We start from the raw sequence: 48,105 nt of genomic DNA, 5'->3' as shown, positions 1-48,105 counted from the left end.
GCCCCAAACAAAACTCTCACCCCCCCCCCAGCAACTCGAAGCCCCTAGTCCCGCAAATCAGACTCGTGAATCGGGTTGGCCCTGCTCGTGGCGCGTTGGTATTGCGCCGGCCAGGTGGCCTTGTTGCCGCCCAGATCGTCGTCGGCGTGCAGTGGCCAGTACGGGTCGCGCAGCAGTTCGCGGGCCAGGAAGATAATGTCGGCCTGGCCGGTGCGCAGGATGTGCTCGGCCTGGGCCGGTTCGGTGATCATGCCCACCGTGCCGGTGGCCATTTCCGATTCCTTGCGCACGCGCTCGGCAAAGCGGGTCTGGTAGCCGGGGCCGGTAGGGATCTCGGCGTTGACCGAGGTGCCACCAGAAGAAACATCGATCAGATCCACGCCCAAACTCCGCAGGCGGCGAGCCAGTTCAACGGTTTCATCCGGGTTCCAGCCATCTTCTACCCAATCGGTAGCCGATACCCGCACGAACAGCGGTAATTCGGCAGGCCAGGCCTTGCGCACGGCGTCGACCACCTCCAAGGTCAGGCGGATACGGTTTTCGAAGCTACCGCCATATTCGTCACGGCGCTGGTTGCTCAGCGGTGACAGGAACTGGTGCAGCAGGTAGCCATGGGCAGCATGGATTTCCACCACCTTGAATCCAGCCTTCAAGGCGCGTTCGGTCGAGGCGACGAAAGCGGCGATTACATCCTGGATCTCGTCCTGGCTCAGCTCGCGTGGAGGCGTGTGCTGCGGATCGAAGGCGATCCTCGATGGCCCCACCGGCTGCCAGCCGCCCTCCTCCAGTTTGACGCTGCCTGGTTTGCCAAGCCACGGGCGGTAGGTACTGGCTTTGCGCCCGGCGTGAGCCAGCTGAATGCCAGCCACGGCGCCCTGGGCACTGATGAAGCGGGTGATGCGCTGCAACGGCGCTATCTGGGCGTCGTCCCACAGGCCCAGGTCTTCGGCGGTGATCCGGCCATCGGCGGTCACCGCCACGGCTTCAGTGATTACCAGGCCGGCGCCACCGACGGCGCGGCTGCCTAAATGGACGAGATGCCAGTCGTTGGCCAAGCCATCGACGGCGGAATACTGGCACATTGGTGACACGGCGATGCGGTTGGGCAAGGTCAGCTGACGCAGGGTGTAAGGCTCGAGCAGCAGGCTCATGAGGGCACCTCCCAAGGACTCCAATGGTGATCCGGCCTGGACACTCAAGTGCACATCCCTGGCCCGGTGCCGGTCATTAATGAGACTAGACCAGATTGGTGGGGGGGAAGGTTCTGTGGGATGGCGAGGGGTTCGCCGAAAGGTTTGCAGCGCCTGTGAGATCGAGCGCCGCCCGCGCGGCGCATCGCGGATAAATCCGCTCCTACATCTGTTTCGGGCCAATCACTCCTGTGCCGCCAACAGGGACCGCCTTGATGCATGGCTGAAGACCGATGAAAAGCAGTGGTGCCCACCTCGATATCGAAGGGAACAAACAAGGCGAACAGCGGTGGCCTCACAGGAGTGACTGGCCCGAAACAAACTGTAGGAGCGGATTTATCCGCGATGCGCCGCGCGGGCGGCGCTCCTGCAAGAATCAAGGCAGGCACTTAATGGCCTTAGTACGGCCCCGGGATTTCTGAATGGTCCGACGCATGTATCAGACGTTTCCTGCACATATGAGCTGGCGATGCCTTTAAGCGCTAGGGTAGTACCACCCACGACAACCCTTTCCACCCGGCCTACCGGGCATCTTAGAAAAATCCTACAGCCTATTACTTAAAGTTCTACGTTCTCTTGGGAAATTCTTCTCAAGCAACATCTCCCTCCTCCTATCGCTGTTCTGCCTCTCAAATACTATTGTCCATCACGTCACGGCGACCAATGAAGCCAATCACACAGTTCGCACAAACCCGACCTCCACGCTCGCGAGTTGAGTCAATGACGGATATCCCCTTTACAGAAAAACCGAAAGTATTAGATAAGTTTATTACTGAACACGAGCAAAATTTACTCACAAATTCATTTTCGGGTGCAATATGGAGATATGGCTGGCCCATTAATACAATTCCCCTCGCACGTCCTTGCTGGCACATCTTCATAGCCGGTAGCAAACGTACCTCACTGGAGTGCTGCGAGCATGAACTGGCCAGCGACAGCCATTGGGGCTTTCTACTTGATATTTGGAGGCGCACGCAGCTTGCTCACATGCGTGACTGTTTGCTGCTGGGTGTTTACGCAAACGGCCAGACTTTCGGCCAAGACAGTCCTATTCATAGAGATAACAAATCAATTGAACCAGGAAAAACCGCAGTCCTCTTCTGCAATGCCCAGTGGGAAACCACATGGGGCGGCGAACTGATTCTATTCGATCAGCAGAAGAATGACACCATCGCTGCCATACAACCAAAGCCGGGACGCATAGCGATTTTCGACGGACACATACCGCACAGAGCCAGAGCGCCCACCGTTGACTGCGACAAATTGCGAATCACTATCGCTTTCAAGACCATGAATAAGGATATTAAACAATGAGCACACGCGCCGAACTGATAGTAGCAGTAATAGATAAAACGGCAAAACCCATCAATCAAACTGGGGGAGCAGCAGCAATCCACGACCAATTCAACACAGATAAAACCGGATTTTCACTAGTCATCCAAACAGCACAGACAACTACGGCGATAGCCTCAGTAGGCTCCGTCACTCACCTCCCGATAGGTGCTGTACCCTTCATTAACATTGTTACCAATACCCTTTCTGGCACCGTGACCTTCCTGAAAGTCGCGGCAGACCTCAAAGAGGCGCGGAAATTAAGAGCGGAGATGTCATAAGTTTGGCAAGCAACGTCGCAGGCATCGTGGCCTCGTTCGCCATTCTGGCCGGAGCACCTTTAATTGCTGGAGGGGCCACAGTCGTGGGCGTAACCGCCACACTCTATAGCATCTTCAATTCTGACCTGGCTAAAGCAGCTTACGACAAGATGGCTCCACTCTTTACCAGCCTGCTGAGTCAAGGTGACCTTACTGGTTTTACCGCGCCACGGATTGCGCCTGACTTCACACTCGCTTCACCTGACCAGATACTTTCCACCCACCAGGGAATGATCACAACCGTTAACTGGAACCCTGACTCTTCAGAAATATCCCTAGGCACCGAACCACTAAGTTTTCCAGATAGCAGCCAGGCTCACACCGCCCCAACAGGGAGCGAGACTTTCAATTCAACGCAACCGCCTCCCCTTAGCGGAAACTCCAGCAGCAACTCAGTAGCGGTGACATCTACCCCTGACATACCTGCCCCTGACGCAACACTGACTATAAGCATAGAAAGTATAGATGGTATAAAGCCACCCGACCAAGCACCATCAATTACCGTACCTATTGACGACAACCAGGACAATCAAGATAACTACATATGCTGTAGCAGCGCGCAGCAGGATCAGTACTTCTAGCCAACCTGTAAAACCCTCCACGCCGTAACGAGCCGATATGAATATCTGGCAGCAATCGCTAAAACTCATACGTGAACTCCCGCCTCACAAATAAGCCAAAGCGCTATTAATAGGCGGACTTATAAATCTCACCCTAGGCACCAGCTTCACATTCATGTGGCGCGAACACAAAAACACCAATGAAGAGTTATGGTCGCGAGTTCCAGCCTTTCTCACCTCCAAGCCTGAAACCTGGGATAGCGACAAATCTCTTTATACGTTCAGCATCAAGTTTAAAACTTCAAATGGAAAGCACCACAACGCTCATCTTTATGCAGACAAAGTATACTATGATGCAGCGAGCCTGGACCTAAATACGCCACTCTTTGTTGACATAGCAACCTCTAAAAGCGCTGTAACGGCTCAGCGCTTAATCGCTCCTAATGGAATGTTTCTTTATGATTCTGCAATGGCGGCACATGTCACCAATGTAAGAAACCGGGAGACCACACTAGCAGTTATCATTTTCTCATTTAGCGGCATCAGCATCTTGATTGCGGCAGCGGCGATCTACTACCGCTCCAGAAAGGAGTGCAACTGAACCTGAGCAGCACCTGGGAGATCGAGCGCCGCGCGGGCGGCGCTCGATTTGTGCCCCAGCGCAAGATCCAAGGCAGGCACCTGACGCTAAACTCAGCGCGGCTCCATATGCGCAATCATCAACTGCACACTCTCATTACCGCGAAACTCGTTCACATCCAGCTTGTACGCCAACTCCACCCAGCGCACCGTCGGGTTTGGCCACACTTCGCGGTCAATGCCGAAGGCAATGCCATCCAGCCGCACCGAGCCACATTCGCTCTTGAGCACCACTTTCAGGTGCCGTTCGCCAACCACACGCTGCTCCACCAACTGGAACATGCCATGGAACAGCGGCTCCGGGAAGTGCTGGCCCCAAGGCCCGGCGTGGCGCAGGGCCTTGGCCAGGTCGAGGTGGAATTCCTCGACCGCCAGGCTACCGTCGGATAACAGCCGGCCGGTCAGGTCTTCTTCGCGCAGTTGACGCCGCACCTCTTCATCGAACGCCTCGGCAAATGCCGGGAAATTGGCCTCGGGCAACGATAACCCTGCCGCCATGGCGTGGCCGCCGAACTTGCTGATCAACTGCGGATGGCGCGCCGCCACGGCATCCAGCGCATCGCGAATATGGAAGCCCGGCACCGAACGCGCCGAGCCTTTGAGCATGCCATCACCAGCATCGGCGAAGGCGATGGTCGGCCGGTGGTAACGCTCCTTCAAGCGCGAAGCCAGAATACCGATCACGCCCTGGTGCCAGTCGGCATCGAACAGGCACAACCCATACGGCATCGACTCGACCGGCAGGTCCTTGAGTTGGGCCAGGGCTTCGCGCTGCATGCCCTGCTCGATGGACTTGCGGTCCTGGTTCAGGTCATCCAACTGCTGGGCCATGTCCTGGGCCAGCGCCGCGTCCTCGCACAGCAGGCATTCGATGCCCAGGCTCATGTCGTCCAGGCGCCCGGCGGCATTCAACCGTGGGCCGAGGATGAAACCAAGGTCAGTCGAAGTGATGCGCCGGTGATCGCGCCGCGCCACCTCAAGGATGGCCTTGAGGCCGGGCCGGGCGCGGCCGGCGCGGATGCGCTCGAGGCCTTGGTGCACCAGAATGCGGTTGTTGGCATCCAGCGGCACCACGTCAGCAACACTGCCCAGCGCCACCAGATCGAGCAGCTCGCCAATGTTCGGCTGTGGCTGCGCCTCGTAGCGCCCAAGGCTGCGCAAGCGAGCGCGCAGGGCCATCAACACATAGAAGATCACCCCTACTCCGGCCAGTGACTTGCTTGGAAAGCTGCAGCCCGGCTGGTTGGGGTTGATGATGGCATCGGCGTCGGGCAACTGCTCGCCCGGCAGGTGGTGGTCGGTGACCAGCACCTTGAGCCCGGCGGCCTTGGCCGCCGCCACCCCGTCGACACTGGAAATGCCGTTGTCCACGGTAATCAGCAACTGCGGCTGGCGCTGCAGCGCCACCTCGACGATTTCCGGGGTCAGGCCGTAGCCGTACTCGAAGCGGTTGGGCACCAGGTAATCGACATGGGCCGCACCCAGCAGGCGCAGGCCCAGCACCCCGACGGTGCTGGCAGTGGCACCGTCGGCATCGAAGTCGCCGACGATGAGGATGCGCTGGCGCTGGTCGATGGCTTCGACCAGCAGGTCCACACCGGCCTCGATGCCCTTGAGCTGCTGGTACGGCAGCAGGCGTGCCAGGCTTTTGTCCAGCTCGGCCTCGCTCTGCACGCCGCGCGCGGCGTAAAGGCGGGTCAGCAAGGGTGGCAGGTTACCCAGAAATGGCAGGGTCGGCGGCAGCGGGCGAGGTTCGATACGCATGGGTTGCTTCAACCACGCTCGCCGAGCAGCCACTGCAGTTGGACTTCATGCTGGCCACGGTCGTCAGTCACGAATACCGTACCTTCACTGATCATCACGTCCCACTTGATGCTACGCGGCATGTCGGTCGCCAGGGTTTCCAGCACCTCTTGCGGCACTGCGGCAATGCTCAGGTTTTTCAGGTTCTTTACCGCGCTCACCACTTTACCCTCCCACACTCGCAGGCTGCCGTAAGCCAGCAAGCTGGTGCGTTCGGTACGGCGCGAGCACCAGGTCAGGCGATCGGCATCGGGCTGGCCAACTTCAATCCAGTGCAGCACGCGATCGTCCAGGCTCTTTTCCCACAGCGCCGGTTCATCGACATCCGACAGGCCGCGGCCAAACGACAAGTTCTCGTTGTACCAGAGCGCGTACGCCAACAAACGAACGGCCATACGCTCTTCGGTTTCCGAAGGGTGCCGAGCGATAGTCTGTTTGACGCTTTCGTAGACGTTGCGATCAAGGTCGGTGAGATTCAATTCGAACTTGTAGGTGGTGGACGGCTGGGCCATGGTCGACGGGCTTCGTGCAAAAGAAAGTGGCACAGTCTACCCCATCCGCACCTTCCATGCCCCGCAGCAGTACCCGGCGAAACCGACGTGTGATAAAACCACGGCTCTGCCCAACTGCCACGGATACCCCATGTCGACGCCCAGCAAACCCCTCGCCGGCCTTAAAGTTGTCGAACTCGGTACCCTGATCGCCGGGCCGTTCGCCTCGCGCATCTGTGCCGAATTCGGCGCTGAAGTGGTCAAGGTCGAATCGCCCGACGGCGGCGACCCGCTGCGCAAGTGGCGCAAGCTGTACGAGGGCACCTCGCTGTGGTGGTTCGTGCAGGCCCGCAACAAACAGTCACTCACCCTCAACCTCAAGCACCCCGAGGGCCGCGACATCCTCAAGCGCCTGCTGGCCGAGGCCGACATCCTGATCGAAAACTTCCGCCCGGGGGTGCTGGAGAAACTCGGCCTGGGGTGGGATGTACTGCATGCGCTGAACCCGCGCCTGGTGATGGTGCGCCTGTCGGGCTTTGGCCAGACCGGGCCGATGAAAGACCAGCCAGGCTTCGGTGCCGTAGGCGAGTCGATGGGCGGCCTGCGCTACATCACCGGTTTCGATGACCGCCCCCCGGTGCGCACGGGGATTTCCATCGGTGACTCGATTGCTGCCCTGTGGGGGGTGATCGGCGCGCTAATGGCGCTGCGCCACCGGGAAGTCAATGGCGGCCAGGGCCAGGTGGTGGACGTGGCCCTGTACGAGGCGATCTTTGCCATGATGGAGAGCATGGTCCCGGAGTTCGATGTGTTCGGTTTTATCCGCGAACGCACCGGCAACATCATGCCTGGCATCACACCTTCCTCCATCCACACAAGCGCCGACGGCAAGCATGTACAGATCGGCGCCAACGGTGATGCGATCTTCAAGCGCTTCATGCAGGCCATCGGTCGCGACGACCTGGCCAATGACCCCACCTTGGCCAGCAACGACGGCCGCGACCTGCGTCGTGACGAGTTGTACGGGGTAATCGACCGCTGGGCCAACAGCCTGCCACTGGAGCAACTGATGCAGGTGCTGACCACCGCCGAAGTGCCGGCCAGCCGTATCTATTCGGCCGAAGACATGTTCAACGACCCCCAGTACCTGGCGCGCGAGATGTTCCTGCAGGCCAAGCTGCCGGATGGCAAGCCATTCCACATGCCCGGTATCGTGCCCAAGCTGTCGGAGACTCCCGGCTCTAGCGAATGGGTCGGCCCGGCCTTGGGCGAGCATACCGAGGCGCTGCTCGGCAGCCTGGGCTACGACGCAGCGGCCATCGCCAGCCTGCGTGCAGCGGGCACGGTCTGAACCTGGGGCTTCTGTCTCCATGTACGCAATCCGCTGCCTACGCCTTCTGGTCCTGCTCTGCGGGCTTTTGCCCGCGTTGCTGTTGCAGCCAGCGAGCGCCAAGGAGCACCTCTTCTGGCTGGTGCGTGACCTGCCACCGTTCACCATTTTTGATGGCCCGGAAGAAGGCCGGGGGGTGATCGACCAGTTGTTACCGCTGCTGATCAGGCAGATGCCCGAGTACGAGCACAGCATCGTGCGGGTCAACCGCGCCCGCGGCCTGCAGATGCTGCAAGACCGTGACACCTTCACCTGCGACCCAACCGTGCTGTGGACCCCGAAACGGGCCGAGTATGTGCATTTTTCCGTTCCATCGCTGGGCGCGCTCAGCGGTGGCCTGGTGTTGCGCAAGGAAAACCAGGCGCTGGTGGCACCCTACCTCGACGGCCAGCAGGTGGACCTGAATGGCCTGCTGAGCAAGGCCTCGCTGAAGCTGGGGATTGTCGCCGAGCGCAGCTATGGCACCCAGATTGACACCATCCTGAGCCAGTTGCCCGACAGCACGCTCAGCCGGCACTACGGCAACGAGGCCACCGCCAACCTGCTGCAAATGCAGCAACTGGGGCGTCTGCGCCTGGTGCTCGGCTACTGGCCAGAGGTGCGCTACCTGATCGAACAACAAGGCGGGTCACTGGCTGACTACCAGTTTCATACTGTGCAGGGCGTGAATCGCTACCAGTTTCTGCATGTGGGATGTTCAGATAACGAACGGGGGCGTGCGGCAGTTGCACACATCGACCAGTTGTTGCCTGCCCTGCGCCGGGATGTATTGCCAGGGTTGTATGCCCGCTGGCTGGACCTTGCATTGCGGGAAGACTACCTGAAGGACAGCCGTCTTTTCTTTGAGGACAGATAAGCCCACCCGGCATGCACCGTCGTTGCAGGAGCAGCCTTGGGAATAGGTGCCTGCCCGGAAAAAGAAACCCCGGGCGTTGGGGAAGACGCCCGGGGCCAAGCGAAAGCCCTTGAGGACTTCCCGTGACAGCCTTGCCAGCGCCGGAGCAAAGCACTGGCTAGCTGCCCCTACACTGTCTGATAAGCCACTCAGGCAAAGGTTCCCTGCGGTTGCTGGCGATGCTGCAATGCCGCGATCACACAAGGCTGCAACCGGCCCTCGGCTATTTGCAGGTCTCGGTGCAAGCCGTCCACGAGGTCGATCAACAGGCGTTGCTCCTGCAATTGGCGCTCGCTGACCGTGCGCTGCAAGGTAATACCCGAGAGGCGGTCGTGAACGGTCAGTTGGCGATTACCGCCGGGATCGGCGATGCCGAGGTGGGTCTGATAGGGCGTCAGGGCTTCGTTGAGCAGGCTGCAGATTCTTTCCATCCGGATCACTCGCTGCGTGGTGGGACCTAAAGTGACTGACCAGCAGGCGCCGCAAAAAGTTCGTCAAACCACGCCCGCTTCAGTGAGCATGCGGGGCTGGCATGACAGTTTGAATACGCCTCCCTGGGCGCACCTGCAGTGTTTGCAAGGCATGCTGCAGGCGTGGCATTGACAGCGGCCAGGGCAACTCGTCGAGCACCCACATGCCGCGTTTTCTGGCCTCTTGGGCAAGGTTTTGACGCTTTGGGGCAGGCTTGCCGACGAACAGCAATGCGCGCACTCGCCGCTGCTGGGCGAGCAAAGCAAGGCCGGCCCGGGCTGGCATGGCGTGGTCGAGGATCAGCAAGTCAGGACGACGTTCAGCGCAGAGGCAGGCGTCAAGGTCAGCGACGCTTTCGCTGATGCGCACGTTGAACACACCTTGGCCGTTGAGGGCCTGGTGCAAGAGGATCTGGTGGGACGGGCGAGCCTGGTGGATTAACACATAGGGCTGGTGCATGAGCCGCTCCTGGTGGGAGGACCGGCTAATTTATGCTTGGCACTCGGCGGACCGAATAGGATGTTTCTGATAGGCCCGAGGGAAAAGGCTGAGACTTTGGGGCCGCTCTGCAGCCCCAAAAGCAATGCTATTACAGCGGCTTGCCGCGGTTGCCGTGCTGGCTGACAAAGCCCTGTACAGCCTTCAGGTCATTGGCCAGTACCGTGCAACGCTCTTCACGGCTGAACAGGTCGCTGAGGTGCGCGGGTAGTTCCAGCGCCTTGCCCACACCGGCCTTCTCCACCGCGTCCGGGAACTTGACCGGGTGCGCAGTACCCAGCACCACCATTGGCGTGTCCAGGCTGCGGCGGCACTCGCGGGCAGCCTTGACGCCAATGGCAGTATGCGGGTCGAGCACTTCACCGGTGGCGGCGAACACTTCTGCGATGGTCTCGCAGGTTTGCTCGTCGCTGACAGCCAGCGAGTCGAACAGTTTGCGGGCTTCGGTCCAGCGGTCTTGTTCGACGCTGAAGCCGCCACCTTGCTTGAAGTTGGCCATCAGCTCGGCAATCGCACCACCGTTGCGGCCATGCAGGTCGAACAGCAGGCGCTCGAAGTTGGACGAGACCATGATGTCCATCGACGGCGACAGGGTGGCGTGCAGGGTTTCCTTGACGTACTGGTTGCCGCTCATGAAGCGGTGCAGGATGTCGTTGCGGTTGGTGGCGACGATCAATTGGCTGACCGGCAGGCCCATGTTGCGCGCCAGGTAGCCGGCGAAGATGTCGCCGAAGTTGCCGGTTGGTACCGAGAACGCCACCGAGCGCGCCGGGCCACCCAGCTGCAGGGCTGCATGGAAGTAGTAGACGATCTGGGCCATGATCCGCGCCCAGTTGATCGAGTTGACGGCGACCAGGCGGGTGCCCTTGAGGAACGACTGGTCGGCGAAACTGGCCTTGACCATTTCCTGGCAGTCGTCGAAGTTGCCTTCGATGGCGATGTTGTGGATGTTGTCGCCAAAGATGGTAGTCATCTGGCGGCGCTGCACTTCCGACACTCGCTGGTGCGGGTGCAGGATGAAGATGTCGACGTTGTCGCAACGGCGGCAGCCTTCGATCGCGGCGGAACCGGTATCACCGCTGGTGGCACCGATGATGACCACGCGCTCGTTGCGCTTGGCCAGCACATGGTCAAGCAGGCGACCGAGCAACTGCAGGGCAAAGTCCTTGAACGCCAGGGTCGGGCCGTGGAACAGCTCCAGCACCCACTCGTTGCTGTTCAACTGACGCAACGGGGCGACCGCAGCGTGGGCGAACTCGCCGTAGGTTTCTTCGAGGATCTTCTTGAAGTCGGCGTCGGCGATGCTGCCTTCGACGAACGGGCGCATCACGCGGAAGGCCAGCTCGTGATAGGGCAAGCCGGCCCAGGAGGCGATTTCTTCCTGGGTGAAGCGTGGCAGGTTTTCCGGTACGTAAAGCCCGCCGTCGCTGGCCAGGCCAGCCAGCAGCACGTCTTCGAAATTCAGGGCCGGTGCCTGGCCGCGGGTACTGATATAGCGCATGGGTGCAAACCTTCGATGCTGGGGCCGGGGCCGCGCGGGCGGCCCGTCGGCAAATATTTGTTAGTTGAGCTGCTCGACGCGAATGCGCACAACCTTGCCGACCACGTCCTGCAGGGCTTCCAGGGCGACGATGGCGTCGTTGATACGCTGCTCGACCACGCCATGGGTCACCAGGATCATTGGTACCAGGCCGTCCTGCTCCTCGGCTTCCTTCTGCATGATCGACTCGATGTTGATACCACGCTCCGAGAGGATGCTGGCGACCTGGGCCAGTACGCCCGGGTGATCCTTGGCCTGGATGCGCAGGTAGTAGGCGCTTTCGCAGGCTTCGATCGGCAGGATCGGGTGGGCCGACAGCGAGTCTGGCTGGAAGGCCAGGTGCGGCACGCGGTTTTCCGGGTCGGAAGTCATGGCACGGACTACGTCGACCAGGTCGCCGACCACTGACGAAGCGGTAGGCTCCATACCCGCGCCGGCACCGTAGTACAGGGTGGAGCCGGCAGCATCACCGTTGACCATGACAGCGTTCATCACGCCGTTGACGTTGGCGATCAGGCGGTCGGCCGGGATCAGCGTCGGGTGCACGCGCAGCTCGATACCTTCCGCGGTGCGACGAGCCACACCCAGGTGCTTGATGCGGTAGCCCAACGCCTCGGCATAGTTCACGTCTGCCGTTGTCAGCTGGGTGATGCCTTCGGTGTAGGCCTTGTCGAACTGCAGCGGGATACCGAACGCGATGGACGCCAGGATCGTCAGCTTGTGCGCAGCGTCAATGCCTTCTACGTCAAAGGTCGGATCGGCTTCGGCGTAGCCCAGCGCCTGGGCTTCGGCCAGCACGTCCGGGAAGGCACGGCCCTTCTCACGCATTTCGGTGAGGATGAAGTTGCCGGTGCCGTTGATGATGCCAGCCAGCCAGTTGATGCGGTTGGCCGACAGGCCTTCGCGGATGGCCTTGATCACCGGGATGCCACCGGCTACGGCCGCCTCGAACGCGACAATCACACCCTTCTCGCGGGCTTTGGCGAAAATTTCGTTGCCGTGCACGGCAATCAGCGCCTTGTTGGCGGTGACCACGTGCTTGCCGTTTTCGATGGCCTTCAGCACCAGGTCGCGGGCGATGGTATAGCCACCGATCAGCTCGATGACAATGTCGATCTCCGGGTTGCTTGCAACTTCGAACACGTCAGCGGTAATGGGGGTACCGGTAATCTGGCAGTTCGGGTTCTGCGAGCGCATGGCGATCTGTGCCACTTCAATACCGCGCCCGGCACGGCGGGCAATCTCCTCGGCGTTGCGCTGAAGTACATTGAAGGTTCCGCCACCGACGGTCCCCAACCCACAGATGCCTACTTTGACCGGTTTCACTGTGAACTCCCCATTGAACGGCCGACACGTTTGCCGACCGTGAAACTTGCCGTCACCCCATGACGACGGCGTACTGAACTGGATTACTTGGCAAGTGCCAGCTTGGCGACCTGCGGTGCCGGCTGGTAGCCCGGAATGACCTGGCCGCTTTCAAGAACAATGGCCGGCGTGCCGTTGACACCGATCGACTGACCCAGCTGGAACTGCTTGCTGACCGGGTTGGTGCACTTGGCGGCCTTGATTTCTTTACCTTCGACCATTTTATCCATCGCCCCACGGCGGTCGCTGGAGCACCACACCGCCTGCAACTGCTGGTCACCCGACGAACCGAGGCCCTGGCGCGGGAAGGCGACATAGCGCACTTCGATACCGCGACGGTTCAACTCGGGCACTTCGGCGTGCAGCTTGTGGCAGTACGGGCAGGTGGTGTCGGTGAACACGGTGATGTGCGACTTGGTCTCGCCCTTGGCAGGATAAACCACCATCTCGGCGGCTGGAATGCCGTTGATGAGCTTGGCGATACCCTGGCGTTCGGCTTTTTCGGTGAGGTTGACCGGCTTGCCGTCCTGGATCTGGAACAGGTAGCCCTGCATCACGAACTGGCCGTCGGCGCTGGCATACAGCACGCGGCCGCCCTGCAGCTTGACTTCATACAGGCCGTTGAGCGGGCTGCTGGCCACGCTTTCCACGGGCACTTCCAGCTCGAGGTTCTGCAACGATTTACGGATGGCCTGCTCGGCACCGGCGTTGCTATCGGTTGCCGCAGCAACGGCAAAAGTACTGGCCAGTGCCAACGCGGCGGCGGCGAAAAACTGGGTCACGCGCATGGGAACTCCTGAAGGCGGACAGGGGCCGGAGGGCGCCACCTGCGGAAAATACGCGGTGACCGTGCGGCCCTTGGTGCAAACCGCCCAAGCCTACCACATCACGCTGCCCGTGAAGGAGGTCGCAAAGACCGGTCGGCGGAACATGAAAAACATTCATCCACGTGGGTGATGCTGGGCGTGCAACTGCTGCAGACGGGCCTTGGCAACGTGGGTATAGATCTGCGTGGTCGACAGGTCACTATGGCCCAGCAGCATCTGCACCACACGCAAGTCGGCGCCGTGGTTGAGCAGGTGGGTGGCGAAGGCATGCCGCAACGTGTGCGGCGACAGCGGCTTGTCGATGCCGGCAACCCGTGCGTGGTGCTTGATACGGTGCCAGAAGGTCTGGCGCGTCATCTGCTCGCCGCGCTGGCTGGGGAACAGCACGTCGCTGGGCCGGCCGTTGAGCAGTTCGGCGCGGCCATCGCGCTGGTAGCGTTCCAGCCACACCACAGCTTCTTCGCCCATGGGCACCAGGCGCTCCTTGCTGCCCTTGCCCATTACCCGCAGCACACCTTGGCGCAGGTTGACCTGGTCAAGGGTCAGGCTGACCAGTTCGGTGACCCGAAGGCCGCAAGCGTAGAGCACTTCGAGCATGGCACGGTCGCGCTGGCCAATGGCTTCGCCCAGGTCCGGAGCCTGCAGCAAGGCTTCGACGTCGGCTTCGGACAGCGACTTGGGTAGCGGCTTGCCCAATTGCGGCATATCGACCTGCAGGGTCGGGTCAATGGCCACCAGCTTTTCACGCAGCAGATAACGGAAGAAGCCGCGCAGGCCGGACAGGAAACGCGCCGTGGAACGTGGCTTGTAGCCCTGGTCCAGGCGCCAGGCCAGGTGATCGAGGATCAGGTCGCGGCCGGCGTCTGGCAACGATACCGAATGCTCCTGCAACCAGCCATTGAACAGGGCCAGGTCGCTACGGTAGGACACGCGGGTGTTGTCGGACAGGCCTTTTTCCAGCCATAAGGCGTCAAGGAACTGGTCGATCAGGGGGTGGTCGAGGGCGGGCATGAAATCTCGGTGGCAAACGAGGAAATGGCGCTTAGTCTTTCATAACAACGCCGGCATAGGGAGCCCGCATGAACGAACAGCAGATCCTTCTGAGTGTGGGCGGTATCGGCGCAGCAGCGCTCGCCTGCCAGTGGCTGGCCTGGCGCCTGAAGCTGCCGGCGATTCTGTTTCTGTTGTTGGCCGGGATCCTTGCCGGCCCAGCGCTGGGATGGCTCGATCCCGAGGCGCTGTTCGGCCCATTGCTGATGCCGCTGGTGTCGCTGGCGGTAGCGCTGATTCTGTTCGAAGGCAGCCTGACCCTGCACCTGTCGCAGTGGCGCGAGATCGGCAGCGTGGTGCATCGCCTGGTCACGGTGGGTGCACTGGTCACCTGGCTGGTGATTGCACTGGCAACCCACTGGCTGCTCGGGTTCGACTGGCCGCTGGCGATTCTTTTCGGCACCTTGACCCTGGTGACCGGCCCCACGGTGATCGTGCCCATGCTGCGCGTGGTGCGGCCAAAGGCAGCGATCGCGAATATCCTGCGCTGGGAAGGGATCATGATCGACCCGATCGGCGCGCTGCTCGCCGTGGTGGTATACAGCTTCATCATCGCCAGCGCCGAGGGTAACGGCCTGAGCCAGAGCCTTGTTACCTTCGCCGGCGTGATCTTCTGCGGTACCGCCCTGGGCGCGGCTGGGGGCTGGCTGCTGGGGCAAATCATGCGCGAACAGTGGCTACCAGAATACCTGCACAACCTCGCGTCACTGGCGGCGGTACTGGGTATTTTCATCGCCGCCAACCAGATCGTGCACGAGTCGGGGCTGCTGGCGGTCACCGTGATGGGAATGTGGCTGGCCAACATGCGCGGGGTTGATGTGCGACAGATCCTGCACTTCAAGGAAAACCTCAGTGTGCTGCTGATTTCCGGTCTGTTCATCCTGCTGGCTGCACGCCTTGACCTGCATGCCCTGCTAGGCCTTGGCCCTGCCGTGCTGGCACTGTTGCTGGTGATCCAGTTGCTGGCACGCCCCCTCAGCGTCTGGCTGGCCACACTGGGCTCGACACTCAACTGGCGGGAGCGCGCGCTGCTGGCCTGGATTGCTCCACGCGGTATCGTTGCCGCAGCCGTTTCAGCCATTTTTGCCATCCGCCTGGACCAGGCCGGCCACCAGGATGCCTTGCTGCTGGTACCGTTGACCTTCGCGGTAATCATCGGCACGGTGGTACTGCAAAGCGCCACGGCCAGGCCGCTGGCACGCTTGCTCAAGGTCGCCGAACCGGCCCCCAGCGGGTTTCTCATCGTCGGTGCCAACGAGCCGGCCCGGGCCATCGCCAAAACCCTTCAGCAATTGGGCTGCCGGGTTTTGCTGACGGACTCCAGCTGGGAAAACATCCGCGCCGCGCGCATGGACGGGCTCACGACCTATTTTGGCAACCCGGCCTCGCAGCATGCCGACGCCCATCTGGACCTGGTCGGCCTCGGGCACTTGCTGGGCCTCTCTCCTGCCGGCGAAATCAATGCATTGGCCTGCGCCAGGTTCCGTCACGATTTCGGGCACAACCGGCTATTCGTGCTAGCCAGTGGCCTGGAGAAACAACGCAGTGACAAACATCGGGCGGCCGAAGAGCACCGCGGGCATCTATTGGGGGCCAAGCCGATGACCTATTTGCAACTGGCCAACCGCATGCATCAGGGCGCCGAGTTGTATAGCACCACCCTGACCGAAGGCTTTGGCTGGGACGCCTACCAGGCGCTGCATGGCGAGCGTGCACACTTGCTGTTCGCACGCGATGACCATGGCTGGGTTCATGTAGCCAGCCCTGATAACCCGTTGCAGCCACAACCGGGCTGGACCCTGGTGGCATTGATCGAGCCAGCACCGGAGCCGTGACACTCAGGCGCCTGGCAGCACGGGCACCGGGCGCTTGTCCTCGTCGATGGCGACGAAGCTGAAAACCCCATGGATCGCACGGTCACGGCCATCCAGGTACATGTTCTCGACAAACACATCCACCTGCACCTGCAAGCTGGTATTGCCGACCTTGATCACCGTACCCACCAGCTCGACGATCGAGCCCGCCGGAATCGGGTGCTTGAAATCGATGCGGTCGGTAGACACGGTCACCAACGGCAGGCGGCAGAAACGCGTGGCAGCGATGAACGACACTTCGTCCATCCAGGCCAGGGCGGTGCCGCCGAACAGGGTGTTGTGGTGGTTGGTGGTATTGGGGAACACCGCCTTGGTCACGCGGGTAACCGACAGTTCGGTGCGGCGCTGGATTTCCTGGTCTCGGGTAGTCATGGCAATCACATTTTCGGGGGTTCAAAACGCAAAAAAGCAGCCCGAAGGCTGCTTCTTTCTCGCTAGGCGGCCTCGGCCACCGGGCAAACTGTACTCAGGACAGTTTTTCCTTGATGCGAGCGGCTTTGCCGGACAGGTCGCGCAGGTAGTACAGCTTGGCTTTACGCACGTCACCACGACGTTTCACGGCCAGGCTGTCGATTTGCGGGCTGTAGGTCTGGAAGGTACGCTCTACGCCAACGCCGCTGGAGATCTTGCGCACGGTGAAGGCGCTGTTCAGACCGCGGTTACGCTTGGCGATAACGACGCCTTCGAACGCCTGCAGACGGGAACGCTCACCTTCCTTCACTTTAACCTGAACGACAACGGTGTCGCCTGGTGCGAAGGTCGGGATTTCCTTGCTCATCTGCTCGGCTTCGAGCTGCTGGATGATCTTGTTGGTCATGCTGTGCTCCTAAGATGGATACGCGATCCACCATCGATACGTTTAACTATCGTCCCGCTCGCGGAGATATTCCTCGAGCAGCTTCTTCTCTTCTCCAGAAAGCGAGCGACTTTCCAGAAGATCGGCGCGTCGTTCGAAGGTCCTACCAAGGGACTGCTTCATCCTCCAACGCCGGATATGTGCATGGTTGCCACTTAGCAACACGTCGGGAACACGCTGATCCGCATACACCTCAGGCCGGGTGTAGTGCGGGCAATCGAGCAGACCGTCGGTGAAAGAATCTTCTTCCGCCGAGTCCACATGCCCTAAAGCTCCGGGCAGCAGCCGCGTAACCGCATCGATCAGTACCATGGCCGGCAGCTCGCCACCGGAAAGCACATAGTCACCAATCGACCACTCCTCATCGACATGAGCCTCGATAAAGCGCTCGTCGATGCCTTCATAACGACCGGCGATCAGGATCAACGATTCCTGTTCGGCCAGGCCTTTGACCGCCTGCTGAGTCAGCTTGCGGCCTTGTGGCGAAAGGTAGATCACCTTCGCCGCTGCTCCGGTCGCTTGCCTGGCGCTAACCAGGGCGTCTTCCAGAGGCTTGATTTTCATCACCATGCCCGGACCACCGCCAAACGGCCGATCATCTACCGTGTGGTGACGATCTGTGGTGTAGTCCCGCGGGTTCCAGCAAGTCACCTGAAGCAACCCTTGTTTCACCGCGCGGCTGGTAATGCCGTACTCCGTGATGGCCGAGAACATCTCGGGGAACAACGTGATGACGTCTACGCGAAGGTTACCCATCGTTTAGAAGTCCGCGTCCCATTCGACCCGCATCACGCCTGCTTCCAGGTCGATTGCCAGCACACATTGCTCTGTATAGGGCAACAGACGCTCGCGATCATCCAGGCTGCCTGCGCAGGGCTTGACCACCATTACATCGTTCGCACCGGTCTCCAACAGGTGATCGACCTTGCCGAACAGTTGTTCGTCCTGGTTGATGACCTTCAGACCCACCAACTGGTACCAGTAGTACTCGTCGGCAGCCAGGTTGGGCAAAAGGCTCCGCGGGATGCAGATTTCGTAACCGCTCAGAAGACGGGCTTCATCGCGATCGTCGAGACCTTTCAGCTTCACGACCAGGCCCTTTTGGGAGCCACGACCGCTGACCAGCTCGACCTGCTTTACCTTGCCTTCGTGCCGAAGCGTCCAGCGTGGATAATCCAACAGGTTTTCAATCGGATCGGTAAAGGAATACACCTTCACCTCGCCGCGAACGCCGTGAACCGAAAAAATCTTGCCAACGACGATGAGGTCGTCAGCCTTTTCTGGCGTCGCGTTCATACTATTCAGGCAGCGGCCTTGGCAGCTTCCTTCAGCAGCTGAGCAACACGCTCAGACGGCTGTGCACCCTGGCTCAGCCAGTAGGTGACGCGCTCTTGGTTGACCGACAGCTTAACTTCGGCGCCAGCAGCGATTGGGTTGAAGAAACCTACGCGCTCAACGAAACGGCCGTCACGGGCGTTACGCGAGTTGGTCACGGTCAGGTGGTAGAATGGGCGCTTTTTCGAGCCGCCACGGGCCAGACGAATGGTTACCATGTGAACATCGTTCCTATAGTCGGTGCTGCAGTTGATACAGCAGCTGGTACTGCAAATCTGAATGCCAAATAGGCACACGGGTGCCCAAAAGGCCGCATATTCTCGGGGAATACACGGACATTTGCAAATGACTTTTTCGGCAAGGCCTCGCCCTGCCGTCCAGATTTGCCGGTTGCGCCGCGAAATTCGCGGCTGTTGCCCCGCTACAGCGGGGGTTCTGGGCGCCTGCCCGACAAAAGGCAGGCACCCGGATCAGGGGTTACAGCTTTGGCATGCCGCCACCTGGCAGCATCCCACCGAGGCCGCGCATCATCTTGGCCATGCCGCCTTTGGCAGAGAATTTCTTCATCATCTTCTGCATCTGCTTGTGCTGCTTGATCAGCCGGCCGATATCCTGCACCTGGGTACCGGAACCCAACGCAATACGGCGCTTGCGCGAACCGCTGATCAGGTCAGGGTCACGGCGCTCGGCCGGGGTCATGGAGTTGATGATCGCTTCCATCTGCTTAAACTGCTTTTCGGCCGCGCCTTGGGCGTTGCCCATTTGTGAGAGGTTGACCCCACCGATGCTCGGCAGCTTGTCCATCAGGCCGCCGAGGCCGCCCATGTTCTTCATTTGCTGCAACTGGTCGCGGAAGTCTTCGAGGTCGAAGCCCTTGCCCTTCTTCAGCTTCTTGGCCAGCTTGTCGGCCTTGGCCTTGTCGATGGTCTGCTCGGCCTGCTCGATCAGGCTGAGCACGTCGCCCATGCCGAGGATGCGCGAAGCGACGCGGTCGGGGTGGAACGGCTCGAGTGCCTCGGTCTTCTCACCCATACCGATGAACTTGATCGGCTTGCCGGTGATTGCACGGACCGACAGCGCGGCACCGCCACGGGCATCACCGTCGACCTTGGTCAGTACCACACCCGTCAGCGGCAGCGCCTCGCCAAACGCCTTGGCGGTGTTGGCAGCGTCCTGGCCGGTCATGGCGTCGACCACGAACAGCGTCTCGATCGGTTTGACGGCCGCGTGCAGCGCCTTGATCTCGTCCATCATGTCGGCGTCGATGTGCAGACGGCCGGCGGTGTCGACGATGACCACGTCGATGAACTTCAGCTTGGCTTCACGGATGGCGGCTTCGGCGATGGCCACCGGTTTCTGGCTGATATCGGACGGGAAGAAGGTGACGCCAATATCGTTGGCCAGTGTTTCCAACTGCTTGATCGCCGCCGGGCGATAAACGTCGGCAGACACCACCATCACACTCTTTTTCTTGCGCTCCTTAAGGAAGCGCGCCAGCTTGCCGGCGGTGGTGGTCTTACCGGCGCCCTGCAGGCCCGCCATCAGCACCACAGCAGGTGGGGCGGCGTTCAGTGCGAGGTCTTCGTTGGCCGCGCCCATCAGGCTTTCCAGCTCGGCCTGGACGATCTTCACGAAGGCCTGGCCCGGGGTCAGGCTGCGCGACACCTCGGTACCGACTGCACGATCCTTGACGCTGTTGACGAAATCCTTGACTACCGGCAGGGCAACGTCGGCCTCGAGCAGGGCCATGCGCACTTCGCGCAGCGTGTCCTTGATATTGTCTTCGGTCAGCTTGGCCTTGCCGGTGACATGGCGCAGCGTCTGTGACAGGCGGTCGGTCAGGTTTTCGAACATGGTGATCCTTTCAGGCCCAGTAAAGCCGAGGTTTGTCAGGTGCCAGGGGGGAAATACACACCCGCCGGGCACAGCAAGGCGGCGATTATAGCGAAGTGCAGCGGCGACGCACACCTTGGTAGATATTCGGTGCCTGTGCTGGTCTCTTCGCGGGCGCGCCCGCTCCCACAGGATCCTCACTGCTTGCAGGCCTGCGCCATACCTGTGGGAGCAGGCGTGCCCGCGAATGCCCTGACACAACCCTTCAGTCTTCCTAGAGCGGCAGAATCTATGCCAAACTCCGTCTCTTTAAGGCTCGCCACCCAGGACTTATGGTCTCCTCTCCAAGCCTCATCCCCAACCTGATCGCTGCCGGCTTATATATAGCGGCGGCCATCTACCAGGGCTCATACCTGTCTCAGGGCCGCAAGGCCGACAAGCGCCTGCTTGGCCTGCTGGGTGTCATCGCGGTCCTGGCCCAGGCCGGTGCGCTGTTCTTCCAGCTGATCACCCCGCTGGGCCTGAGCCTGGACTTCTTCAGCGCCGCCAGCCTGATCGCCGTGGCCGTCATCTCCCTGACCCTGCTGGCCTGCCTGCGCATACCCGTGGAAAACCTGCTGGTGCTGCTGTTCCCACTGGGTGCGGTGACCGCGCTGATGGCCCAGTTCGCGCCACCCGGTACGGTACCGCTGATCAACGAAGAACCCGGCATCCTTGCGCATATCCTGCTGTCGATCCTGGCCTACGGGCTGTTCACCATCGCGGTGTTCCAGTCGCTGCTGTTGCTGCTGCAGGACCACCAGCTGAAGAACAAGCACCCGTCCGGGCTGATCCGCAACTTCCCGCCGCTGCAAACCATGGAAAGCCTGCTGTTCGGCTTCCTCTGGGCCGGCTGGTGCCTGCTGTCGCTGTCGCTGATCTCCGGCTGGCTGTTCCTCGACAACCTGTTCGCCCAGCACCTGGTGCACAAGACCTTGCTGGCCTGTGTCGCCTGGGTGGTGTTCAGTGTGCTGCTGTGGGGCCGCACCCGCCTGGGCTGGCGGGGCCACATGGCCATCCGCTGGACGCTGGCCGGTTTCTGCCTGCTGATGCTGGCCTATTTTGGCAGCAAGCTGGTTCGCGAATTCATCTTGCATATCTGACGGCCGCCCATGAACACCCTGCCGTACGCACCGCTATTCGGCACTCTGGCACTGGCCCTTTTGTGGTCAGCGCTGTTCACCGCTGTGGATGCTGCCCGCCTGCAGCTCAATGGCGCACTGCGCGCCGGCGAAGACGGCCAGCCCGTGCTGCCAGCCCAGGCCTTGGTGCTGTGCGCCAGCCTGGGCAAGCTGCTGGTACTGGGGCTGGCCTGCCTGGTCGGCCAGCGCCAGAGTGGCGAGCACGGCTTCTGGCTGGCAGGCATGGCCGCCACCCTCGCCTTGCTGGTGTTTGCCGAATACCTGCCGCGACGCCTGGCCCGGCGTAACCCGCAGGCGTTCGTGAGCCTTGGGGCCAGCCTGCTGAAAGTACCCCTCGCCCTGCTGCAGCCACTGGCCTGCCTGCTGGACGGCGCCGCCAAGCTGATTCTGCGCCCGTTCCGTGCACAGCCCACAGCGGTGGCCCTGCACGCGCAGGATGCCGACGACTTCGATGAGGATGAACAGCACGAAGCGCCTCGCCATGGCATGCTCGACGGCCTGCAGTCGCTGGACAAGATCACCGTCAACGACATCCTGGTGCCGCGCAACGAAGTGGATGGTATCAACCTCGACGAGCCGATCGAACGCATCATCGAGCAACTGATCGTCAGCCGCCACACCCGCCTGCCGGTCTACCACAACGACATCAACCAAGTCGAAGCGATTCTCAACACCAAGCTGATCAGTCACCTGCTGCCCAAGGCCGAGCTGACCCTCGAAGCGCTGCACGGCGCCTGCTACGAACCCTATTTCGTACCGGAAAGCACGCCCCTCCAAATGCAGTTGTTGAACTTCCACAAGCAGCAACGCCGCTTGGGCGTGGTCGTGGACGAGTACGGCGAAGTACTGGGTATCGTCACCCTGGAAGACATTCTCGAAGAGATCGTCGGTGAGTTCGAGGACGAACAAAGCCTGGACAACCCGCATGTGCACCCGCAGCCCGATGGCACCTTCGTCATCGATGGCACCGCTTCGTTACGCGAAATCAACCGCACCCTGGGCTGGCACCTGCCCTGCGACGGCGGGCCGAAAACCCTCAACGGGCTGGTTACCGAAGCGCTGGAAAGCATCCCGGAAAGCGCTGTTTGCCTGAAGATAGGCCGTTATCGCCTGGAAATCCTTGAAACAGAGGACAATTGCGCCAGCAAGGTACTGGTGTGGACCGTGACCCGATAGCTATACTCGGGTCACGCTTACCCAGCCCCGCCGTCACGCCTGCTACCCGCACCCGGCGCTCCACGGCCAGTCCGCTCCACTGATATGCCTTGCGGTCCTGCGTCAACACCCCCGAACAGTACCCGCCCCGCCCCTACCCCCCCTTGGGCTATCGTCAGTCGGGCGCACACAACAATACGCTCCGGCGTCCGCGTAACCGTGCCATTTACATGGCATGCCATCGCGGGCCAAGCCCATGGAGCCGGACCAGACTGTCAGGGACCTATTCAATGACAAGCAGCACTTACGCCCAAGCACCCGCCGCGCCAGTCAACTCGCCTGCGCGGGTAGCCACCGCCAGCTTCATCGGCACGGCCATCGAGTTCTATGATTTCTACGTCTACGCCACCGCCGCCGCCTTGGTGATCGGCCCGGTGTTCTTCCCGTCCGGGTCGGGCACCGCGCAAATGCTGGCCGCCTTCCTCACCTTCGGTATCGCCTTCCTCGCCCGCCCACTGGGCTCGGCGTTGTTCGGCCATTTTGGCGACCGCATCGGCCGCAAGTCGACGCTGGTCGCCTCGCTGCTGCTGATGGGCGTATCCACCACCGCCATTGGCGTGCTGCCGGGCTATGACAGCATTGGCGTGTGGGCGCCGATCATTCTCTGCCTGCTGCGTTTTGGCCAAGGCCTGGGCCTGGGGGGCGAATGGGGTGGCGCGGCCTTGCTGGCTACCGAGAACGCTCCGGAAGGCAAACGTGCCTGGTTTGGCATGTTCCCGCAGTTGGGCCCTTCAATCGGCTTCCTGGCTGCCAACGGCCTGTTCCTGACCCTGGCGCTGGTGCTCAGCGACGAGCAGTTCCGCGAGTGGGGCTGGCGTATTCCGTTCCTGCTCAGCGCCGCCCTGGTACTGGTTGGCCTGTATGTGCGCCTGAAGCTCGAAGAGAGCCCGGTGTTTGCGAAGGCCGTTGCCCGCCATGAGCGAGTGAAAATGCCGGTGGTCGACCTGTTCTCGAAATACTGGCTGCCAACCCTGCTGGGCGCTGCGGCCATGGTGGTGTGCTATGCGCTGTTCTACATTTCCACGGTGTTCTCGCTGAGCTACGGCGTGACCACACTGGGCTACAGCCGCGAAACGTTCCTTGGCCTGCTGTGCTTCGCGGTGGTGTTCATGGCACTGGCCACACCGTTGTCGGCCTGGCTCAGTGACCGTTACGGGCGCAAGCCGGTACTGATCGTCGGCGGCCTGCTGGCGATAGCTTCGGGCTTTACCATGGAGCCACTGCTGACCTCGGGATCGACCACGGGCGTGGCGCTGTTCCTGGCCATTGAGCTGTTCCTGATGGGCGTGACCTTTGCGCCGATGGGGGCACTGCTGCCAGAGCTGTTCCCGACTCACGTACGTTATACCGGGGCCTCGGCGGCGTATAACCTGGGCGGTATCGTCGGCGCCTCGGCGGCTCCGTTCTTTGCCCAGAAGCTGGTGAGCATGGGCGGGTTGAGCTGGGTGGGGGGTTATGTGTCGGTGGCGGCGGTGATCAGCCTGATTGCCGTGCTGTGCCTGAAAGAGACGCGCAATACCGCGCTGTAAGCGACTGGGGCCGCTTTGCGGCCCCAGCACTCTCGGATCAGAACTCGACCTTGACCGCCTGAGCTGCACGCGTCGCCTTGGCCCGCGCCAGTTCGACCGATTCGTCACGCGCCAGGCACACACCCATGCGACGGGTACCGTTGATTTCCGGCTTGCCGAACAGGCGAATGGCGGTATCCGGCTCGCTCAGCGCTGCGCCCAGGTTGGCGAAGCTGGTCTGTTGGGACTGGCCTTCGGGCAAGATCACTGCCGAGGCCGACGGGCCGAACTGACGCACCACCGGAATCGGCAGGCCGAGAATGGCGCGGGCATGCAGGGCGAATTGCGACAGGTCCTGGGAAATCAGGGTGACCAGCCCGGTGTCATGCGGGCGCGGCGACACTTCGCTGAACCACACCTGGTCGCCCTTCACGAACAGCTCCACACCAAACAGGCCGCGACCGCCGAGGGCATCGGTGACCGCCTTGGCCACGCGCTGCGATTCGGCCAGCGCCTTCGGGCTCATGGCCTGTGGCTGCCAGGACTCCTGGTAATCGCCCTTCTCCTGACGGTGGCCGACGGGCTCGAGGTAGCTGGTGCCGCCCACGTGGCGCACGGTCAGCAGGGTGATTTCATATTCGAAGTCGATGAAACCCTCGACGATCACCCGACCCTTGCCAGCGCGACCGCCTTCCTGGGCATAGTCCCACGACTTCTGCAGGTCAGCATCGCTGCGCAGCAGGCTCTGGCCCTTGCCCGACGAGCTCATCACCGGTTTGACCACGCACGGGTAACCCAGGTCGGCTACGGCCTTGGCGTAGTCTTCATAGGTGTCGGCGAAGTGGTACGGCGAGGTTGGCAGGTCCAGCTCTTCGGCAGCCAGGCGGCGGATGCCTTCGCGGTTCATGGTCAACTGGGTGGCGCGGGCGGTCGGCACCACGGTAAAACCTTCGTTTTCCAGCTCGACCAGGGTGGCGGTGGCGATGGCTTCGATTTCCGGAACGATGTAGTGCGGCTTCTCGGCTTCGATTACCGCGCGCAGGGCAACGCCATCAAGCATGTTGATCACATGGCTGCGGTGCGCCACCTGCATTGCCGGAGCATTGGCGTAACGGTCGACGGCGATTACTTCGACGCCCAGGCGCTGCAGCTCGATTACCACTTCCTTGCCCAGCTCGCCACAGCCGCAGAGCAGTACACGGGTCGCGGTAGGCGACAATGGGGTTCCGATACGGGTCATTTCAGGTCCTCGAAGGCATCCGGGGCCGCGCCAGACTGGGCGCCACCCGCTGAAAAAGGACCGCTATTCTACACCATCAACCGGCGACGGCGGCCCGCCGTGCGCGAAATGCCATGGCCAGCCACACCGCCGTTACACCGGCGAACTTCGAGGCCATCGCGGTGCCGATCACTGCCGGGGTCAGAGCGCCGATCATGCCGAAGAAAATGAAGGTATCCACCGGGATGCTCAACGCCGAGCTGAGCCACAGGCGGTCGCGCAGGGGCCGACGGGTGATGCTGAACACCAGCCAGTCGATCAGCTCGGAGATGAAAAATGCGCTGGCGCTGGCCAGCGCGATCGCAGGCTCCGACGTGACATAGGACAGCACCAGAGCCACCAGCATGGCGAACAGGGCGCCATGACCGAAGCGGGTCTGCACCATGTCACGCAGGATAAACACCAGGCCGCCCCAGGCGGACCAGATGATGTCCAGGTGCGGGGCACTTGAGAAGGCGTAGTTGATCAGCACTACGCTGCTGATGTAGGCAATCAGATAGAACATGGCGGGCAGTCTGTGGGCAAGCCGCACAGATTACCGCTGGGCCGTTCGCGGGTAAACCCGCTCCCACAGATGTTGTGAGGCACCAAAGGCTGACGCTGTACCTGTGGAAGCGGGCGTGCCCGCGAAGCTGCCACTGCGGTGCATGGCACCGGCTTCGCCGGTGTTCGCCGGCACGCCCGCCCCCACAGGTTCGCGTCAGGCCTGCAAGATGAGGCCGGCTTCTACCGCCCGTTCATGGCAACGCTTGAGCACCGCCCGACGCTCATCATTGTCCATCCGCCCCCAGCGACCAATCTCCGCCACGGTACGCTGGCAGCCGGTGCAGATATCCTGCTCGTCCAGCGCACAAATACTCACACACGGCGAAGCCACCGGCCGCTCGACCACTTCACTCATCATCAACCACCAGATCCCGCGCATAGCGCTGGGCATTGTGCACGTAATGTGCGGCACTGGCTTCAAGCATGCGCTTCTGCTGCTCGGTCAGTTCGCGTACCACCTTGCCCGGCGAGCCCATCACCAGCGAACCATCCGGGATTTCCTTGCCCTCGGCAATCAGTGCGTTGGCGCCGATGATGCAGTGTTTGCCGATGCGCGCACCATTGAGGATTACGGCGTTGATACCGACCAGGCTGAAGTCGCCCACCGTGCAGCCATGCAACATGGCGTTGTGGCCGACGGTTACGCCCTTGCCCAACGTCAGGGGCGAGCCCATGTCAGTGTGCATCACCGTGCCATCCTGCACGTTGCTGCCTTCGCCGATATCGATCAGCTCGTTATCCCCGCGCAACACCGCCCCAAACCACACACTGGCATTGGCTTGCAGGCGCACGCGGCCAATGAGCGTGGCGTTGGGTGCGGCCCAACTGGTGGGGTGGCTCTCGACCCGCAGGTCGCCCAGGCGATATTTCATGCTTGTTCCTCAGGCTGCGACGCAGACGGCGGGGTAGGCCCCGCTCAATTTTCGATGTAACGCTCCGGCGGCTGATGCAGGCTGATACCGGCATCGAACAGCAGGTTGACCAGCTCGACGATCATGATCGCCGACAAACCCCAGATCTTGTATTCGCCATAACGATAGCTTGGCACGAACCAGCTACGGCCCTGGTAATCGATACGGTGGGTATGGTCGCGCGGGTCCTGGCGGAAAAACTCCAGCGGCACGGTGAACACTGCCGCAATCTCGGCATCATTGGCGCGATATTCGACGAAGTCGGGAATAAGCCCGACGAATGGCGTCACTTTCAGGCCATGTAGCGAAATCAGCGGGCTGAGCGGGCCAATCACCTCCACCAGGCCAGGGGGCAGGCCGATTTCTTCTTCAGCCTCGCGCAGGGCAGTAAATACCAGGTCCGGGTCTTCCGGGTCCCGACGGCCACCGGGAAAGGCCACTTCACCACCGTGGGTAGACAGCCCCTTGGCGCGCAGGGTCAAGACCAGTTCGGGCGCTTCGCTGCGGGTAATGGGCAAGAGGACCGCCGCTTCGGGGAACCGTCTGTCGGTTTCCAGTGATGCGGGTTGGTGGTTGCTCATTCGGCGAAGTAGCTCGTCCAGCATTGCGCACGCTCGTATCCAGGTCCTGTGTTGCATGATGCACCAAAGCCGTGAAGCACCCAAGCCCCAGCGCTTGCGGCGGCACGGTGGCCGCGCCAAGATAGCCTTGAACATAAGGAACCACACATGAAATTCTGCAGCGCGTGCGGCCAACCGGTCACTCAGCAGATCCCCGAGGGCGACAGCCGCCTGCGGTACGTCTGCGGCTCTTGCCAGACCATCCACTATCAGAACCCCAACATCGTGGCCGGCGTGCTGCCAACCTGGGGCAGCCAGGTGTTGCTGTGCCGCCGCGCCATCGAACCGCGCCGGGGCTTCTGGACCCTGCCCGCCGGTTTCATGGAAAACGGCGAAACCCTCGACCAGGCCGCACGTCGCGAAACCGTCGAGGAAGCCTGCGCCCGGGTCGGGCCGACGTCCCTGTATCAGCTGTTCGATCTACCACACATCAGCCAGGTGCATGTGTTCTTCCGCGCCGAGTTGGCGGACCTGGACTTTGCCGTCGGGGTCGAAAGCCTGGAGGTGCGCCTGTTCGAAGAACATGAGATACCGTGGGACGAGCTGGCTTTCCGCACCGTCACTCGCACACTAGAATGCTACTATCGCGACCGCATCGGCCAGCACTACCCCATAGGCCATGAATACCTGCCGCCGATGAACGTCTCGCCACACACCTAAAAGCCTTCAGGGATACTGTTACATGCGCTGGTTGCTTGCCCTTTTCTGCCTTTGCGTTACCTCGGTGTCCCAGGCGGCCTTCACCGAAACCATCATCCGCAAGCCCGCGCCGGCAGCGCAAACCCCATCGCCTTCGCAGCAAGCCATGCAACCGTTGATCGACAAGGTGCTGGTGATCAAGTCCGAGCGCCGCTTGCAGCTGATCAGCCGTGGCGAGCCGCTGAAAACCTACCGCATCTCGCTGGGCAAGCAGCCCAAGGGCGCCAAGGAACGCGAAGGCGACAAGAAAACCCCTGAGGGCTTGTACTGGCTGGACTGGCGCAAGCAAAGCGACCGCTTCAACCTGGCGATGCACATCAATTACCCGAACATCAGCGATGCCGCCCGCGCGACCCGGGCAGGGGTGAATGCCGGCAGCATGATCATGATTCACGGCACGCCGATCAACGATGAGTACCCGGAATGGTACTTCCATACCCTGGACTGGACGGATGGGTGCATTGCCATGCGCAACCGCGACATGCAGGAAGTGTGGGACTTGGTACGGGATGGAACGCTGATCGAGATCCGGCCTTGATATAGGGCCTTCCGGTAACGGTTGTAGGAACCTTCCCACCGTTTTGCGAGAACCTGCCTTACAGGTGCTTAGGCAGGGTACTGCATCCAGGCGAGTGACTTAATTTTTAGCATCCACGCAGACGAGTACGAAAACCGTACATCATTTGCGGGGTGCTTCAATGCCGTGCCTGATTCACCGCATTGCCCATTGGCTGTCGGCCGGTTGCCTTTCTGGCTTGCTGTCCATTCCCCAGGTGCTGGCCGACGACCCTGCCAGCCAGCAGCTGCGCGATCAACAGCAGGGGCTGCGGCAGCTGGAGCAACAGCAGCGGCTGGAACGCTGGCAGCGTATACCCGCCCCGGTTGAAGCGACCAACACCACCACTTCCCGCCGCCCGCACGACGATCGCTGCTGGGCAGTCGATGGCGTGCGCGTGGCGGGCATGCACCGGCTTTCGAACTCGGCACTGGCGCCGACCCTCCGTGCTTTCACACCTGCCTGCATGGGCATCGCCGACATCAACCGGCTGCTCAAAGCCATCACCCAACGTTATGTACAAGCCGGCTACCCAACCAGCCGCCCCTACCTGCGGCAGCCCCCAGCAGAGGGCATGCCGTTGGACATCGTCATTGTCGAAGGCTTTGTCGAAACCATCGAACTGGCAGGCCCCGACCTGCCCCTGTCTCTCTCCAATGCCTTCCCAGGCCTGCTTGGGCAGCCACTGTACCTGCCCGACCTTGAGCAAGGCCTGGACCAGCTCAACCGCCTACGCGCCTATGAACTGGGCGCCACCTTGCTGCCCGGCGAACTGCAGGGCGGCACCCGCGTGGTCGTGCAGCCAGGCAAGGTTGGTTCACGCTGGCACCTGGACAGCCGCTTCGACAACCGTGGCAGCGAGCTGACCGGCCGCCACCGCATCTCCCTCGGCGTTGGCCTGGACAGCCCGCTTGGCCTCAATGATGAGCTGCGCCTGTCGTTGACCAGCACGGTGCTCGATACGCCCGGCCAAAGCCAAGGCATATCGCTGTACTACAGCATCCCCTACGGCGCCTGGACCTTTGCCCTCAGCGCCAGCCAGCTAAGTTATCAAGCCCCCCTCCCCTACAGCGACAAGGCTGCCGACGGCAGCAGCAGCTATCAGGGCCTGAGTATCGAGCGGGTATTGTGGCGCAACCAGCAAGGCATGCTCAGCGCCAGCGCCCGACTGGACCGCAAACAACTGGTCAACCGCACCGCTGGCGCGGTTATCGTCCAGCAGAGCCCGACGCTGACCACGGTAGAGGCCGGCATCAACCTGCTGTGGCTCGAAAGTGGCTTGTGGAACGGCTACTTCGGCGTTGCCCAAGGCATTGACGCATTGGGTGCCGACCGTTCGCCGTTGGGTGCTCAACGCCTGCGCCCGGACTTTCGCAAATACCGCGCCAACCTGCTGCACCTGCGTCAGGGCCCGGCACCCAAACCTTGGCGCTGGCAGAGCGAGCTGGCCCTGCAGTACAGCCGCGACCCGTTGCCTGCCGTCGAACAACTGCTGGTCAGCGACGATTCGGCTGTCCGCGGCTTTCGTCTGCGCACTTACTCCGGTGCCAGCAGCGCTGTCTGGCGCAATACGTTCAGCCAAGCGCTGCCACTGACCTGGGCCCACCCCTTCGAAATACGCCCCTACATCGGCCTGGACCAGGGCTGGGTTCGTACCGCCGAAGGCAAACCGTCGCAGCGCCTGGCCGGGGCCGCCGCAGGGTTGGAACTGAGCCTGCCCGGCAGCCGCCTGCGCCTGGACTACCAACGCGCCCTGTACACCAGCGACCTGCCCCGCCCGCGGCTGGAGCCCGGTTTCTGGGTACTGGACTGGACCCTGAACATCTGATTCACCCACAACAAAGAGAACGAGAAAATGCAAACACTCTCGCAGTTACCGCCTGTTCGCCCGGATACCTTGCGCTGGGCAATCTTCTTCGCTGTGTTCGGGCCCAGCGCCGCACTGGCTCAGACCGGGCTGGAAGCAGCCAGCGGCCCCGGGGGTACCCCGGTCATCCACAACGGCCACGGGGTACCGGTCATCGACATCGTGCCGCCCAACGCCAGGGGGCTGTCACATAACCAGTTCATCGACTACAACGTTGGCACCCCAGGCCTGGTGCTGAACAACGCCACCGCAGCCGGGCAATCGCAACTGGCCGGTGCCCTGGCGGCCAACCCGCAGTTTCAGGGCCAGGCCGCCTCGACCATTCTTAACGAAGTGGTCAGCCGCAACGCCTCGCTGATCGAGGGGCCACAGGAAATCTTCGGGCGCCCGGCCGACTACATCCTGGCCAACCCCAATGGCATCACCCTCAACGGCGGCAGTTTCATCAACACCACCCGCGCGGGCTTCGTGGTGGGCACCCCACAATTCGAGGAGCAGCAGCTCAGGTACCTCGATACGCTCACTGCCAGCGGCACCCTGCAGGTACTGGAGCGTGGTCAGGACAATGCCGGTGGCGCGCTCGAACTGATCGCACCGCGCGTAGACAGCAAAGGCCTGCTCATGGCCCGCGAAACGCTCGACATCACCGTCGGTCGCAACCGTATCGACAGCCGCAACGGCGAGGTGGTCGAACACCTGCCCAGCCCCTCTTCGAGCATTGACGCCAGCCTGTTCGGCGCCATGCGCGCCGGGCGTATCCGTGTGGTAAGTACTGCCGAAGGCGCGGGTGTGCGTGTGGGGGCCTCACAGATTCTGGGCGCCGAGGGGGTCGACATCAGCTCGGCCGGGGGCCTGCATGTCAGCGGCACTGGCGACCGCCCGACCGAGCTGCGCAGCGAGCGTGGCCTACTGAAACTCACCGCTGCCGATGACCTGATGCTTGAAACGGTCGACGGCCAGGCCCAGCGAATCGAAGCAAGGGCCGGCAAGAAGCTCACCCTGGACGCCAAGACAATCGAGCACATCAAGCACGACAGTGACAGCTGGAACAAGAAGTTCTGGTTCGTCACCCGTGAAACCTACAACCGCAAGACCACCACCACCCACAAGCAACAACAGGGCAGTCAATTGCTGGGCACTGAGAGCGTGCTGTTGCAGTCCGGCGACGACATGCGCATGACCGCCGCGAGGGTGGACGCCGGTAACGAGCTGACGGTCGACAGCGGTGCCGGCCTGGACATCCTCGCCGGCATCGACAGCAAACGCACCGAACAGCAGGTGCGTCATCGCAAGGATTTATGGCGCGGTGACAGCGATAGCGACCAGCTCAAGGAAACCGCAAAGGGCAGTACCCTGAGCGCCGGGCACATGTCGATAAAGGCAAGCGACAACCTCAACGTACAGGGCAGCAGCCTGCACAGCCTCGGCGATCTGGCTATCCAGGCGAAACAGGCCGACATCGGCACCACCACCTTGCAGGAACACGGTACCCAACGCGACTACCGAGGCGACCTGGTATCCGGTACATTCTTTGGCGATCGAAAAGGTAACGACACCAAGGGCCAGGTCGTCGCGGGCAGCACGGTAACCAGCGATGGTGAGCTCACCGTGAGAGCCGACCAGGTTGCCATCAAAGGCAGCACCGTGTTCGGCAAACAGGACGCGGTGCTCTACAGCGATAAAGGTTCGCTGGCCATCGAGGCAGACCATGGCAGCACGACCTCCACCCAGCGCACCAGCGACAGTAAGCTGTTCGGCCTGATCGGCAGCAAGCACGAAAGCACGGACCGCAAACAGCAGGTACTGGTCAGCGACGTCAGCTCGACCAGCAACCTGCGCCTGGCCAGCGCCGAAGAGATGCGCATCCAGGGCGCCAAGGTCGAATCAGGCAAGCATCTGCAAGTCGAAGCCAAAGGCGACCTGCTGATTGGCAGTGCGCAATCGGTCGATGAACGCGAAACCCGCGACCAACAACGCGGTTTCACGGCCAGCGCCAGACAGACCCATGAAGCCGAGGATGGCAAGCCGGAGTCCCGCCAGTACGCAGCCGGCGTGGCCTATGAGGTCGTTACCACCACCGCCAAGCAGCGCGCGACCACCCAGGTTGCCAGTGAGCTCAAAGGCGCCTCGGTGGGCATGAGCAGCGGCGCGCACCTGCAGGTCAACGGCAGCAAGGCCCAGGCCACTGCCGGCGACCTCGATGTGCAGGCGCGGGAAGTGACACTGGGGGCGACCCGCAATGACCGTGACACAGCCACCAGCACCACCGAAAGTGGTGGCGGGCTGACGGTAACCGGTGGCATCGACCGCCTGGGCAGTTTGTTCGAAGGCCACCACAACCGCGGGGTGCAAGCCGAACGCGAAAGCAAGGTGCAGCGCAGCGCGTTGCAGGCCAGCGGCGATCTGAAATTGCGCAGTGATGCACTGCTCACCGAGGCCGCGCACGTCGAGGCCGGCAACACCCTGCAGGTGAACGCCAAACGCATCGACAACCGTGCGGTGCAGGATACCCATGAACATGAACAAAGCCGTGACGACTGGTCGGGTAGCCTGGGCGCCAGCATCGAATACCGCGACCTGACCCGCCCTATCGAGCGCCTGGTGCTGGGTGAGGAAGCCCCGCGCTTCCAGCAAGCCTCGCCCGAAGACGCCATGGCGCCGCCCAGCGTGGGGGCCGACATGACGGTTGAACACCTCAAGCGCCTGGAAAACCAGCGCCGTGGCATTGCTCAGGTCAGCGAGTTGTCCGCAGCAAAGGTCGAGGTCAAGGCTGACACACTGGCCGACCAGGGCACAGCCTGGCGGGCCAATGCCGGCTCGCTGAAAATCGAGGCGCAACAGCACCAGGTGAGCGCCGCCGAAAATACCCAGGAAACCACCGTTCAACGCTTGGCCTATGGTGGCGACGCGCGCCTGGACACCAGCACCGGCGAGGACTTGAACGTACGCGCCGCCGGCAAAGGAGGGTCGCTGGATAAAAAGGATATTGCCAGTACCGCCGTACCCGGCAGCCTTTACGGGCAACAGGGTATCCAGGTACAGCTGGGCAGCGATGGCCGCTACGAAGGGGCCCGCATCGATGGCGGTGAAGGCAGCGTGGTCATGCACAGTGCCGGGTCGCTGGCCTTACCCCAGGCGACCGACCAGGCCGAACAGCAGTCACGCCAGCTCGATGGCAATGCCTGGGCCAAAGTCGGCAACCGCCCGGGCAGCACCGGTGTCGATGGCCGGGGGTATCTGGACCATGGCCAAAAGCTGAGCACGCAGGGCAAGGCACAAGTGGCACAAATCGACGCCAAGGGCGAGGTAAAGCTGACCAGCACAGGCGACCTGTTGCTCGAAGGCACGCGCATTGGTAGCCGCGAGGCCAAGGCCGCCGACATACAGGTGCAAAGTGGCGGCCAGTTGCAGGTCAAGGCGGCCAGCAATACCCAGCAAGCCGCAGGCAGCAACCTGGGTGGAGGCATGGAGCTGGCGGCCAAGGCTGGCCAGACCAAGGGGGGAGCCATCGGCGGCCACTTCAGCCACGGCAAGCAAGACGAACAAGCACGGCAGGCGGTCGATGCCCAGTTTGCCAGCAACGGCACACTGACCCTGAGCAGCAGCGCCCGCGAGGACATCGCCCTGCACCTGCAAGGCCTGCAGGCCTCGGCCGAACAGATCACCCTAGACGCCTCGAATGGCGGCATGCTGGTTGAAGCCTCTTCCAGCCAGGAGCGACGCGACAACCTTGACATCTCGGCCGGCGCTGGTTTCAACATGGCCAAGGGCGCCTTGGACACCCGCGGCCTGCATGGCCGGCTCAAGGTAGAGCTCGACAAGCGCGACAACCTCACCTGGAATACCAGTGACCTGCGCGCCGAACGCATCGACCTGCAAAGCCGCGGCGATACCCGCATCGAGAGTGCCACCCTGGATGCAGGGCATATTGGCGGCACAATCGACGGTGACCTGCGCATCGCCAGCCTCAAGGACAGCGTCGACACCCTGAGCGTGAAGGGCGATGTCAGGCTGAGCCAGGAGAAAAACCCGCAGGGCTATGTCAACGCGGCCAAATCGGTGGCTGGCCCGCTGGGAGGCAAGGTCGAGAAAACGGCCGGTTCGGCCCTGAGCAAGGCAGACCCAGGGTTCTCGCCAACCGTCAGCCTCGACGTGTCGCATGCACAGCACGACAATGTGGCGCGTCAGACCACGCTGAAAAGCAGCGACGGCATCGACCTGCAGGTCGGTGGCAACGCTCATCTGGTGGGGGCACGCTTGCAGTCGGCCAAGGGCGACGTGAGGCTCGACGCCAACTTGGTCACCCAGGAAACGCTGAGCGGTAATGACTATCGCCGAGACCTGTCGCTGGATGCGTCGAACTCACCGGTGGATCTGGGCACGGCAATCGCCGAGATAGCCAAAAGCAAAATGGCGGCGGATGGCGAAAATGCGCTGGACCTGGGCGTGTTGAGGACCAGTGGGCATAGTCGCAGCGAGCAATGGGTTTCGAGCATGCAAGGGAAGAAGCACTAAGACGCCATCGCGGCCCAGGCAATTTGGGGATTTCAGAAATCTTGTGCCCTGCTGCTGACACCCAGGCCGCGAGTCTCCCGCTTCCACAGCGAATACCACAGCCCCTGGGCTTGTGATTTCTCTGCGGGAGCGGGCTTGCCCGCGAAGAGGCCGGTACAGGTCAAGCCAACCTGTGCAGCCCCCGCCACCGATCCAGCCCAAGCAACACCAGCCCTATCCCCCAGAAACCCGCCAGCACCCCAAGGGCGTTGAGCATCACCTGCCCATACCCCAGACTGGCCACATCAATGAACGGATAGGCATACACGCCAATCTCGCTCCCCCGCCACAACGCATAACCAAAGTAGACCGCCGGGTACACCGCCCACACCAGCAAATGCCATAGCCGCAAGCGGCCCTTGGGCACTTCGCACCACCAGTACAAGGCATACAGCACCGGCATCACGTCGTGCAGCAACTCGTCCGCCAGCCATTGCCAACCCTGTGGTTGCCACAAATGACGCAGCAGCACGCTGTAGGCCAGCGCCACCAGTACGATACTGGCGGCCACAGCAGTGCTGACTGAAGGCGACAGGAAAAAGCGTTTACCACGACCTTCCCGACCGAACGCGGCATAGCTGAGCACCGTCGCCACCAGGGTATTGGTCAGCACGGTGAAGTAGCCGAACACATTGATCAGGCCGCCAATCAGGCTGGCCTGTTCCTGCCAACGCGCCAGCAGCACCAGGTTCACCTGCACGGCCAGGCCGAACCAGCCCAGCACAGCCATACCGGTCAGCCAAGGGCGACGCGACATGTCAGGCCTGGCGCTGCAGCTTCACGTACAGCTGTTCGACCTTTTCCCGCGCCCAAGGTGTTTTGCGCAGGAACGTCAGGCTCGACTTGATGGTCGGGTTGCTCTTGAAGCAGCGCACATCGATACGCTCGGCCAGGCCAGGCCATTGGTAATGCGCCACCAGCTCGGTGAGGATCTGTTCAAGGGTCTTGCCGTGCAGCGCGTTGTGTTGGGCCGTGCTCATGCTGTGCTCCGTAGGAAAGATGCGCACCTTACACGAGTGTAGTGGTGGGAGGGATCAGTCGAGTCGACAGAAAATCGCTGGTCAGAGACAAAACCTCTGTGATGGAATAGTTATGTTATGTTGTAACACTAAAAAGCATCTGCCAAGGAACGCCTCATCCCCATGCTGTACACACCGCTTCGCCTCTCTCCCCTTGCCGTCGCACTCTGGCTGGCTGCATCCCCCAGCCAGGCCGTAGAACTCGAACCACAGGTCATCACCGCCAACCCGTTGGGTAACCGCCAACTGGCCGCCCCCAGCACCGTGCTCGAAAGCGAAAACCTGCTGCAACAACAGCATGGCAGCCTGGGTGAAACCCTGAACAAGCAGCCCGGCGTCGCTTCTACCTGGTTTGGCCCTGGCGCCAGCCGCCCGGTGATCCGCGGCCTGGATGGCGACCGCATCCGCATCCTGCGCAATGGCGTCGGCGCCCTGGATGCCTCGTCGCTGTCCTATGACCACGCCGTGCCCCTGGACCCGGTAACGGTCGATCGCGTCGAAATCGTCCGTGGCCCGGCCGCATTGCTGTATGGCGGTAACGCCATCGGCGGCGTGGTCAACACCTTCGACAACCGCATCCCGGACTCGCCCATCGAGGGCATCCACGGTGCCGGTGAACTGCGTTACGGCGGCGCCGACACCACCCGCAGCAGTGCCGGCAAGCTGGAGGCCGGTAACGGTGCCTTCGCCCTGCACCTGGATGCCAACAGCCGCCAGTTCAACGATCTGCGCATCCCTGGCTACGCCCGCAGCGCCAAAGTGCGCGATGCCGACGAGCCCGGCAGCAAACACCGCCTGGAAAACAGCGACGGTCGCCAGGACGGCGGCGCAATCGGTGGTGCCTACCACTGGGACCACGGCTACGCCGGCCTGTCGTACAGCGGCTACGACAGCAACTATGGCTCAGTGGCCGAGTCCGGCGTGCGCCTGGACATGAAACAGGACCACTACGCCTTCGCCTCCGAATTGCGCGACCTCGACGGCCCGTTCAGCTCAGTCAAGGTAGATGCCGGTTACACCGACTACGAGCACAAAGAAATCGAAGAAGGCGAAGTCCATACCACCTTCAAGAACAAAGGCTACGAAGCGCGTATTGAAGCCCGCCACCAACCACTCGGACCAGTGGAAGGGATCATTGGGGCACAAGTCAGCCGTAACGAGTTCTCGGCCCTCGGCGAGGAAGCCTTCGTCCCGCATACCGATACCGACAGCGTGGCACTGTTCATGCTCGAGCAGTGGCAAGCCAGCGAGCGCCTGAACCTGAGCCTGGGTGCGCGCATGGAGCACACCCGCGTAGATCCTGACGCCAAAGGCAACGAGAACTTCGTCGACGCAGACAGCGCCAGCAGCTTCAACGCCTTCAGCCTGTCGTCGGGGGCTGTGTACCAGCTCGACCCCATCTGGTCGCTGGCGGCCAACCTCGGCTACACCGAGCGTGCCCCGACCTTTTACGAGCTGTACGCCAATGGCGCGCACGTGGCCACCGGGGCCTTTGAAGTCGGCGACGCCAGTTTGAACAAGGAAAAGGCCATTTCCGCCGACCTGGCGCTACGCTTCGACAATGGCACCCATAAAGGCAGTGTCGGGGTGTTCTACAACCACTTCCGCAACTACATCGGCCTGATCGGTACCGGCAACACCCGCGAGGGCGGGCATGACCATGACGAGGATGACCACGATCACGATCATGACCATGAGGGCTTCCCGGAATACCAGTACCAAGGCGTGCGGGCGCGCTTCTACGGCATCGAGGCCCAGGACCGCTGGCAGCTGGCCGAAAACCGTTACGGCAGCTTCGCACTGGAGTTGTCCGGTGACTATACCCGGGCCAAGAACCTCGACAGTGGCGAGCCACTGCCCCGCATCGCGCCGCTGCGCCTGAACAGCGGCCTGGTCTGGGAGCTGGACCGCTGGCAGGCGCGAGTAGATGTGCAACATGCAGCATCGCAGCACCGCAAACCCGCCAACGAAACCAGCACCGATGGCTACACCACGCTGGGGGCCAGCGTTGGCTACCGCTTCGACGTTGGCCAGAGCCAGTGGCTGGCGTTTGTGCGCGGCGAAAACCTGACCGACCAGACCGTGCGCTATGCCAGTTCGATCCTGCGCGATATCGCGCCGGCGCCGGGGCGCAGTGTGGAAGTGGGGTTGCGTACGACCTTCTGAACCAGACGCGACGAAGATGGGTGTGGGAGATTCTATGGTTCCTGGCGATTGCATCAGGGTTGCCAGGTGCTCGTCACAGCATCTTCAGCGCCTGTGAGATCGAGCGCCGCCCGCGCGGCGCGCATCGCGAGCTGGCGCTCGCTCCTACGTTTGTTTCGGGCCAATCATTCCTGCGGAATATGCACGCGAACGCTTTGGCGCCTGGCTCGATATCGCGTCGTACGAACAAGGCGGTCGCGCGCGCCTGGCACAGGCGTTACTGGCCCGAAACAAACGTAGGAGCGAGCGCCAGCTCGCGATGCGCGCCGCGCGGGCGGCGCTCGATCCCCCAGGCGCTGCAAATCTTGTGGCCAACACCTGTCAGCCCTTATGCGATCTCTGTGGCGGGTTCACCGGCTGCCCACTCCCCTACCGACCTCGACTGTTGCCCGTTCAGCAACAATCATCTGCGACAATTTGTCTTTTTTTCTTACAGCTTCCCCTATATCCTCCCCGCCGCAAGCTGAAACGCTTCATCGAACACTCTTGTCGCCATATCCATTGAGGGGCCCGCCCTTCGATGCGCTTGCCGTTTTTTCAATAATCAAAAGATAGCGCTATCTCATGCTCCAACTGCCTAAAACCTGTTACATCGGCCTCGCCCTCAGTGCCTTGGCAACCCCCGCCAGCGCCAGCGAAATGTTCGCCAGCGACTCTCCGTGGATGCTCGGCGACTGGGGTGGAACCCGCAGCGAACTGCTGGAAAAAGGCTACGACTTCACCCTTGGCTACACCGGCGAGATGGGCAGCAACCTGCACGGCGGCTACGACCACGACCGCACCGCGCGCTACAGCGACCAGTTCACCTTTGGCAGCCACCTGGACCTGGACAAGATCCTCGGCTGGCACGACACCGAACTCCAGCTGACCATCACCGAGCGCCACGGCGACAACATCAGCAACGACCGCATCAACGACCCGCGTGTCGGCGGCTTCACCTCCGCCCAGGAAGTCTGGGGCCGAGGCGAAACCTGGCGGCTGACGCAGATGTGGATCAAGCAGAAGTACTTCGATGGTGCGCTGGATGTGAAATTCGGCCGCTTCGGTGAAGGCGAAGACTTCAACAGCTTCCCTTGCGACTTCCAGAACCTGGCCTTCTGCGGCTCGCAGGTGGGCAACTGGGTGGGTGGCATCTGGTACAACTGGCCAGTCAGCCAGTGGGCCCTGCGCGTGCGCTACAACCTTTCCCCTGAGCTGTACGCACAGGTCGGCGTCTTCGAGCAGAACCCTTCCAACCTCGAATCTGGCAATGGTTTCAAGCTCAGCGGCAGCGGCACCCAAGGTGCGGTAATGCCGTTCGAACTGGTATGGACCCCACGTATCCAAGGTTTGAAAGGGGAATATCGTGCCGGCTACTACTACAGTAATGCCAAGGCACAAGATGTTCTCAAGGACAGCAACGGTCAGCCGGCCGCCATCAGCGGCGCCGCCTACCGCAGCAGCTCGAGCAAGCACGGCTTGTGGATCGGCGCCCAGCAGCAGGTCACCTCGCTGGCGTCCGACCAGTCGCGCGGCTTGAGCGTGTTCGCCAACGCCACGGTGCATGACAAAAAGACCAATGCCATCGACAACTATGTGCAGGCAGGACTGGTATTCAAAGGGCCCTTCGATGCCCGCGCCAAGGACGACATCGGTTTCGCCCTGGCCCGCGTGCACGTCAACCCTGCCTATCGCAAGAACGCCCGCCTGGCCAACCAGGCCGCCGGCCTCTACGACTATGACAACCCAGGCTTCCTGCCAGTGCAGGACACCGAGTACAGCGCCGAGCTGTACTACGGCATCCATTTGGCCGACTGGCTCACGGTACGCCCCAACCTGCAGTACATCCGCCACCCGGGCGGGGTGTCGCAGGTCGATGGCGCCCTGATCGGCGGCCTGAAGATCCAGAGCAGTTTCTAACCCCTTTTTTGACCTGACGGAGAACCTACGATGAGCACTGAAGGTGCGAACCAAGGAAGCCGCTGGCTACCGCGCCTGGTTGGCGCGCTGCTGTTGCTGATGGGCCTGGCCCTGCTGGCCGGCGGTATCAAGCTGAGCCAGCTAGGCGGATCACTTTACTACCTGATCGCCGGTATCGGCTTTGCCCTGTCGGGCATCCTGCTGCTGGCCCAACGCCGGATCGCCCTGGGCCTGTATGGCCTGGTGCTGCTGGGGAGCACCGTTTGGGCCCTGCTCGAAGTAGGCCTGGACTGGTGGCAACTGGTGCCGCGGCTGGCCATCTGGTTCGCCATCGGCGTGGTGCTGCTGCTACCGTGGGCACGTCGCCCGCTGATCGGCCCGGCCAGCAAAGCCAATACTGCACTGCTCGGCGTCGCAGTGGTAGCTTCGGGCGCTTGCGCGCTGGGCAGCCAGTTCACCCATCCCGGTGAAGTGTTTGGCGAACTGGGCCGCGACAGCAGCGAAATGGCCAGCGCCGCCCCCGCCATGCCCGACGGCGAATGGCAGGCCTATGGCCGTACCGAGCATGGCGACCGCTACTCGCCGCTGCGCCAGATCACCCCGCAGAACGCCTACCGCCTGGAAGAAGCCTGGCGCATTCGCACCGGTGATCTGCCAACCGAAAACGACCCGGTGGAGCTGACCAACCAGAACACCCCGCTCAAGGTCAACGGCATGCTCTACGCCTGCACCGCGCACAGCCGCCTGCTGGCGCTGGACCCGGACACTGGCGCGGAAATCTGGCGCTACGACCCGCAGGTCAAGAGCCCGACCGGCACCTTCAAGGGCTTTGCCCACATGACGTGCCGTGGCGTCTCGTACTATGACGAAAACCGCTACGTCAGCCGCGACGGCAGCCCGGCGCCGAAAATTACCGACGCAGGCCAGGCCGTGGCCCAAGCCTGCCCGCGTCGCCTCTACCTGCCTACCGCGGATGCCCGCCTGATCGCCATCAACGCCGACAACGGCAAGGTCTGCGAAGGCTTCGCCAACCAGGGCGTGATCGACCTCACCACCGGCATTGGCCCGTTCACCGCCGGCGGCTATTACTCCACCTCGCCTGCTGCGATTACCCGTGACCTGGTGATCATCGGTGGCCACGTCACCGATAACGAGTCGACCAATGAGCCGTCCGGGGTGATCCGCGCCTACGATGTGCACGACGGCCACCTGGTGTGGAACTGGGACAGCAACAACCCGGACGACACCAAGCCATTGGCTGCCGGCAAAATGTACAGCCGCAACTCGGCCAACATGTGGTCGATCGCCAGCGTCGACGAAGACCTTGGCATGATCTACCTGCCGCTGGGCAACCAGACCCCGGACCAGTGGGGCGCCGACCGCACCCCAGGCGCCGAGAAGTACAGCGCCGGCGTGGTCGCCCTTGACCTGGCCACCGGCAAGGCACGCTGGAACTACCAGTTCACCCACCACGACCTGTGGGACATGGACGTCGGCAGCCAGCCGACCCTGGTCCACCTGAAAACCGACGATGGCGTGAAACCGGCGATCATCGTACCGACCAAGCAAGGCAGCCTGTACGTGCTCGACCGCCGCGACGGTACGCCAATCGTGCCGATCCGCGAGATCCCCACCCCACAAGGTGCAGTGGAAGGCGACCACACCTCGCCAACCCAGGCCCGCTCAGACCTCAACCTGCTCGGCCCAGAGCTGACCGAACAGGCCATGTGGGGCGCCACGCCTTTCGACCAGATGCTGTGCCGCATCCAGTTCCGCGAGCTGCGCTACGAAGGCCAGTACACCCCGCCATCCGAGCAAGGTTCGTTGGTCTACCCCGGCAATGTCGGTGTATTCAACTGGGGCAGCGTGTCGGTCGACCCGGTGCGCCAGCTGCTGTTCACCTCGCCCAACTACATGGCGTTCGTGTCGAAGATGGTTCCACGTGAGCAGGTTGCCGAAGGCAGCAAGCGCGAAAGCGAGACCAGCGGCGTGCAGCCGAACACCGGCGCACCGTATGCCGTGACCATGCACCCGTTCATGTCGCCGCTCGGCGTACCGTGCCAGGCACCCGCCTGGGGCTACGTCGCCGCCATCGACCTGTTCACCAACAAGGTGGTGTGGAAACACAAGAACGGCACCACCCGCGACAGCACCCCGCTACCGATCGGCCTGCCGGTTGGCGTGCCGAGCATGGGTGGCTCGATCGTCACCGCCGGTGGCGTCGGCTTCCTCAGCGGCACGCTCGACCAGTACCTGCGCGCCTATGACGTGAACAACGGCAAGGAGTTGTGGAAAGCGCGCCTGCCAGCGGGTGGCCAGGCTACGCCGATGAGCTACACCGGCAAGGACGGCAAGCAGTACGTGCTGGTGACTGCCGGCGGCCATGGCTCGCTGGGCACCAAGATGGGCGATTACATCATCGCTTACAAATTAGCTGAGTAAGCTACACCGCTCCCGCAGGCTCAACCCTGTGGGAGCGGCCTTGTGTCGCGATTGGGTCGCGCAGCTGCCCCAACGATCTAGAATGCTGGATGGATTCTGGGGCTGCTGCGCAGCCCAATCGCGACACAAGGCTGCGCCCGAACCATTGAAACCCATCCCTCCCCGCCCCATCTAAGCACCATAGTCATTCACGCAGGTGCCCCATGAGCGACCAGCAGGATTTCCCCGAACACCCTGACGAACACAGCGAAGTCGAACACACCCTCCAGGCCGAAGCCGGCCACGCTCTCGCCCTGCCCGGTCAGCAGCTGCCGGACAAGGTCTACGTCATCCCGATCCACAACCGCCCGTTCTTCCCGGCCCAGGTACTGCCGGTCATCGTCAATGAAGAGCCCTGGGCCGAAACGCTCGACCTGGTGGCCAAGTCACCGGACCACTGCCTGGCGCTGTTCTTCATGGACACCCCGCCAGAAGACCACCGCCACTTCGACACCTCGGCATTGCCGCAGTACGGCACGCTGGTCAAGGTGCACCATGCCAGCCGCGAAAACGGCAAATTGCAGTTCGTCGCCCAGGGCCTGTCCCGGGTGCGTATCCGCAACTGGCTCAAGCACCACCGCCCGCCCTACCTGGTCGAAGTCGAATACCCGCGCCAGCCCGCCGAGCCGACCGACGAGGTCAAAGCCTACGGCATGGCACTGATCAACGCGATCAAAGAGCTGCTGCCGCTCAACCCGCTGTATAGCGAAGAGCTGAAGAACTACCTCAACCGCTTCAGCCCCAACGACCCTTCGCCGCTCACCGACTTCGCCGCCGCGCTCACCTCGGCCACCGGCAACCAGCTGCAGGAAGTGCTCGACTGCGTCCCCATGCTCAAACGCATGGAAAAGGTACTGCCAATGCTGCGCAAAGAGGTGGAAGTCGCGCGCTTGCAGAACGAGATATCGGCCGAGGTCAACCGGCAGATCGGCGAGCACCAGCGCGAGTTCTTCCTCAAGGAACAACTCAAGGTCATCCAGCAGGAGCTGGGGCTGACCAAGGACGACCGCAGCGCCGACCTCGAACAGTTCGAACAGCGCCTGGAAGGCAAGACCCTGCCACCGCAGGCACGCAAGCGCATCGATGAAGAGATGGGCAAACTGGCCATTCTGGAAACCGGTTCGCCCGAATACGCCGTCACCCGCAATTATCTGGAATGGGCCACCGCCCTGCCGTGGGGCGTGTACGGCAAAGACAAGCTCGACCTCAAGCATGCGCGCAAAGTCCTCGACCAGTATCACTCCGGCCTCGACGACATCAAGGAGCGCATCCTCGAGTTCCTCGCCGTGGGCGCCTGGAAAGGCGAAATCAGCGGCTCGATCGTGCTGTTGGTGGGCCCGCCCGGGGTGGGCAAGACCAGCATCGGCAAGTCCATCGCCGAATCGCTCGGCCGGCCGTTCTACCGCTTCAGCGTCGGCGGCATGCGTGACGAAGCCGAGATCAAGGGCCACCGCCGCACCTACATCGGCGCCCAGCCCGGCAAGCTGGTGCAGGCCTTGAAAGACGTCGAAGTGATGAACCCGGTGATCATGCTCGACGAAATTGACAAGATGGGCCAGAGTTACCAGGGTGACCCGGCATCAGCGTTGCTGGAAACCCTCGACCCCGAGCAGAACGTCGACTTCCTCGACCACTACCTCGACCTGCGCCTGGACTTGTCCAAGGTGCTGTTCGTGTGCACTGCCAACACCCTTGATTCAATACCCGGGCCGTTGCTCGACCGCATGGAAGTGATCCGCCTGTCCGGCTATATCACCGAAGAAAAACTGACCATCGCCAAGCGCCACCTGTGGCCCAAGCAGCTGGAAAAGGCCGGCGTTTCCAAGACCAGCCTCAGCATCAGCGACAGCGCACTGCGCATGGTGATCGACGGCTATGCCCGCGAAGCCGGCGTGCGCCAGTTGGAGAAGCAACTGGGCAAACTGGTGCGCAAGGCTGTGGTCAAGCTGCTGGATAACCCCGAAGCCAAGCTGAAGATCGGTACCAAAGACCTGGAAACAGCACTCGGCATGCCGGTGTTCCGCAGCGAACAGGTTTTGGCAGGCAAAGGCGTGATCACCGGCCTGGCCTGGACCAGCATGGGCGGTGCCACGCTGCCGATCGAGGCAACCCGCATCCACACCCACAACCGCGGCTTCAAGCTGACCGGCAAGCTGGGTGACGTGATGAAGGAGTCTGCCGAAATTGCCTACAGCTATATCAGTTCCAACCTCAAGCAATTTGGCGGGGATACAGGTTTCTTCAACGAAGCGTTCATCCACTTGCACGTACCCGAAGGCGCCACGCCCAAGGACGGCCCGAGTGCCGGCATCACAATGGCCAGCGCTTTGCTTTCACTGGCCCGCGACCAGCCTGCCAAAAAAGGTGTCGCCATGACTGGCGAGCTCACCCTCACTGGCCAGGTACTGCCGATTGGCGGCGTGCGCGAGAAGGTGATTGCGGCGCGGCGACAGAAGATTTTCGAACTGATCCTGCCTGAGCCTAACCGCGGCGACTTCGAAGAACTGCCGGAGTACCTGCGCGAAGGCCTGACAGTTCACTTCGCCAAGCGCTTTGCCGACGTGGCCAAAGTGCTGTTCTAGCCTGCACCGGCCTCTTCGCGGGCAAGCCCGCTCCTACAGGGATAGCGAACCCTTGCAGGAGTGGGCTTGCCCGCGAAAGGGCCGGCACAGGCAACACAAATTTCCTCGATCATCGGTTATCCTCAGGCCATCGCCAGCCTTCGGAGCCACCATGACCTCTCCTCGTCTGCTCGTTCCCCTGAGCTTTGCCCTGCTTTCTGCTTGCGCGCAACAACCGTCGCAGCCCGTTGACCTAGACGCCGAAAGCGAATGCCCCAAGCGCCTGCAGGTCGGCCAGATCCTCACGCTTACCTTGCCCAGCAACCCCACCACCGGCTACCGCTGGCTGGTACAGAACCCGGCGCCCAACGTGTTGCAAAGCCTTGGCCCCGAGGTTTACAGCGCGCCTGAAGACACCGGCATCGTCGGCAGCTCGGGCATGTCAACCTGGCGCTTCCAGGCCCGCGCGACTGGCGAAGGGAACCTGGTATTGGTCTACCAGCAACCCTGGGCCCCGGAAGTGCGCCCGGTGCAGACCTTCGATTGCGCCATTCGGGTCAATTGAACGCAAAGCGCTGGTCAGCCAACCATGCATCCAGGCTGCGGTTTGGCTAGAATGCGCCCCCTGCCTATCACCAGCCGCCTGGATTCGCCGTGAGCAAACAACCCGACCGCCTTTTCTCCCAACCCCTGGAGCAGGTGCCCGACTTCGTCTTCAACGAAGACGTCGTGCGTGTGTTCCCGGACATGATCAAGCGCTCGGTACCCGGTTACCCAACCATCGTCGAGAACCTCGGCGTACTGGCCGCTCGGTTCGCCCAGCCAGGCACCGCGCTGTACGATCTGGGCGCATCGCTGGGTGCCGTTACCCAGTCGCTGCGTCGCCATGTACGCAGTGACGGCTGCAGGGTAATCGCGGTGGATAACTCCGCCGCCATGGTCGAGCGCTGCCGCCAGTACCTCACTGCACAAGATTCGATGTTCCAGGAGTTGCTGCCGGTGCAGGTGCTGGAGGCCGATATCCTTGCCCTGCCCTTCGAGCCCGCCTCGGTCGTGGCGATGAACTTCACCCTGCAGTTCATCGCCCCTGACCAGCGCCTTGAACTGCTCGGGCGAATCCGCCAGGTGCTGCTGCCCGGCGGTGCACTGATTCTCTCGGAGAAGCTGCGCTTCGCCGATGAGCAAGAGCAGGACCTGCTCAATGAGCTGCACCTGGATTTCAAACGGGCCAATGGCTACAGCGAACTGGAGATCGCCCAGAAGCGCAGCGCCATCGAGAACGTGATGAAGCCCGATACACTCGAAGCCCACCAGGAACGCCTGCGCGCAGCCGGTTTCTCGAAGGTGGTGCCTTGGTTCCAATGCCTTAACTTCGCCTCGTTGATAGCCCTGCCATGATCGATCTGTCTCCCCTCGTCCGCCGCCTGGCGGGCACGCCCCTGGCTTCCTGGTCGCAAGGCCTGCGAGCGCAACTGGACGCCAAGCTGGAAAAGGGCCACGGTGACCTCGACCGCTGGCGCGGGGCGCTGGAAGCCCTGCCCGCCCTGCAACCCAGTGAAATCGACCTGGTCAACGGGTTGCGCCTGGATTGCGACTGCGACGACGCCACCCGTGCGCAGATGCGCCAGGCACTGATGGGCCTGTCGCCCTGGCGCAAAGGGCCGTTCGACCTGTTTGGCGTGCACGTTGACACCGAATGGCGTTCGGACTGGAAGTGGTCGCGGGTTGGCCCGCACCTGGACCTCAAGGGCAAACGCGTACTCGACGTGGGCTGCGGCAATGGTTACTACCAGTGGCGCATGCTCGGCGCCGGCGCGGACATGGTGATCGGGGTCGACCCCAACTGGCTGTTCTTCTGCCAGTTCCAGGCCGTGCAGCAATACCTGCCGGAGTTGCCGGCCTGGCACCTGCCGTTCGCCCTGGAAGACCTGCCCGCCAACCTGGAAGGTTTCGATACCGTGTTTTCCATGGGTGTGTTCTATCACCGCCGCTCGCCCATCGAGCACCTGCTGGCGCTCAAGGACTGCCTGGTCAAAGGTGGCGAGCTGGTGCTGGAAACGCTGGTTATCGAGGGCGACGAAAACCAGGTGCTGGTGCCTGAGGACCGCTACGCACAGATGCGCAATGTCTGGTACCTGCCGTCGGTACCGGCGCTGGCCCGCTGGCTGCGCCGTGCCGGCTTCAGCGATGTGCGCTGCGTCGACGTGAGCGTGACCAGCGTCGAGGAACAGCGCAGCACCGAGTGGATGCGCTACCAGTCGCTGAGCGACTTCCTCGACCCGAACGACCACAGCAAGACCATCGAAGGCCTGCCAGCCCCACGCCGCGCCACCCTGCTGGCGCGCAAATAAAAAAGGCGCCCGCATGGGCGCCTGAATACACCTGCGGCGAGGAGCCGTCGCGGCGCAGGTGTCGTTACCTCAATCCTTGGCCAACTCACGCGCCTTCTCTTGCGCCTTGCGCTCGCGCTCGGCAACAGCCTGTTGCTTGTCGCCGTGCAGTCGCTGCTGGTCTTCGCGGAAGGCTTGCCAGAACTGCCTGGAGCGCTCCGCACCGCCCTCGGCATAAACACTGGCGCTGCCCAGGGCAAGGGTGGCCAACAGCAGGTATTTGGTCAGGTTCATCGTGTTTGCCTCGTAATAACCGATCGGACACGGCCATCCTAGCGAGGGCTGGGTAACGGCAAGGTGAGGCGGGGATTACAGTCCTGCAATGTGGCCTTGTGTGGACTGTTC

Annotated in this window: 43 protein-coding genes; 20 read left to right on the top strand and 23 right to left on the bottom strand. The window is 62.2% G+C overall.

What is annotated here, in order from left to right:
- Nucleotides 1-44 precede the first annotated feature (44 nt).
- Nucleotides 45-1,151, bottom strand: coding sequence for an NADH:flavin oxidoreductase/NADH oxidase (locus tag ACF8EA_RS14120; protein ID WP_021785131.1), 1,107 nt, complete (start codon nucleotides 1,149-1,151; stop codon nucleotides 45-47).
- A gap of 759 nt (nucleotides 1,152-1,910) precedes the next feature.
- On the opposite strand from ACF8EA_RS14120, the gene ACF8EA_RS14115 reads away from it, so the two are divergent.
- The 3 genes from ACF8EA_RS14115 (at nucleotide 1,911) to ACF8EA_RS14105 (ending at nucleotide 4,003) form a co-directional block, all read left to right on the top strand.
- Nucleotides 1,911-2,504, top strand: a complete 594-nt coding sequence (locus ACF8EA_RS14115; protein WP_172402836.1) for a 2OG-Fe(II) oxygenase — start codon at nucleotides 1,911-1,913, stop codon at nucleotides 2,502-2,504.
- On the top strand, nucleotides 2,501-2,803 hold the full coding sequence (locus ACF8EA_RS14110) for a hypothetical protein (protein WP_392522372.1): 303 nt from the start codon (nucleotides 2,501-2,503) through the stop codon (nucleotides 2,801-2,803). Before ACF8EA_RS14115 ends, ACF8EA_RS14110 begins: the two co-directional genes overlap by 4 nt.
- 774 nt (nucleotides 2,804-3,577) lie before the next feature.
- Complete coding sequence (locus tag ACF8EA_RS14105) at nucleotides 3,578-4,003, top strand: hypothetical protein (RefSeq protein ID WP_392522370.1); 426 nt, start codon at nucleotides 3,578-3,580, stop codon at nucleotides 4,001-4,003.
- A gap of 92 nt (nucleotides 4,004-4,095) precedes the next feature.
- On the opposite strand, the gene recJ is transcribed toward ACF8EA_RS14105, so the two are convergent.
- Entirely contained in the window at nucleotides 4,096-5,805 is a 1,710-nt protein-coding gene (recJ, locus tag ACF8EA_RS14100; protein ID WP_392522369.1) for a single-stranded-DNA-specific exonuclease RecJ, read from the bottom strand.
- 8 nt (nucleotides 5,806-5,813) lie between these two features.
- Entirely contained in the window at nucleotides 5,814-6,356 is a 543-nt protein-coding gene (locus ACF8EA_RS14095) for a YaeQ family protein (protein WP_003252169.1), read from the bottom strand.
- Between the two features lie 130 nt (nucleotides 6,357-6,486).
- On the opposite strand from ACF8EA_RS14095, the gene ACF8EA_RS14090 reads away from it, so the two are divergent.
- On the top strand, nucleotides 6,487-7,686 hold the full coding sequence (locus ACF8EA_RS14090) for a CaiB/BaiF CoA-transferase family protein (RefSeq protein WP_010952569.1): 1,200 nt from the start codon (nucleotides 6,487-6,489) through the stop codon (nucleotides 7,684-7,686).
- A gap of 19 nt (nucleotides 7,687-7,705) precedes the next feature.
- Nucleotides 7,706-8,581, top strand: coding sequence for a TIGR02285 family protein (locus ACF8EA_RS14085; protein WP_392522368.1), 876 nt, complete (start codon nucleotides 7,706-7,708; stop codon nucleotides 8,579-8,581).
- Between the two features lie 188 nt (nucleotides 8,582-8,769).
- On the opposite strand, the gene ACF8EA_RS14080 is transcribed toward ACF8EA_RS14085, so the two are convergent.
- The 6 genes from ACF8EA_RS14080 to xerD form a co-directional block, all read right to left on the bottom strand.
- Nucleotides 8,770-9,051: a DUF3509 domain-containing protein gene (locus ACF8EA_RS14080; protein ID WP_021785706.1), complete on the bottom strand. Its 282-nt coding sequence runs from the start codon at nucleotides 9,049-9,051 to the stop codon at nucleotides 8,770-8,772.
- 79 nt (nucleotides 9,052-9,130) lie between these two features.
- Entirely contained in the window at nucleotides 9,131-9,550 is a 420-nt protein-coding gene (locus ACF8EA_RS14075) for a response regulator (RefSeq protein WP_021785707.1), read from the bottom strand.
- 130 nt (nucleotides 9,551-9,680) lie between these two features.
- The gene (gene thrC, locus ACF8EA_RS14070) at nucleotides 9,681-11,090 is read right to left on the bottom strand and encodes a threonine synthase (protein WP_003252159.1); all 1,410 of its coding nucleotides are present in this window, start codon (nucleotides 11,088-11,090) and stop codon (nucleotides 9,681-9,683) included.
- A 60-nt stretch (nucleotides 11,091-11,150) separates the two neighbouring features.
- Complete coding sequence (locus ACF8EA_RS14065; protein ID WP_003252157.1) at nucleotides 11,151-12,455, bottom strand: homoserine dehydrogenase; 1,305 nt, start codon at nucleotides 12,453-12,455, stop codon at nucleotides 11,151-11,153.
- Between the two features lie 83 nt (nucleotides 12,456-12,538).
- A complete protein-coding gene (locus ACF8EA_RS14060) occupies nucleotides 12,539-13,282 on the bottom strand; it encodes a thioredoxin fold domain-containing protein (protein ID WP_104962463.1) in 744 nt (247 codons plus the stop codon).
- A 153-nt stretch (nucleotides 13,283-13,435) separates the two neighbouring features.
- Complete coding sequence (xerD, locus tag ACF8EA_RS14055) at nucleotides 13,436-14,332, bottom strand: site-specific tyrosine recombinase XerD (protein WP_003252154.1); 897 nt, start codon at nucleotides 14,330-14,332, stop codon at nucleotides 13,436-13,438.
- A 68-nt stretch (nucleotides 14,333-14,400) separates the two neighbouring features.
- On the opposite strand from xerD, the gene ACF8EA_RS14050 reads away from it, so the two are divergent.
- Entirely contained in the window at nucleotides 14,401-16,206 is a 1,806-nt protein-coding gene (locus ACF8EA_RS14050; RefSeq protein ID WP_103462987.1) for a sodium:proton antiporter, read from the top strand.
- 3 nt (nucleotides 16,207-16,209) lie between these two features.
- Here ACF8EA_RS14050 and ACF8EA_RS14045 read toward each other — a convergent pair whose 3' ends face one another.
- The 6 genes from ACF8EA_RS14045 to ffh form a co-directional block, all read right to left on the bottom strand.
- Nucleotides 16,210-16,617: an acyl-CoA thioesterase gene (locus ACF8EA_RS14045; RefSeq protein ID WP_014592194.1), complete on the bottom strand. Its 408-nt coding sequence runs from the start codon at nucleotides 16,615-16,617 to the stop codon at nucleotides 16,210-16,212.
- A gap of 94 nt (nucleotides 16,618-16,711) precedes the next feature.
- Entirely contained in the window at nucleotides 16,712-17,062 is a 351-nt protein-coding gene (gene rplS / locus ACF8EA_RS14040) for a 50S ribosomal protein L19 (RefSeq protein ID WP_003252148.1), read from the bottom strand.
- A 42-nt stretch (nucleotides 17,063-17,104) separates the two neighbouring features.
- Nucleotides 17,105-17,857, bottom strand: a complete 753-nt coding sequence (gene trmD / locus ACF8EA_RS14035; protein ID WP_003252146.1) for a tRNA (guanosine(37)-N1)-methyltransferase TrmD — start codon at nucleotides 17,855-17,857, stop codon at nucleotides 17,105-17,107.
- A gap of 3 nt (nucleotides 17,858-17,860) precedes the next feature.
- Nucleotides 17,861-18,397 carry a ribosome maturation factor RimM gene (rimM, locus tag ACF8EA_RS14030; RefSeq protein WP_003252144.1) on the bottom strand — a complete coding sequence of 179 codons (537 nt, stop codon included), beginning with the start codon at nucleotides 18,395-18,397 and terminating at the stop codon, nucleotides 17,861-17,863.
- 5 nt (nucleotides 18,398-18,402) lie between these two features.
- A complete protein-coding gene (gene rpsP / locus ACF8EA_RS14025) occupies nucleotides 18,403-18,654 on the bottom strand; it encodes a 30S ribosomal protein S16 (protein WP_003252142.1) in 252 nt (83 codons plus the stop codon).
- Between the two features lie 259 nt (nucleotides 18,655-18,913).
- A complete protein-coding gene (gene ffh, locus ACF8EA_RS14020) occupies nucleotides 18,914-20,290 on the bottom strand; it encodes a signal recognition particle protein (RefSeq protein ID WP_003252139.1) in 1,377 nt (458 codons plus the stop codon).
- 311 nt (nucleotides 20,291-20,601) lie between these two features.
- Between ffh and ACF8EA_RS14015 the strand changes: the two genes are divergently transcribed.
- The 3 genes from ACF8EA_RS14015 (at nucleotide 20,602) to ACF8EA_RS14005 (ending at nucleotide 24,194) form a co-directional block, all read left to right on the top strand.
- Nucleotides 20,602-21,411: an inner membrane protein YpjD gene (locus tag ACF8EA_RS14015; RefSeq protein WP_021785711.1), complete on the top strand. Its 810-nt coding sequence runs from the start codon at nucleotides 20,602-20,604 to the stop codon at nucleotides 21,409-21,411.
- Between the two features lie 9 nt (nucleotides 21,412-21,420).
- Complete coding sequence (locus ACF8EA_RS14010; RefSeq protein ID WP_103443796.1) at nucleotides 21,421-22,626, top strand: transporter associated domain-containing protein; 1,206 nt, start codon at nucleotides 21,421-21,423, stop codon at nucleotides 22,624-22,626.
- Nucleotides 22,627-22,895: 269 nt separating this feature from the next.
- On the top strand, nucleotides 22,896-24,194 hold the full coding sequence (locus ACF8EA_RS14005) for an MFS transporter (protein WP_021785713.1): 1,299 nt from the start codon (nucleotides 22,896-22,898) through the stop codon (nucleotides 24,192-24,194).
- Nucleotides 24,195-24,231: 37 nt separating this feature from the next.
- Here ACF8EA_RS14005 and purT read toward each other — a convergent pair whose 3' ends face one another.
- From purT to ACF8EA_RS13980, 5 genes are all read right to left on the bottom strand, one after another.
- Nucleotides 24,232-25,413 (bottom strand): formate-dependent phosphoribosylglycinamide formyltransferase, encoded by a 1,182-nt coding sequence (purT, locus tag ACF8EA_RS14000; RefSeq protein ID WP_392522366.1) that lies wholly within the window; start codon nucleotides 25,411-25,413, stop codon nucleotides 24,232-24,234.
- A 76-nt stretch (nucleotides 25,414-25,489) separates the two neighbouring features.
- On the bottom strand, nucleotides 25,490-25,957 hold the full coding sequence (locus ACF8EA_RS13995; protein ID WP_021785715.1) for a VUT family protein: 468 nt from the start codon (nucleotides 25,955-25,957) through the stop codon (nucleotides 25,490-25,492).
- Between the two features lie 195 nt (nucleotides 25,958-26,152).
- The gene (locus tag ACF8EA_RS13990) at nucleotides 26,153-26,344 is read right to left on the bottom strand and encodes a DUF1289 domain-containing protein (RefSeq protein WP_162149608.1); all 192 of its coding nucleotides are present in this window, start codon (nucleotides 26,342-26,344) and stop codon (nucleotides 26,153-26,155) included.
- Between the two features lies 1 nt (nucleotide 26,345).
- A complete protein-coding gene (locus tag ACF8EA_RS13985; protein ID WP_021785717.1) occupies nucleotides 26,346-26,870 on the bottom strand; it encodes a gamma carbonic anhydrase family protein in 525 nt (174 codons plus the stop codon).
- Nucleotides 26,871-26,914: 44 nt separating this feature from the next.
- On the bottom strand, nucleotides 26,915-27,514 hold the full coding sequence (locus ACF8EA_RS13980) for a CoA pyrophosphatase (RefSeq protein ID WP_021785718.1): 600 nt from the start codon (nucleotides 27,512-27,514) through the stop codon (nucleotides 26,915-26,917).
- Nucleotides 27,515-27,637: 123 nt separating this feature from the next.
- On the opposite strand from ACF8EA_RS13980, the gene ACF8EA_RS13975 reads away from it, so the two are divergent.
- The 4 genes from ACF8EA_RS13975 to ACF8EA_RS13960 all read left to right on the top strand — a co-directional run bounded on the left by ACF8EA_RS13975 (nucleotide 27,638) and on the right by ACF8EA_RS13960 (nucleotide 35,166).
- Nucleotides 27,638-28,189 (top strand): NUDIX hydrolase, encoded by a 552-nt coding sequence (locus tag ACF8EA_RS13975; protein ID WP_021785719.1) that lies wholly within the window; start codon nucleotides 27,638-27,640, stop codon nucleotides 28,187-28,189.
- A gap of 22 nt (nucleotides 28,190-28,211) precedes the next feature.
- Nucleotides 28,212-28,766: a murein L,D-transpeptidase family protein gene (locus tag ACF8EA_RS13970; protein ID WP_010952551.1), complete on the top strand. Its 555-nt coding sequence runs from the start codon at nucleotides 28,212-28,214 to the stop codon at nucleotides 28,764-28,766.
- A 160-nt stretch (nucleotides 28,767-28,926) separates the two neighbouring features.
- Nucleotides 28,927-30,612: a ShlB/FhaC/HecB family hemolysin secretion/activation protein gene (locus tag ACF8EA_RS13965; protein ID WP_021785721.1), complete on the top strand. Its 1,686-nt coding sequence runs from the start codon at nucleotides 28,927-28,929 to the stop codon at nucleotides 30,610-30,612.
- A 27-nt stretch (nucleotides 30,613-30,639) separates the two neighbouring features.
- Complete coding sequence (locus ACF8EA_RS13960; RefSeq protein WP_392522365.1) at nucleotides 30,640-35,166, top strand: hemagglutinin repeat-containing protein; 4,527 nt, start codon at nucleotides 30,640-30,642, stop codon at nucleotides 35,164-35,166.
- Between the two features lie 160 nt (nucleotides 35,167-35,326).
- On the opposite strand, the gene ACF8EA_RS13955 is transcribed toward ACF8EA_RS13960, so the two are convergent.
- Both ACF8EA_RS13955 and ACF8EA_RS13950 read right to left on the bottom strand, forming a co-directional pair.
- A complete protein-coding gene (locus ACF8EA_RS13955; protein WP_392522363.1) occupies nucleotides 35,327-35,962 on the bottom strand; it encodes a Pr6Pr family membrane protein in 636 nt (211 codons plus the stop codon).
- A gap of 1 nt (nucleotide 35,963) precedes the next feature.
- Entirely contained in the window at nucleotides 35,964-36,185 is a 222-nt protein-coding gene (locus ACF8EA_RS13950) for a VF530 family DNA-binding protein (RefSeq protein WP_021785724.1), read from the bottom strand.
- Nucleotides 36,186-36,347: 162 nt separating this feature from the next.
- Here ACF8EA_RS13950 and ACF8EA_RS13945 point away from each other — a divergent pair, with 162 nt between their 5' ends.
- From ACF8EA_RS13945 to cmoB, 7 genes are all read left to right on the top strand, one after another.
- Entirely contained in the window at nucleotides 36,348-38,390 is a 2,043-nt protein-coding gene (locus ACF8EA_RS13945; RefSeq protein WP_392522362.1) for a TonB-dependent receptor, read from the top strand.
- 603 nt (nucleotides 38,391-38,993) lie between these two features.
- Entirely contained in the window at nucleotides 38,994-40,328 is a 1,335-nt protein-coding gene (locus ACF8EA_RS13940) for a carbohydrate porin (RefSeq protein ID WP_209963804.1), read from the top strand.
- 30 nt (nucleotides 40,329-40,358) lie between these two features.
- Nucleotides 40,359-42,770, top strand: a complete 2,412-nt coding sequence (locus tag ACF8EA_RS13935) for a glucose/quinate/shikimate family membrane-bound PQQ-dependent dehydrogenase (RefSeq protein WP_021785727.1) — start codon at nucleotides 40,359-40,361, stop codon at nucleotides 42,768-42,770.
- A gap of 203 nt (nucleotides 42,771-42,973) precedes the next feature.
- On the top strand, nucleotides 42,974-45,391 hold the full coding sequence (gene lon / locus ACF8EA_RS13930; protein WP_084850804.1) for an endopeptidase La: 2,418 nt from the start codon (nucleotides 42,974-42,976) through the stop codon (nucleotides 45,389-45,391).
- A gap of 151 nt (nucleotides 45,392-45,542) precedes the next feature.
- Complete coding sequence (locus ACF8EA_RS13925) at nucleotides 45,543-45,935, top strand: protease inhibitor I42 family protein (RefSeq protein WP_103462995.1); 393 nt, start codon at nucleotides 45,543-45,545, stop codon at nucleotides 45,933-45,935.
- Nucleotides 45,936-46,024: 89 nt separating this feature from the next.
- The gene (gene cmoA, locus ACF8EA_RS13920; RefSeq protein ID WP_392522360.1) at nucleotides 46,025-46,768 is read left to right on the top strand and encodes a carboxy-S-adenosyl-L-methionine synthase CmoA; all 744 of its coding nucleotides are present in this window, start codon (nucleotides 46,025-46,027) and stop codon (nucleotides 46,766-46,768) included.
- Nucleotides 46,765-47,721 (top strand): tRNA 5-methoxyuridine(34)/uridine 5-oxyacetic acid(34) synthase CmoB, encoded by a 957-nt coding sequence (gene cmoB / locus ACF8EA_RS13915; protein WP_392522358.1) that lies wholly within the window; start codon nucleotides 46,765-46,767, stop codon nucleotides 47,719-47,721. Before cmoA ends, cmoB begins: the two co-directional genes overlap by 4 nt.
- Nucleotides 47,722-47,790: 69 nt before the next feature.
- Here cmoB and ACF8EA_RS13910 read toward each other — a convergent pair whose 3' ends face one another.
- The gene (locus tag ACF8EA_RS13910) at nucleotides 47,791-47,994 is read right to left on the bottom strand and encodes a hypothetical protein (RefSeq protein ID WP_286918920.1); all 204 of its coding nucleotides are present in this window, start codon (nucleotides 47,992-47,994) and stop codon (nucleotides 47,791-47,793) included.
- Nucleotides 47,995-48,105: the final 111 nt, after the last annotated feature.

The sequence above is a fragment of the Pseudomonas sp. YQ_5 genome, assembly GCF_043103305.1.
Classification (GTDB): domain Bacteria; phylum Pseudomonadota; class Gammaproteobacteria; order Pseudomonadales; family Pseudomonadaceae; genus Aquipseudomonas; species Aquipseudomonas putida_Y.
This window is presented reverse-complemented; position numbering and strand designations above follow the sequence as displayed.

What these genes read in the sequence shown, in the direction of transcription:
- ACF8EA_RS14120 (WP_021785131.1), bottom strand. Translation starts at nt 1,151, where the DNA reads ATGAGCCTGCTGCTCGAGCCTTACACCCTGCGTCAGCTGACCTTGCCC.
- ACF8EA_RS14115 (WP_172402836.1), top strand. Translation starts at nt 1,911, where the DNA reads ATGACGGATATCCCCTTTACAGAAAAACCGAAAGTATTAGATAAGTTT.
- ACF8EA_RS14110 (WP_392522372.1), top strand. Translation starts at nt 2,501, where the DNA reads ATGAGCACACGCGCCGAACTGATAGTAGCAGTAATAGATAAAACGGCA.
- ACF8EA_RS14105 (WP_392522370.1), top strand. Translation starts at nt 3,578, where the DNA reads ATGTGGCGCGAACACAAAAACACCAATGAAGAGTTATGGTCGCGAGTT.
- recJ (WP_392522369.1), bottom strand. Translation starts at nt 5,805, where the DNA reads ATGCGTATCGAACCTCGCCCGCTGCCGCCGACCCTGCCATTTCTGGGT.
- ACF8EA_RS14095 (WP_003252169.1), bottom strand. Translation starts at nt 6,356, where the DNA reads ATGGCCCAGCCGTCCACCACCTACAAGTTCGAATTGAATCTCACCGAC.
- ACF8EA_RS14090 (WP_010952569.1), top strand. Translation starts at nt 6,487, where the DNA reads ATGTCGACGCCCAGCAAACCCCTCGCCGGCCTTAAAGTTGTCGAACTC.
- ACF8EA_RS14085 (WP_392522368.1), top strand. Translation starts at nt 7,706, where the DNA reads ATGTACGCAATCCGCTGCCTACGCCTTCTGGTCCTGCTCTGCGGGCTT.
- ACF8EA_RS14080 (WP_021785706.1), bottom strand. Translation starts at nt 9,051, where the DNA reads ATGGAAAGAATCTGCAGCCTGCTCAACGAAGCCCTGACGCCCTATCAG.
- ACF8EA_RS14075 (WP_021785707.1), bottom strand. Translation starts at nt 9,550, where the DNA reads ATGCACCAGCCCTATGTGTTAATCCACCAGGCTCGCCCGTCCCACCAG.
- thrC (WP_003252159.1), bottom strand. Translation starts at nt 11,090, where the DNA reads ATGCGCTATATCAGTACCCGCGGCCAGGCACCGGCCCTGAATTTCGAA.
- ACF8EA_RS14060 (WP_104962463.1), bottom strand. Translation starts at nt 13,282, where the DNA reads ATGCGCGTGACCCAGTTTTTCGCCGCCGCCGCGTTGGCACTGGCCAGT.
- xerD (WP_003252154.1), bottom strand. Translation starts at nt 14,332, where the DNA reads ATGCCCGCCCTCGACCACCCCCTGATCGACCAGTTCCTTGACGCCTTA.
- ACF8EA_RS14050 (WP_103462987.1), top strand. Translation starts at nt 14,401, where the DNA reads ATGAACGAACAGCAGATCCTTCTGAGTGTGGGCGGTATCGGCGCAGCA.
- ACF8EA_RS14045 (WP_014592194.1), bottom strand. Translation starts at nt 16,617, where the DNA reads ATGACTACCCGAGACCAGGAAATCCAGCGCCGCACCGAACTGTCGGTT.
- rplS (WP_003252148.1), bottom strand. Translation starts at nt 17,062, where the DNA reads ATGACCAACAAGATCATCCAGCAGCTCGAAGCCGAGCAGATGAGCAAG.
- trmD (WP_003252146.1), bottom strand. Translation starts at nt 17,857, where the DNA reads ATGGGTAACCTTCGCGTAGACGTCATCACGTTGTTCCCCGAGATGTTC.
- rimM (WP_003252144.1), bottom strand. Translation starts at nt 18,397, where the DNA reads ATGAACGCGACGCCAGAAAAGGCTGACGACCTCATCGTCGTTGGCAAG.
- rpsP (WP_003252142.1), bottom strand. Translation starts at nt 18,654, where the DNA reads ATGGTAACCATTCGTCTGGCCCGTGGCGGCTCGAAAAAGCGCCCATTC.
- ffh (WP_003252139.1), bottom strand. Translation starts at nt 20,290, where the DNA reads ATGTTCGAAAACCTGACCGACCGCCTGTCACAGACGCTGCGCCATGTC.
- ACF8EA_RS14015 (WP_021785711.1), top strand. Translation starts at nt 20,602, where the DNA reads ATGGTCTCCTCTCCAAGCCTCATCCCCAACCTGATCGCTGCCGGCTTA.
- ACF8EA_RS14010 (WP_103443796.1), top strand. Translation starts at nt 21,421, where the DNA reads ATGAACACCCTGCCGTACGCACCGCTATTCGGCACTCTGGCACTGGCC.
- ACF8EA_RS14005 (WP_021785713.1), top strand. Translation starts at nt 22,896, where the DNA reads ATGACAAGCAGCACTTACGCCCAAGCACCCGCCGCGCCAGTCAACTCG.
- purT (WP_392522366.1), bottom strand. Translation starts at nt 25,413, where the DNA reads ATGACCCGTATCGGAACCCCATTGTCGCCTACCGCGACCCGTGTACTG.
- ACF8EA_RS13995 (WP_021785715.1), bottom strand. Translation starts at nt 25,957, where the DNA reads ATGTTCTATCTGATTGCCTACATCAGCAGCGTAGTGCTGATCAACTAC.
- ACF8EA_RS13985 (WP_021785717.1), bottom strand. Translation starts at nt 26,870, where the DNA reads ATGAAATATCGCCTGGGCGACCTGCGGGTCGAGAGCCACCCCACCAGT.
- ACF8EA_RS13980 (WP_021785718.1), bottom strand. Translation starts at nt 27,514, where the DNA reads ATGCTGGACGAGCTACTTCGCCGAATGAGCAACCACCAACCCGCATCA.
- ACF8EA_RS13975 (WP_021785719.1), top strand. Translation starts at nt 27,638, where the DNA reads ATGAAATTCTGCAGCGCGTGCGGCCAACCGGTCACTCAGCAGATCCCC.
- ACF8EA_RS13970 (WP_010952551.1), top strand. Translation starts at nt 28,212, where the DNA reads ATGCGCTGGTTGCTTGCCCTTTTCTGCCTTTGCGTTACCTCGGTGTCC.
- ACF8EA_RS13965 (WP_021785721.1), top strand. Translation starts at nt 28,927, where the DNA reads ATGCCGTGCCTGATTCACCGCATTGCCCATTGGCTGTCGGCCGGTTGC.
- ACF8EA_RS13960 (WP_392522365.1), top strand. Translation starts at nt 30,640, where the DNA reads ATGCAAACACTCTCGCAGTTACCGCCTGTTCGCCCGGATACCTTGCGC.
- ACF8EA_RS13955 (WP_392522363.1), bottom strand. Translation starts at nt 35,962, where the DNA reads ATGTCGCGTCGCCCTTGGCTGACCGGTATGGCTGTGCTGGGCTGGTTC.
- ACF8EA_RS13950 (WP_021785724.1), bottom strand. Translation starts at nt 36,185, where the DNA reads ATGAGCACGGCCCAACACAACGCGCTGCACGGCAAGACCCTTGAACAG.
- ACF8EA_RS13945 (WP_392522362.1), top strand. Translation starts at nt 36,348, where the DNA reads ATGCTGTACACACCGCTTCGCCTCTCTCCCCTTGCCGTCGCACTCTGG.
- ACF8EA_RS13940 (WP_209963804.1), top strand. Translation starts at nt 38,994, where the DNA reads ATGCTCCAACTGCCTAAAACCTGTTACATCGGCCTCGCCCTCAGTGCC.
- ACF8EA_RS13935 (WP_021785727.1), top strand. Translation starts at nt 40,359, where the DNA reads ATGAGCACTGAAGGTGCGAACCAAGGAAGCCGCTGGCTACCGCGCCTG.
- lon (WP_084850804.1), top strand. Translation starts at nt 42,974, where the DNA reads ATGAGCGACCAGCAGGATTTCCCCGAACACCCTGACGAACACAGCGAA.
- ACF8EA_RS13925 (WP_103462995.1), top strand. Translation starts at nt 45,543, where the DNA reads ATGACCTCTCCTCGTCTGCTCGTTCCCCTGAGCTTTGCCCTGCTTTCT.
- cmoB (WP_392522358.1), top strand. Translation starts at nt 46,765, where the DNA reads ATGATCGATCTGTCTCCCCTCGTCCGCCGCCTGGCGGGCACGCCCCTG.
- ACF8EA_RS13910 (WP_286918920.1), bottom strand. Translation starts at nt 47,994, where the DNA reads ATGAACCTGACCAAATACCTGCTGTTGGCCACCCTTGCCCTGGGCAGC.